The following is a 54,375-nucleotide window of genomic DNA, read 5'->3' as shown; positions in this document are numbered from 1 at the left end:
CCCCATTTCCGGGGTGCGCTGCGACCCTCCATCGAAGAATGGTTTTTGCTCGAGCACGGTGTCGAGAGACGTATCGAAGTCGTCGTGCAGAATTTTAGCATGATCCCGCCCGTGCTATCAGGCACCGACCGTATAGCGACGGTACCGTTACGGCTGGTTACCCACTTTGCAAAATCGATACCCCTGCGGATCGTCGACCTTCCGCGGCCGCTTCCCGTATTCACCGAGGCCGTACAATGGCCCGCGCTTCATAACAACGACGTGGCAAGCATTTGGATGCGGGAAATACTATTACAGGAAGCATCCCGCTTGGCTTGTTCGCACGACGCTGGAGCGCTCAAGAGCTCCTAGTTTCGAAGAACGCAAGGAGGTTTCCGTGCTGATGTCCTTGCCCAATCCGGCCTGAGGACAGTTCTTCTAGCCGTCCTCAGCAGGGGACCGGCCGCCTGCAAACTGGGCGACATGTTTCGACTATTTTCGTGTGGTTTATACTCGCCCCCACGGCGTGGGACCTGTAGGCGGAAGGCCGTACTCGAAGGCAGGTAGCGCACTCCCATTCATGACGTCGATGGTGTTAATCCAAACAACAAATTTTACCAACCTCGGCCGGGTGTTGCATGAACCACGCCCAGAGTGAAGCAGCTGTGCCTGGCACCGGACCAGTGCTTCGAATGATGTAAGCAAGGGGTAGCGTCCATGAGCTCTGAAGTGCGGTGGAAATTGTGTTGGGAGAGTGAGCTGGAACTCTCCGATCACAAAGAACTCGCCGAGTTCTTCAGAACTATCTTTGCACGGACCGGGTCCTTCAACGCGAAGCCATTCGAAAGCCACCGCAGTTGGGCCGGTGCCAGGCCTGAGCTGCGCGCAATCGCCTACGATTCGCGCGGCGTAGCGGCTCATTTGGGCGCTCTGCGCCGTTTCATAAAGGTTGGCGATGAAGATCTGCTGGTGGCCGAGCTCGGATTATACGGTGTGCGCCAGGATCTTGAAAGGCTTGGGATAAGCCATTCAATCAGCGTCATGTATCCGACGTTGCAGCAGCTTGGCGTGCCCTTTGCTTTCGGTACCGTTCGGCACGCGATGCGCAGCCACATGGAAAGATGGTGTCGGGGCGGTCTAGCGGCCATCAAATCGGGCGTGCGCGTCCGGTCGACCCTCCGGGATGTGTTTGCCGACCTGCCGCCCACTCGCGTCGAGGACGCACTCGTGGTCGTTGTGCCAGTTGCGCGCCAGATCAATGAGTGGCCCTCGGGTACCTTGATTGACCGAAACGGCCCGGAGCTATGAAAGGACACCTATGCCCACTATCCGACAGGCCAACCAGATTTCTTGGAGCAACCGGCCGTCCTCAAACGCAGGGGCGCGGTGCTGGCACTGATCGCGGGCCCGCTGGCCCCCATCGGCCGCATGTCGAAGGAATGGGAAGGGGCCGCAACGCGCGATGCGTGCCTGCCTGGCCGATGCCGGGCAGGAGGTCGAGGAAGTTGACTGTTTCAACGCGCACGGCAGCGGCACAAAAACCAACGAAACCGGAACAGTCGCGATCAAGCGTCGCCTGCGTGATGCCATATGTGAAGGTGTCGTGCCGCCTACGGCCAACTATCGTGAGCCGGATCCCGATTGCGATCTCGACACTACGCCCAAGGTGGCGAGCGAGAGCGAGAGCGAGTGACGCTGAGCAACACTTTCGTTTTTGGCGGCACGAATGCCGTTGTGTTCCAGGAGGGTGTAGGCATCCGACACCGGACCTTGGTGACGAAGCCGTCGCCATAGGAGCGCCGCCAGCCGCACTCATCTCAGCCGGGGGCGTGATCCAGTGTCGGCTGGAGCCTGGCTCAACGGTCCTGGCCACTTGGTAACAGGCCTGAGCCGGCAAGCCGAGCCGCAGCTTCGCTTATCGGCATGTCAATGACTGTGACTGCGCACGCTGCCAGGAAACGGCGTTCGTTTCTGGTCAGCACCGACCCATCGATTAGCGCGAAATGTGGGCCGTCGGAGCGCTTCATGATCTGCCGGGCGTAGGTGCGCAGCATCTGATCGTCGAAGCGGCAGCCGACGAAGAAAAACCCCCGATTGCTGCGCCGCTGCTTCACCTGATCAGGGATCGGCGTCTGGATGTCGATGTCTGTCAGCGCTTCGACATAGTCGGAATCTGAGATCAGGAAGTTTGCCGCCGGCCTGACACTGCCATGAGGCACATAGAGGACCGTCTCAACCGGTGGTACCGCGTCGAGTTCGTTTCCGGACAAATCATAGGCTTTGGTCCAAATGTCCCTGGTTTCTTTCGCCCGCGTGACGCCTTGTATCTCGACGACATCCGTTCGGCCGGTCGCGACCAGGGCCGCGCGCATGGCGCCATCATACCAACTGTCGACGATGAGCGAGAGCGGCAGCGTGGCGAGCCAGGCGTGGAGGACCGTCGGCGCTGCCGGCCCGGCGAAGATCTCGGCCATCCAACCCTGGAGCGTCCGGCGACGCCGGCGCTGCTCAATAAACTGCGCGACAGACCACATATTGGTGCGGATCTTGGATGGAGCCGGGGCGCGCTTGGTAAGGGCCGCGGCCACCGCCTCAGGACTATGCGGTACAACGGGCTTTGCGCAGCCGAGCTGGAGGAGACCCGGGCCAAGGTAAGGAATGATCGCGTCGGCGGCGAGCGCTCCCTTGAGCAGGTCAAGCCGCGTGTCCGCATGGCTGTCCCGAGTGATTAAAAGATGGCGCGAGAAGGTGTTCATGCTCAGTCCTCTTGGCTTCATGCCGTCAATCCGCCGTCCTAATCCCCGTCGGATATTTTCCTGGCCTCAACGGTGATTGGCAGGCGCGTATCTCGCGGAAGGTCGGGCAGGACGAAGCGCCAGCCGTTCCTGAGCATTACGGCCCCGCCCCACAAGCCTTCATTCTCAACCTGAATGATCGGCTCTTCGAGATCCTTCTTGGGAACATAGGCCGACAGGCCGGCGCTGGTCCTGCGGATCATCAACTTCATCCGGCTGCTCCCTTGCTAGGAGCAGACGTAATTTCCGCGCTACGAAGAGCCCCGGCATTCTCGAGGCTCACCATTTCGCGCGCCCGCATTCCCACGACTGTGCCACGGCCGATCCATTCGACCGCATAGATGTAGAACTGCTGGAGAAAGGTGCCGATGTCACGCACGTACCCTTCGTCACCCTTCAACACGAGGTTTTCTCCGATCTCCCTGCCGGGGTAGGTGCCGTCATTCTTGATGTGGCGGGTGGCGCGGACCCGTTCACCCGGCATGAATCGTGGAGGCTTGCGGATTTCGACCTCCTGTTCGCGCCAGAGCGTCATGGCTTTTCTTCCTTTTCGCAGTTGGAGGTTGGAATGAAGAACTCAAGGCGCCTCGCGAGCCGATCAGACGTCAGGCGGGAACGCAGGTCATCTCCACCGGACAGACCGAGGCGCATTGCTGTGCATCGAAGGTGTCCTTGCATTCGGTGCACTTCTCCGCGTCGATAACGTAGGCCTCGCCTTTGAATTTGATCGCACCGGAAGGACATTCGAACTCGCAGGCACCGCATTGGGTGCATTGGGATGCGATGATCTTGAACGCCATTTTTTCTTCAACTCCTGGTCAGTTGATTGAGAGATCTCAGGCCGTCGCGGCCAATGGTTTGGCCCCAAATTCGGCGGCGTAAACCGTGCTGATCGCGGTCTCGATATGCTCATAGCCATAATCATCCATTGCCCGGATTCCGGCTCCCCTGAGCTGAGCTTTCGGGCAATCCCCGATCTTGGCGCACAGCACGACGTCTATTCCTTCGAGGGCTGCGATCACGCCTTTTAGGGTGGCATCTTCGCCCCAGCCACCGAGGCAATACTGCTCGACCGTCCGATGCCCGACCAAGCTGATTCCTTTCGGCGAGGCCTCATAGACCTGGAACTCTCTCGCGTGACCGAAGTGTGCGTTGACGCGGCCGCCGCCCTTGCTGGCCACGGCGACAAGAAGTGACTTGCCCGAGCCCGCTGCTTTGACCAGTTCGGTCGCCTCGCTTTTGGCCACCGCTCGATCGCCGCGCTCGCGCGCGACCACCTCGCGATAGGCGTCGCGCCTGCTTGCGTCATAGGTGACCTCGTCGGAGATCTGACCGAGCGTGAACTCCTGGCCACGATCGTCGCCCAGCAAGCCTACGGCATCGGCCCGGCACTGCCGGCAATGGCGCATCAATTTGGCACCGCCGTCCAGACGATCTTGAAGAGCCTTCAGCTCCATCGCCTTTGGGCCTCGCTGCCCGGTCAGGCCGTAATGGGTACCGTGCTCCCGGTTCGAAATCAGCGGCATGATGTTGTGCAGGAAGGCGCCGCGCTCCTTGACCCATTTATTGACCTCGATCAGGTGCTCGTCGTTGACGCCGGGGATCATCACTGAATTGATCTTGGTCAGGATGCCACGCGCCGTCAGCATCTCCAGGCCCAACATCTGCCGCTCGTGCAGAATCCGGGCGGCTTCGACCCCGGTGTAGCGGCGGTGCTTGTAGAAGATCCAGGGATAGATCCTTGCGCCGACTTCCGGGTCGACCATGTTGACGGTGATTGTCACGTGGTCGACATTCATGTCGCAAAGCTCGGCGACATGGTCCGGCAACGCCAGCCCGTTGGTCGAGATGCAAAGCTTGAGGTCAGGGATTTCGTTGACGATGCGTTCGAATGTGGCCTTTGTCTTGTGCCAGTCGAAGCAGGCGTCGCCCGGTCCAGCGATGCCGAGCACGGAAAGCTGCGGTACTTCATTGGCGACCGCGATCACCTTGCGCACCGCCTGATCTGGTGTCAGCTTTTCCGAGACGACCCCAGGTCGGCTCTCGTTGGCACAGTCAAACTTGCGATTGCAGTAATTGCACTGAATGTTGCAGGCCGGGGCGACCGCTACGTGCATGCGCGCGAAATAATGGTGCGCCTCTTCTGAATAGCACGGGTGGTCCTTGACCTTCTCCCAAATGGCCGGCTCCATGTCGCTAGGCCTTGCGGACGAGCCGCAGGTTGAAGACGCGCATCCAGCCGATTTCGCGGTGGTTTCGCTTTGAAGCGAAATCTTCGGTGCCGACATCGAATGGCTCTGCTCCTGGCTGACTTACACATCCAGGCGCAAGAGCTATGCCAGCCCCCAAAAGGGGACATTTACCCAAGATCTCGGCTTTTCGTGTCTGATTTGTCAGTTCGCTACGACCTGGATTTGTCCGGGTTCCGACATTGAAGGAGCGTATCGATCGACAGAGCAACGGCACCTCTGGCCCGCACAGGGCGGAGGGCACTCCGAAACTTCACATGGTTCAGACGTTAAGCTCGTCTAAAATTTTCTGACCTCGATACCGTGGCGGCGTAAAGCATAGCCGACCTGCCGCGGCGTGAGGCCCAGGATACGAGCCGCTTTTGCTTGGTTCCAGCCGGATTTTTCCAATGCGTCGAGCAGCCGGTCGCGTTCCGTCAGGCGCGGGCTGCCTATTGCGTGACCGTTGGGATCGTTCCGATCGGCCGGCAGCTGCGATCCATCTCGGTTCATGGTGCCACAAGCGAGATCGGCGACGCCATTTGGGCCCTGCGAACAGCAGGCTCCTTTCCAGATGAGCGAAGAAAGACACTGGCCATTCCTGCAGGCGAAATCCGACGGAACTATCGTCTTCGACCGGGCAAGTGTCGCCGTCCTTCGCACGCAGTTTTCCAGTTCGCGAATATTTCCAGGGAATTCGCATTGCGAGATCAAATCAAGCGCCGATGACGAGAAGGTGAGATCGCGATTGTTCTCCCTGTTGAAGCGATCGAGAAAGAATTCGGCAAGGAGTCGAATGTCTCCGGGGCGCTCCCTGAGCGGAGGCAACCTAATTGGTATCACATTGATGCGGTAATAAAGGTCGGACCTGAACTCCCCATTCAGCACAGCCTTTTCAAGGTCCTTGTTGGTGGCGCATATAAGCCGGACATCGAACTTTAGCGTTCTGGTGCCGCCGACCCGCTCCAGTTCGCCTTCCTGCAAGACGCGCAGCAGCTTAGCTTGAAAGGAAGGCGAAATCTCGCCGATTTCATCAAGCAACAGGGTTCCGCCATGCGCCAATTCGAAACGGCCGGCGCGCTGCGAGATAGCTCCAGTGAAGGCGCCCTTTTCGTGCCCAAACAGTTCCGATTCCAGGACGGTTTCAGAGAGCGCGGCGCAGTTCAACTTGACGAAGGGCTTGTTCTTCCGAGGTGAGAATTTATGGATTGCCTTTGCAAAGGCTTCCTTGCCGGTGCCGCTTTCCCCCCGCAGCAGCACGGGGGCATTCGTGCTTGCCACGACCGGGACCATTTCGAGCACCTGTCTGAGCGCGGGACTCTTCCCCACGATTCCGTCGATTTTGACGTGCGGATGCCGGTCACCATCCGTCCTTCCATCGGCGGGCGATGGTTCCGGTTTCTCTTCGACATGCCGTTGACCGTCCATGCTCGGGAGGCGATGCAGGCGGATGGTTTGGCCAACGAGTCCGGCGACGACACCTAGGAAGCCTACGTCCTCGTCATGGTGGAAGTTGGTCGAGCCGTCCCCGACGCGGTCGATCCACAATGTTCCAATGGTTTCGCCCTCAGCTTTGAGGGGGATACCAATAAAGCTAACCGGGGGAGTGTCGCCGCTCGAGGGCATCTGGGGATCAGCCTGGAATAGTTCGGACTTGCTGATATCCTGTGCGACGAACCGCGTCCCCGTGGCGACGATTTGGTCGAGCACGGCCTGCGGTATGCTGCCGCTAGTGGCTGATTGAGTTGGATGGACGTTGCCAGCAGGTACTGCAAACTCCAGCTCTCCGTCAGCCCCCAGGACAATGATTTCTCCATGACGCATTTGCACAAACGAGGAGAGCAGGGTCATGACATTGGCAAGCGTGGTCTCCAGTCGGGCGGGGGCGGTCAGGACCTTCGATATCTCGTAGATTCCCCTGAGCGAGATAGCCGTTATGCGCATGGTTTCGGTGGCGCCCCAAGGCCCTGCTTTATCGCCCTCATCCCGCCGCATGTGCCCCATGGAAGTGCCTCCGAATTTGTCTAGGATGCACTCGCCAAGCACACCTTTACGCTGAGTTTCTGAGATATGTGTCCCTAGCAATCATGACAAGATCAGGGTCGACTTGCGGCTTGCGGTTGGTGCAAACGGTCGGCCGGGGCGGCCTGTACACCCAGGCACAGATCCTTGAAGCTTGTCCGCCAGCACCGCCATCACCCGATGATGGCGCAACTCGTCGCGGTCGTTCAAGTCCTCATAGCCGAGCGATGGCGAAGATGCGCTGACCCACCAGCGTCCTCACCGCGTGCTCATCAATGCGGCATTGCGGACATCCATGAGCATTGGGCAAAGGGGCCAACCAACCCGATCGCCAGTGTCCGCCAAGCCCAGCGGAAGTGCGTCAGTATCCGAGCGTTCGTTCCACCGTCAAAACCGGCAATTGGCGTGCCGTTCAGGCAGGCGCAAAAATCGAATTGATCCGTCATCACTGTGGCTGCATCGGGGCGCTCCTCGATTAAGGCTAAGCTGTTTCGTAAAACAACTTTCCCCTTTTCGGAACCCCGATGCACTTCAACAATGCGAGAGGTGCGCGGTTAACGGGTAGAATGCGATGCGACGTGTTGCCGCAATTATAAGTTGTACCCGGGCTGCTAAGAACGCTGAATGCGCCAACTATCCGAACTTGAAGAGGACACCGAAACCGCCGCGCGGATAATTCCACGTGATCTCGCCACTCCCCTCGCACAGCACTCGGCATGTGCCACACTCCATGCACCCGTCGGCCGCGATCTCAACTTGGCCCGTGGCGTTCAGCTCATAGCATTTGGCAGGGCAGATGCGTGTCAACGCGAGCAGGTTCGCGCTCGGGCTTTGGTGAGGTCGCACCTTGATATGCGGACGCCCTGCATCAATGAGATAACGGTTTTGATATAGCTTGTCCTCGACGCGTACGGCCGGCACTGTGATCGTCATTTTTGCTCTCCCTCAGCGCCAGGCGAATGCCAGGCGAAGCGCGTCGCTGACCAGCCCCCAGCGCGAACGCGCCTTTATGAACGCAGCAGTGGTCGCTTTTTCCTTATCGATTTTCGGAGTGCCGTCGACCCGCACGAGGTTCTGCGCGGCCAGAGAAATCAGCTGCGGGTATGTCATGAAGAAATTGTGCGAGTTGGTGTGCAGCAGTGCCGGCATGTCCTTATGCTTTCGCAAGTCTTTGAGGACAAACGAATTGTCCAGCATGGTTTTGTAAAGGACGAGGTTCCGCTTGGTCATCGGGGCGTTCCGGCTCTTGACCTGAACGATCGCCTCGCCTGCGATGCGGCCGGAAGTCATGGCGAGGTTCGAACCCTCACGGTGAACCGCGTTGTTCAATTGCGCTGCATCACCGACTGCCACCCAACCATCGCCGAAGAGCTGTGGGATCGCCTTATAACCACCTTCGGGAATAAGATGGGCGGCATATTCCTTCACCTCCGAGCCCGCTATCAGCGCCCGGACCGAAGGGTGGTTCTTGAATCCGTCGAGCAGGACGTAGGGGCTCTCCATGGTGGCGGCGAAATCGGAAACGAGGCAACCGATGCCAAGTGAGATCGATTCCTTGTTGGTGTAGAGAAACGCTAACCCGGTCATGCTGCGGGAGATGGTGCCCGCCGCCTCGATCACGCAGCCTTCATTGCCCTTGAGGCCGAAGCGCTGCTCGATCACCTCTTCGGGCAGGAAATGCATTTCCTTGACGGCCAGCGCCACGGTTTCTGGCCTCGGCATTTCGCGCAGGCCCGACCGCGTGCCAAGCAGCCCGTTAACGCCTTCTGCGAGTACGACCACATCCGCCAAGATCCTTTCGCCGGCTCTGTCGGTGCGAACGCCTATGACCTTGCCCGTGATATCGTATGCGAGCTCCGTCGCCGTCGTCTCGCACAGGACGGTCGCGCCGGCCTCGCGCACCTTGCGTGAAAACCACTTGTCGAACTGGGCGCGGATGATTGTGTAACGGTTTGGCTTTGCCTCGTTGAAATCGTCGGACCGATAGTGGATCCCAGCATGGGATGTCTTGTCCATCATCCAGAAGCGCTGCTCGATCAGATGCCGCTCAAGAGGCGCGTCATCCCGGAAGTCCGGGATGATCTTCTCCAGCATGTGCGCATACATGATGGCGCCCTGGACATTCTTCGAGCCCGGATACTCGCCGCGCTCCAACTGCAACACCTTCAGGCCGCAGCTTGCCATCGTGAAGGCAGCTGCGTTCCCGGCCATGCCGGCCCCTACGACGATAGCGTCGAACTTTTCCTCGAGCATAGCCGTCTCCCTTAGCTCGCAAGCTTGTCGCGACTGTGCGGCGAGAGCCGCCGGGTGAAGGCTTCCGTCAACGCCGGCAGGAAGCGGATCGCATCGGTGGCGATACCGATATGGGCGAAATCGAAAATCGGCGCGTTCGGATCGGTATTGATGGCCACGATCAGATCGGCGCTTTCAATGCCCACCCGGTGCTGGATGGCGCCGGAAATTCCGGCCGCGATGTAGAGCTTCGGCCTGATGGTCTTGCCAGTCTGGCCGATCTGCCGTTCAGCCGGCATCCAGCCCTTCTGAACCAGCGGACGCGAACAGCCATATTCGGCGCCGAGCGCCCGCGCGAGCTTCGTCACAACCTGCAGGTTCTCCGCCCCGCCCAGCCCGAGGCCTCCCGCAACGACGACATCGGCATAGGCCAGATTTGCCTTTACCGACTGCGCATCGGGCAGGAAGCCAAGGACCTTGGTGACGATCTCGTCCTCGAGCATCGACACCTTGTGTTCGACGACCCGGCCGACCGGCTTTTCCATACGCTGCGGCATCGCCATGACTCTCGGTCGCACTGTCGCCATCTGCGGCCGGCAGTTGAGCGTATAGATGGTGCATAGCAAGGAACCCCCGAAAGTCGGCCGGGTCGCGGCAAGCGAACCGTCAGGATCCACGTCAAGTTGAGTGCAGTCAGCCGTGAGACCCGTCAGCAGGGTAGTCGCCACGGAGCCGGCAAGGTCCCGGCCACGCATGGTGGCACCCAGAAGCAGGATCTCGGGTTTGTATGTATTGACCAGGTCAGTCATTGCCCTAGTGAAGGGCTCGTTGCGATAGTCGGCGAGCAGCGGCGTCTCCACGATATAGACAAGATCGGCACCATAGGCGAAGGCCTGGGCGACGGCATACCAAGAGGCCTCTCCCGGCGGTCCGAGCACGACTCCCGCAAGCTGCACGCCAAGCTTGTCGGCCAGCTTGCGACCTTCCCCGAGCAGTTCGAAAGAAACCGGATGGACTTCGCCGCGCTCCAGCTCGATGAAGACCCAGACGTGCCGATAATCCTTGAAATGCTCGGGCAGATCCTTCTTCATGCCGGCACGACTGCCGGCAGGCGGGGTTTCTCGGTTCACGCTCGACATCCTAAGCTCCTTGCCCTGAGCCACCCTCGAAGGCCAATTCGTGTTCCAGCGCCGGCTGGCGCGCGAAAATTGCGGCAATCAGCTCGTCAGCGAGATCACGCAGCGCCTTATCTGCGGTGTCGATTTGCACCGCCTTTTCTGCCCGGCTGGTCGGGGCGAACACACGCTTCACGACAGTGGGCGATCCGCGAAGACCGCATTTGCCGAGGTCCCCGATACCGGCGTCGGCCGCACTCCACTTTACGATCTGACTGCGGGCGGCGCGCAGGGCATCGTGCAGCGAGCCGCGACGGATCTCGTTAATACCTTCCAGCACCGTAATGAGACAAGGAAGCTTGCTCTTCAGCTTCTGCGTGCCGCTCTCCGTACGGCGCTCGACCGTGATCTCGCGTGCATCGAGATCAAGGGAGGCGATCCTTGCGACGTAGGTGAGTTGCAGGAGGTCGAGGCGCTTGGCGATGCCCGGCCCGACCTGGGCAGTGTCGCCGTCTATTGTCTGCTTGCCGGTAAAGACGATGTCTGGCGGGCCGAACGTCTCACCGATCTTGCCAATTGCCTGAGAGAGGGCGAACGAGGTCGCCAGGGTGTCGGAGCCGGCAAAAAAACGGTCGGTCAGGAGCACCGCGCGGTCGGCGCCGTAGGTGAGCGCCTTGCGCAGTGCGTCCTCTGCCATAGGAGGACCCATGGTGAGCACGGTGACCTCGCCGCCATCGATGTCGCGTAGTGTGAGTGCTGCTTCAAGGGCGAACAGATCGTATGGGTTGATGATGGTCGGCACACCCTGGCGCATGATCGTGTTGGTCACCGGGTGGACGCGTATCTGCGCGGAGTCCGGGACCTGCTTGATACAGACGACGATATGCATGCGGTCTCTCTGGCTCCTATCGGGATGCGGCTTGGCGCTTCATCTCCTTGCAAGCATCATTCGTGCCAACCGCTGAGCATCGCGCCATACCTTTGAGCCGCGGCACTCTGCTTCTGAGGTGTGTCCGTGAGAGGCGGGTTTGTCGGCTTCACGACGTTGTCGTGTCGCAACCGTGTCGCGTTCACTCCTTCCCGAACGGTTTCAGGATGGAATCGAATGGGACGAAGGGGCGGCCCGGCGTGGCGGGGCGATTTGGATCGTGGTCTTTGAGCACCTTGAAGACCCGCTGCCTGAGCGGCGAGGACGTCGCGAAGTCCTCATAGGCCCGTTCCAGTGTCGCGCGCGCGCGCGCGGCGATCACCTGGTCGGTGACGCCGGAGAAGTCCTCTTCGGCGAGATATTGGCCCATGCGCTTCATGATGTGGAGCCGCGAGACATCGAGCACTTTGGCATCATAGAAGACGCCAAGGGCCACGAAGAACTCCTCCGCAGCAGACAAGCCTTTCAGCCGCGTGAGAATGTCGGTGACGTCGATGATTGGCCTTTCGGCGGGACAGTGGCTCATTGCAATCTCCCTGTTCGGTGATGATGGTCTCGGGCTCGGCTTTCTGTTCTCCACCAAGATCCGCATTCAAATGCCATCGCCGTATCCGTCGCAGGCTGGGAACGGATCACGGAGCTTCGCCACCAGTGCGGGCATGACCTCGAGCACCCGGTCGATATCCATCCCGCTGTTGTCGCGCGACAAGGAGAAGCGGATTGCCCCTTGTGCCGCGCTGCTGGCAACGTTCATTGCTTTCAGGACATGGCTGAGCTCCTGCGAGCCGCAACCGCAGGCGGAGCCAGAGGAACAGGCGATCCCCTCGCGATCGAGAAGGAGCAGCAGGCCATCGGCCTCGACGTTCTCGAAGGCGATGTTGGTTGTATTCGAGAGCCGATCCAGCGGATCGCCGGTCACGAAAGCGTCTGGAATGCGCTGGATAAGTCCGCACTCCAACCGATCGCGGAGAGACTTTATGAGCTTGCTGTCCTCATCCATGAATTTCATGGCAAGTTCGGCTGCCTTCCCAAGCCCAACGATGCCAGGGGTATTCTCCGTGCCGGCGCGCCGGTTGCGCTCCTGGTGCCCGCCCTTGATCAGCGAACGGAAGTGCACGCCGCGCTTCACATAAAGCGCACCGATCCCTTTGGGGCCGTGCAGCTTGTGACCGGAGAGCGACAGCATGTCGATTGCTGTGGATTTCAGGTCCATCGGGAGTTTACCGACCGCCTGCACCGCGTCCGTATGGAACAGGGCACCGACTTCCTTGGCCAATTCAGCAAGCTCGGCGGCAGGGAAAATCGTGCCGGTCTCATTGTTTGCCCACATGATCGAGACGATTGCCACGTTCGTGGTCAGCGCCGCCTTATAGGCGTCGACGTCGAGCCGGCCACGGTCATCGACCGGGATCTTGTGCACCTTGAGGCCGCACGTCTTCTCAAGATGCTCGCACAGCTTCAGCACAGCCGGATGCTCGACCGCGGAGGTCACGATCTCTGTGCGGTGAGGCATTACCCCCAGCCCCGAAAGGATCGCCGCATTGTTGCTTTCCGTTCCGCCCGATGTGAAGGCGATCTCATCGTCGAATTCCGCGCCGATCAGCGCTTGCACCTGCTGGCGCGCCTTTTTCATGGCCACGCTCACGGCAGCGCCAAATCCGTGCTTTGACGAAGGATTGCCGAACTGATCCATAAACAGCGGCCGCATTGCTTCATAGACTGCAGGATCCACTCGCGTGGTCGCGTTGTTATCGAGATAGACCGGCCTCATGAAGCTCTCCTTAGCTGACCGAAAACACGCATTAGGGCAGACCCGAACGTCGACGGGTCTCTTCTCTCAGGCCATCAGCCGAAGGACTTCCCACAAGCGCATTTTTCACGTCCGTTCGGGTTATCGAAGACAAAGCCAGAGGATTCGAAGCTGGTGACGAAATCGACCGTCATACCCGCGACATGGAGTTGCGAGCTTACGTCCACGAACACCCTGACGCCGCCTGTCTCGATGATCGCATCGCCCTCACGCGCGAGGCTTTCCAAGCCCATCAGATACTTCAGTCCCGCGCAGCCGCCCCCCTCGACTTTAATGCGCAGGCCTTCCGCCGGCTCCTCGGCTTGGGAAAGCGCGGTCCTTACCGCGGCGACAGCATTTTCGGTGAGCGTGATCATGGGACGCCTTCTCCTCGAGTGCGCGATGCGTTCGCCGATGGCGACGCATGTGCCGTGCCAAGGAGAAAGTTGTTTTCTAAAACAACGTGATGTTTTTAGCACCGGCACGTCGCAGGTCGTAAATCGTCGGACATCGCACAACACGCAGCCGGTGCGATGGCGTGGGTAGGGCTTTTCCCCGCGCATCCGCTCTTCCTCTAGAAATGCTGGGCACCAAACACCCGCTGTCGGCTTTGTCGAACCCACAACATCGCGGTGTCCCGCCAGCCTCTCTTCAAGCCATTGAATAATCTGGAAAGCTGTTCTGTGAGGCTCTTTCGAGGCAGTTGGCATAAGTTTTGAAGCTCCTTCGTTGCGAGGCGGCAAGAAAGCGACCGCCATTCATGTCACCCGTGACACCGCAGCGAAGGAAGGACAGCATCATGTCAGGTCTGCCTCAGATCCCCATTCAATGGGCCTCGTGGCATTTACATTGGCCACCTCCCAAAACACGTTCGCCGCCATTGTCGACCTTCGGCAAAAGATCTTGATCATCAGCTGCGACCCATCGCCGATTCCATCGGCACACCGCCGCTTCTGCTTCGACGTTTCGGAGCGCGCAGAGACCGGTAGCGAACTGATTGACGATGAGATCGCAGCCATAAAGATCGATGCCGGCGAGGCGACTACAATGGAGTCAGCTGGCTTTCGCGTGACGAGCTGCGGGACGTCCTGCCCCGCAGTCTCCTTCCCTTATCACTACCAGCGGTCTCCGCCTTCGAAACGCTGATCGACCCCGACTCCGATGTGGAAGCGATCGCATACCCGCCCGACCCATTGGGCCGCGGTATGGCAAAGATCATCCGACGCAGTGCCGTCCAATGACCATCTCGAAGGACTCGCGTCTTTCGATCACGCCGAGCTCAGCCGTTCACCTGCTCGTCACGCTGAACTTTAACGCCCGGAACACAGGAAAAATGGAACGCCAACCTTGGGTAATTGTGCTCCAGCAAGTGCTTGTGCCGGTAGGCCGCCCAACGTGCTCGCCAGTGCTGAGGCAAACAGATCTGGAACTTACGACCGTGAACAGTCATGCCGATGGCGCAGCAAACAATCCGAGGAATCCGTTCGCACATGTCGAGGCGGCGGGCTGGGGCCAGGGCCTGAGAACGCTCACGCGTATTACCTACATGAATTTGCGTCACCGGTGGCAGGTTGCTTTCGCAATTGGATCGACGTTCATCGCCGCAACCCTCCAACTGCTCATTCCTAAACTGCTCGGTCAGGCCGTTGACCAGGTCCGGATCGGTGAGGGCATCTCCGGCGGTGCCGTCGAACAAGCGCTTTGGATATCGGCTCTCCTGCTGCTCGCCGTCAGTGTGCTGCGCGGCCTATTCACATTGGCGCAGAACTACTTTGCCGAATCGGTCGGGCATCACTTCGCCTATGAGCTGCGGCTCGCCTGCTATGAGAAGATCCAGCGCCTCAGCTTCTCCTTTCACGACCAGGGGCATTCAGCCGATCTCATCACCATCTGCATGCTCGATCTCGAAGGTGTGTGCTGGTATTTCTCCACAGCGCTGGTCCGCGCTGTCCTGCTGGCCATGTTAATCGGCATTGGCGCCTACATTCTGCTCTCCACCAATCTGGAGCTCGGTGTTCTGGCGCTGAGCTTTGTGCCCTTCGTCGCATGGCGCTCATCGCGAACCCAGCTCAAGCTGCGCGCCACCTGGTTCGAACTGCAGGGGCGGCTCTCCGTTCTGAGCCGCGTCATGGAGGAAAATCTCTGCGGCATCCGCGTTGTCCGCGCTTTTGCCGCACAAGCCCATGAGATGCTGAAGTTCGAGCGTGCCTCCAAGAACGCGCTCGCACTTGCCCAGCAACGCGCCGACATCTACGCGCGCGACACTTCGGCGATGACCTTCTCCTTCTTGTTTGCCATGGGGCTGGTCCTCTGGATTGGCGGCAGCAAGGTCATCGCGGGTGAGATCAGCGTCGGAACCCTCACGACGTTCCTGACATTCATGACCGTCCTGCAAATGCCGGTCCGCCAAATCGGTTTGATGATCAACGCTTTCGCTCGCGCTTCGACATGCGGTTCACGTCTGTTCGGCTTCCTCGACCTGGACATCACGATTAAGGACGCACCCCACGCTAGTCCCCTCGAGATCAGCGAGGGCACTGTGCGCTTTGACAATGTCTCGTTCGCTTATCCTGGCGCTGAAAACCGCCAGATCCTGCGGAATATCAGTTTCCAGGCCCGTAGAGGTGAGACTGTCGCTATCGTCGGTCCACCTGGCTCGGGCAAGTCGACAATCGCTCACCTGATCCCGCGTTTTTACGATGTCACCGGCGGCACCATCACGCTTGATGGGCAAGACATCCGCAATGTCACTCTTTCCTCGCTTCGCACGGCGGTCGCGGTCGTGCAGCAAGATCCATTCTTGTTCACCACAACGGTGGAGAACAACATCGCTTATGGAGACCCCTGGGCCAACGAATCGCGGATCGAGCGCGCAAGCGAATCCGCCCAGCTGCACAACTACATCCTGGGTCTGCCCGCTGGCTACAAGACGGTCGTGGGCGAACGTGGCGTTTCCCTCTCGGGCGGCCAGCGCCAGCGTCTCACAATCGCCCGCGCGATGATGCTGCGCCCATCAGTCATTGTTTTTGACGACTCGACCGCGGCGATCGACGCGGCCACCGAACAGCGCATTCGCTCGGCCATGCGCCGTTTCGCCAAAAACCGCGTGACGATCATCATTGCCCACCGGCTGAGTTCCGTCATGCACGCCGATCAAATCCTTTTCGTTGAAAATGGCGAGATCGTCGAGCGCGGCACTCATGAAGAACTTCTGGTCAATGCAGGGCGCTATGAGGCTCTTCACAATCTTCAGACGCGCCCACGCGATGATGACGGCGCGAACTGATGTCGCAGATCGCCGACGCTGAAAGCGAACGCAACGGTGTCCGCGACGGTACGCGCCCGCCGCGCGCTGTCGTCGGCTCGCATCGGATCGAAGACGAGGTGTTCGGACAGGCTTTTGACAAGAACATTGTTCGGCGGATCTGGGCATTCGTTGAGCCTTACCGGATCAAGGCTGTTATCGCGGTTGTCGCAGTCCTGATCTGCGCCGGCGTGCAGCTTCTCATCCCGCTGATCATCCGCTACGCGGTCGAGCACGCCATCACTCCGGGAAGCCGCGATCGCTCTGCGCTGCTTGCGGCCGCTGGCGCCTTTTTTCTCGCGATTCTGGTCAATCGCGTTGCCAGCTACATGCAACAGAGCGTGATCGGCAAAATGGTCGAGGTTGTGCTCTTCGACATTCGCCGCGCCATGTTCGGCCATCTGCAGAAGGTGTCCCTTTCCTTTATGGACCAGACCGAGGTCGGACGTTTGATGTCGCGACTCCAGGGCGATGTCAGTTCAATCCAGGAATTTCTCGAGACCTCAGTGCTTTCGGTGGGCGATATCGCCCTTCTTTTCGGCATCATCTTCGTCATGCTGTGGCTGGACTTATCGTTGGGGCTCCTTACGCTTTCGGTCTTGCCAGTCCTCTTCATCGTCCGCATGGTCTGGCTGCCGAGCGCCCGCAATGCCTTCATGGCCGCGACTGAGACCAACTCGGCCACCAATGGCGCGCTGGCCGAGGCAATTCATGGCGTGCGGGCCGTCCAATCCATGGATCGCCAGCAGGTCAACTTTCTCCTCTATGACGACAAGGCCCATGCCAATCTCAAGACGCAACTGACAGCTGCCAAATACGCCCAGGTCATGGTGCCGATTGTCGATACCCTCACGGGCCTTGCCATGGCCGCCATCGTCCTGGGCGGTTCAAAGGTCGTGAACGACCCCATTGATGTGGGCGTGACCATAGCATTCCTGTTTTATATCCAGCGCTTCTTCGACCCGATCCGCTCGCTCACGCTGCAGTATTCTGTCATGCAACGCGCAATGGCGTCGGGCAAACGGCTGACAGAGGTGCTCGACCTGGACATCGAGATTCAGGACAAGCCGGACGCCAAGGCGCTTTCGCCGCAGATGGACGGTTCGGTCGAATTCAGGAATGTCACTTTCGGCTACGATCCCAAACATCCGGTGCTGAAAAACATTTCCTTGAAGATCAGCCCCGGGGAGACAGTCGGTCTGGTTGGCCCAACCGGTTCGGGCAAATCGAGCGCCATGGCACTCGTTCACCGCTTCTATGACGTCCAGCGCGGCCAAGTGCTGGTCGGCGGACATGATGTGCGCGATCTGACCCAGGAATCGCTCGGACGGCAGGTCGCCATGGTCCTGCAGGAGCCGTTCCTCTTCACGGGGACGATTTTCGACAACATCCGCTATCACAGGACGGACGTGACGCGCGACGAGGTCATCGAAGCCGCCAAAGCCGTCGGCGCCCATACCTTCATTATGAGCCTGACCGGCGGCTACGACGCCCCTCTGGGCGAGCGCGGCGGCAATCTCTCGCTTGGTCAGCGCCAGCTCATCAGTTTCGCTCGCGCTCTCGTGGCCGATGCCAAGATCCTCATCCTCGATGAAGCAACCGCCAACATCGACAGCTACACGGAAATGCTGATCCAGAAAGCTCTGACAAAGCTTCTGGAAGGCCGCACCGGCTTGGTGATTGCCCACCGTCTTGCCACGATCCGCAATGCCGACCGCATCATCGTGCTGCAGAACGGAGAAGTGATCGAAACCGGCAACCACGATCACCTGATGGCCATGGGCGGGCTGTACTTCAAACTCTACAATCTCAATTATGCCTCGTTCGACGACCTTCCCGAGGAGCAACTCGATATCACCGCGCAAACGGGGGGCCAGACTTGATGCCGCGGGCAGCTGTTCACGCGATTGCCAGGACGGGTTCAGCACCCGGCGGAGCGACCGCACCCCAGCGGGGCGCGACCTGGGCCGGACAAACGCCACAGCCACCTCTCACACCAATCAAGAACGCCCTCGACTTGAATCATGAAGCTTTCGCCGCGGGGACGAGCGGGCAGATTTGATTGCCATCAACGCCAGCCACGCTTCTCCCGGCGCCGTTGCACGGAGGAGGGGATGTTCATTGCCTCCCGGTATTTCATGACGGTGCGGCGAGCAAGGTCGATGCCGTTTTCCCTCAGCCGCACAGCAATGTCCTCATCGGAAAGCACGGCATCTTCTGCGGCGATCATCGCCTTGATCTGATGGCGAACGGCTGAGGCGGAGTGGGCGTCGCCGCCTCCGCAAGAGCCGATGGCGACGCTGAAAAAATACTTCAGTTCGAACACGCCGCGCGGCGTGGACATGTACTTGTTCGACGTCACCCGGCTGACAGTCGACTCATGCATGTTGATAGCATCAGCGACGGTTCTGAGATTGAGGGGCCGCAGATGCGCCACGCCATGTCTCAAAAAGGCATCCTGCTGGTGCACGATCTCAGCGGCCACCTTAAGGATCGTCTTGGCGCGTTGATCGAGGCTGCGGACAAGCCAAATCGCGTTCTCCATGCATTCGTTTAGGAATGCCTGATCCTGTGGGTTATGGGCGGTGAGCCGCGAGACTTTGACGAAATAACTTTGGTCGATCAGCACCTTGGGGAGCGTGTCAGGATCAAGTTCGACATTCCATCCACCTTCGCGCGACGGCTGCACCCAGACCTCAGGTTGTATTGATTCCGGCCCTCCTGATTGGAATCGGTTGCCAGGCTTGGGATCGAGCGCACGCAGTTCGTGCAGCATGTCTACAAAGTCGTCGTCATCGACCCCGCAACGCCGCTGCAATGCCTTGAAGTCACGGTCAGCAAACATCTCGACATTGGCCACCAAAGCTGCCATCGCTGGGTCGAACCGGTCTTGCTGACGCAACTGTATTTCAAGGCACTCGCCGAGAGTTCGCCCAAATAGCCCCGGTGGGTCAAAAAGCTGCAAGGCTGCCAGAACCCTTTCCACGACAGACAGGGGAACATTCAGGATTCCCGCCAACTCCAAAAGGTCCACCCGAAGGTACCCGATGTCGTCCAGATGATTGGCAAGCGCGCCGGCAATCATCCGCTCCTGTGGGTTGAACGCGGTGAAGGCGATCTGGCGAGCGATATGTTCGTGCAGTGTTTCGGGATTGGCGACATAGCTTTCCGCGGTATGGTCTTCCCCTGACCCGGCAGCGGGTGTGTCGCGCGTTGACTTCTCTTCCCTGAGCCGCTCAGAAGGCTCGGCCCCGTTTTCGCGTTCGCCCCTGGGCGGATCCTCGCCCAAAACCGACGGGACATCACCATCAGCCTCACTGTCGTTTGGAGCCAGCTCCAAAAGGGGGTTCTTCTCGACTTGCTGCTCTACGAATTGGCGCAGTTCAATATGCGCCAGTTGCAGTAACCGAATCGACTCGATGAGTTGAGGTGTTAGAACCAGAGATTGCTTCTGGCTCTGAAGCAGGCTTGCTGAGGGCTTCATGATTATCGCAATGCCCCTAGCCTGCGCGCAACGGGCTCTGTGGGACGTTGACTCCACTAGGCCATACCGCGGCCGTGGTTTTTGCGCCCCTCAGGGTTTCAAGAATGTTCTGCGGGGACGAGACGCCATAGGGGTCGGTTTCGCAGTTGTCGGAGAAACCTTCCTCCTCGAACCATTGCTCCACCACACCATCGTTGATCACGGCGGCGTAACGCCAGGAGCGCATGCCGAAGCCGACATTGTCCTTGGCCACCAGCATACCCATCTTGCGCGTGAACTCGCCCGAGCCGTCCGGAATGAGCCGAACTTTCCGCAGCCCCAGGGCCTTGCCCCAAGCATTTATGACGAAGGCGTCGTTGACCGAGACACAGTAGATCGCCTCAACCCCCTCTTTCTCGAACTCATCATAGAGCGCTTCAAAATCCGGCACTTGGTAAGTCGAGCAAGTCGGCGTGAAGGCACCAGGCAGCGAGAACAGGATGACGCGCTTGCCCCTGAAATAGTCGTCGGAAGTTTTGTCATCCCAGCGGAACGGATTTGGCCCGCCAATAGATTCGTCGCGAATACGTATGCGAAACGTCGCGAAGGGAATTCTCTTGTTCACGGTCATCAAGTATTGCTCCTATAGAAGGGAAACTGGCGCAGTGCTTCTCTGTGGGGTCGACGCAACATCGACACTGGCCGGCATGGGTCAGGCGTTCTGCGGGGCCCGATCCTTGCCGTCTGCGGCAACGGTCAGGCTCCCGCTCTTCGGCACCCGGCGACGTCGATCTGGGTGACTTAGGTTCTCTGGCACGCCTTCTACGGCCATGCCGTTGGAAGGGGTATCGACGACGAATTGCTTGTCCTCGAGTGGTGGCCAACGTAGCCGCCAAAGGCGGTCGCATATGCGTTTGCCCAGCATTCAAGCCACATCGACATTGCCCCTCGCTCTGCAAGGCTCATCTCCTCGGTCCGTGAAGCGTTCGCTCATCTCCACGCACAGATCGTGCCAAAGGAGAAATCGCTTGTAAAACAAGGTGGCGGTTCCAATTTGCTTTGTCGCATGTCGGACATCGGACACTGCGAAGGGCAGTCGGACGGCTCGCGCAATTCCGCTTCCGCTGTGGAGCACCTTGTCCAGGTTTCCTGGGATGGCTGAACGGACGTCCCAGCGTCGGGTTTGTCGAATCGGCGACGCTCGTGTCGTCCGCGTTTTTCTGCGCTCCCACTAAACGCACGAGAAATGCCTTCCAGGTTCTTGTTGTGTCGCTGGCGGCGCAGTTGGCACGGCGTTTGAATCTGATCACCACGAGCGGCTGGACGCTGCCGGTAGGCTTTCAGGTCGCGGGCGACATCGCGGGTCGAGGCAACGAAGCAGGGAAGCAAAAATGTCAGGTCAGTCCCACGAGGGCATTATTTGGAAAACGGGCGTCACCCGCCGAGTTCGAACGCCCTATCGCCCTGATCGGTTACCACACGCACAGTCACCCGGCGCCGGCCAATGGCCTTCGATCGATCCGGCGGTCAGGTTCGACGAGCATGTCCTTGCCTGTGTCCTCTCAAGAGCGCTCGAGGAGATCAATGCCGGCGAGGCGACCGCGACACAGGCAACCGGCCTTTCGCGTGCCGATCTGCGTGATGTCCTGACGGACCGTTTCCGCCATCTCCCTATCAGTGCGTTCGCCCTGGAAGAGGCGACCGACGTGGAGCCGGAGATGGAGGAACAACTCCTACGCGACCTGCTGCTGGCGCAGGCCCGGCCGGGCGACCCGGCCAGCGCCCGGTTTGCCAAACTCATCGCCCGGCGCGCCATGCGCAATGACCATCTCTGGCAGGATCTTGGCCTTTTCAACCGGGCCGAACTCAGCCTCTTGTTCGCTACGCATTTTCCGACACTGGCAGCCGGCAACACCAAGAACATGAAATGGAAGAAGTACCTTTACCGCATGCTCTGCGAGGCTGAAGGCCTTTCCATATGCACTGCGCCCAGTTGCCGCCAATGCAATGATTTCGAAAGCTGCTTTGGCTCGGAGGAAGACGAAAGCTGCCTTGCACGGATCAGGAACGACATCGGCCTGAATTAAAAGCTGCTTCCGTCAGAGGTATGAGGCCGCCAGAGCTCACACGGCGGTGTCGCTGGGAGGAGGGAAGTTCCATCGCTTCGCACTTGTGACAGTGCGCTCGAGCCGGAGGCCGAACCCCATACGGTCCCAAGGAGGCGTCAGATGAGGAAAAATGAAGGTACGAGCAGTCCGGTCCCGGACCATGTCCCGCTCGAACTGGTAAGGGACTTCAGCCTGTTCACGTCGCCTGGGATGCCACCCACGGCCAACGGGGATCCCCACGCAGCCGTGGCCTGCGTCCATGCCGGGCCACCGATCTTTTACGCCCCCCACAACACGCGCGATGGCCGGGGTACCTGGGTCATCACGCGCGCCAGAGACCAGCGCAGGGTGCTGCAGGACACCGAAACCTTTTCCAGCCACCGCAGCATCTTCGCCTCCGCGCTCGGCGAAAACTGGCCGATGATCCCACTCGAACTTGACCCACCGGCTCATGGTATTTTTCGTTCACTACTCAACCCACTGTTTTCACCCCAGCGGGTAAGAGCGCTGGAACCAGCTGTCCGGGAGCGGGCGATCGCACTTATCGACAGGATCGCCGCCTCTGGCACAAGCTGCGATGTCATGAAGGATTTCGCCTTCCCTTTCGCGGTTAACATCTTTCTTCGTTTTCTCGGGCTATCCGACCACCGCCTCGACATATTTGTCGGCTGGGGGAAGGATCTCCTCCACGGCGAGCCTGTCAAAAGGTCGGCAGCGGCCCAGCGGATTGTCTCTTTCATCGACGACCTTGCAGCCCTCCGCCGCAAGGTACCCGTCGGTGATTTCATGACCTTCGTCGTGCAGGCTAAGGTCGAGGGTCGCCCGCTGACCGACAAGGAAGTCCGCGGCATCGGCGTGCTCGTGTTCGTCGCGGGGCTCGACACGGTCGCAGCAGCGATAGGCTTTGATTTGTCCTATCTTGCGCGCAATCCGAAAGACCAGGAATGGCTGCGGAGCAAGCCCGAACGCATCGTGCTGGCAGCCGAAGAATTGCTGCGCGCCTTTCCGACCGTGCAGATGCTCCGCGTGGCAACCAAAGATGTCGACTTCGAAGGCGCACCCATCCGCAAGGGGGACTACATTTCCTGCGCCACGATGATTGCCAATCGTGACCCGACGGAATTCGCATGCCCCGACACGGTCGATCTGGCACGAGAGGAGAATTGCCACACCGCCTTTGCCCATGGTCCCCACCGCTGCCTTGGCTCACACCTTGCACGGCGCGAGATTGTCATTGGCCTGGAGGAGTGGCTTGCGCGCATCCCGTCGTTCCGGATCAAGGAAGGTACAGCGCCCATCACCCACGGCGGCCATGTGTTCGGGATCGAAAATCTGATCCTGGATTGGTGCTGACCAACGCCGTCCCCGAGCCGGGAGAACAAATATGGAGCTCGTGCCATGCGCATCATCGTCGACAAGGCCAAATGCCAGGGGCACGCGCGATGCTGGGCACAAGCATCGGACGTCTTCACGCTTGATGACGAGGGCTACATCCTGCCCGGTGACATCAAGGTGGCGCTGGGAGACGAACCGCTGGCGGCAAGGGGCGCGCGATCCTGCCCCGAACGTGCACTGGAAATCGATGGCACGGCCGCAGCCGATTGGTGACCGTCTTTGTCATCGGGCGTGTCGCGGGTTGGCCGCATCAGGCCGCGCCCAAGACACGCAAACAGCCAGGCGAGGGGCGGTCCACCGTGTCGGTCGAGCGCCGAACACTCGTTGTTGCGCAACTGAATGCGCCAAAACGCCTCTTCCAACCTAGAACTTGGGACAAAGCAATGGACCACGCAAAAGTTATCGAACTGCTCGACCGGGAGGCCATCCGCGATTGCCTTTATCGGTACTGCCGCGGAATAGACCGCGCCGACGAGGCGGCACTGCGCAGCGCGTACTGGCCCGATGCGCATGACAATCATGGTGCCTATTGCGGCCCGGCCGAGGGGTTCATCCAGTTTGCGCTGGATACCTTCAAGACCCGACCGCGCTACGTCCATCAGGTCACGAACATCCTGATCGATTTCATCAGCCCGGCTAAGGCCGCCGTCGAGAGCTATTTCACCGCGCTGCAACGCGGACCCGACAAGGCCGGCGAAATACGCCAGGAGCTTCTCTGCGGCCGCTATTGCGATGTGTTTCAGAAGCGGGAAGGGGCGTGGCGGATTGCCGAACGGACGGTGGTCTACGACTGGCAGGAGGAGCAGATCCCGCCGGCGGGATTCGAGCCAGAGCGGTTCGGGCCCCGGCAGCCGGTCGGAGCACCGCATCCAGTCGACCCGGTCTACGCGCTCGCCGCGCGCTGCGGCGGAGGCGAAAAACTAGGCCTGTGCTGCAATGTCCCATCCCCTCTTCCGGCGGAGGCCTGTCCGCTTGCCATGCTGCGGAGATAATGGGTGACCCAGAGCGGACCTGGCCCACTTGGGGCGGAAATGAACTGTCACCAGGACGTGCTTCTGTGCCGAAACCGATCCTTCCGTCACATGGCGTCGCAGGGCCGAGATCGGTGGGCGCTGATGGCAGCGAAGCTCTCATGAAGCCGCTGGCAGGACGCATCGTGATCATAACAGGCGCTGCAGGCGGGATCGGCCGTGTCCTGGCCGATACGCTTGCCGCGGATGGAGACGTCGTCGTTGCCGTAGACCTTCCCGGCAGGGGGGTGCTTGAACTGGCCCGCCATCTCGGCCGCCCGCATCTCGGCCTCGAGTACGATGTCTCGAAAGAAGACGACATCCTTGCGCTTTACCGCCGGGTCGAAGCACAGTTCGCGCGGATCAGCGTACTCGTCAACAACGCGGGTATTGGGCCCACCGTGGACGCGACTGTCGACACCACTATCGAGTCCTTCCGACGCACCCTGGCGGTAAACCTGATCGGGCCCTTCGTCATGGCCCGCGAAGCAGCGAGGCGGATGCAGCCGGGCGCTGTCATCGTCAACGTCGCCTCGATATCGGGCTTGGTCAGCAATCCCAAGCGCCATGTCTACGCTGCGTCGAAAGCTGGCCTGATCTCCTTCACGAAATCTTTGGCGTGCGAGTGGGCTTCGCGGGGCATTCGCGTGACGGCGGTAGCACCGGGCTATGTGCGCACTTCGATGACTGCGGCACTTGAACGTGACGGCAAAGCGGACCTGGCGGCGGTGCGCCGCCGCGTGCCGATGGGGCGCGTGGGGCGCCCCGACGAGGTCGCCCGGGCCGTACGATTTCTGGCCAGCCCGCAAGCGAGTTACATCACCGGTTCGGTGCTGACGGTTGATGGTGGTTGGATGTCCTTCAACCAGCCGGGCGATGCACATCCGCCGGTGGATGGGACGCCAGGAGCCGAACTCTCCCGTCCAGCCGAGCACACCGGCGCGGACCGTGCTTGTCACGGGCGGGGCAAAGGGCATAGGCGCGGCCGTCGTTCGTCACTTTGCCGCGAACGGGGACACCGTCGTGATTGCCGACAGAGATCGCACTGCCGCGACAGAACTCGCGCGATCGCTCGGCGGCGAGCATGTCGCGAAAACCGTGAACCTGAACGTCGAAAGCGACGTGGTGGCGCTGTTCGACGAATTGAGGGGGCGCTTCGGCCGCTTGGAGGTCCTCGTCAACAGTGCTGTTGTCGCCGACATGTCGGCGGTCGACCAAATGCTGCCGGCACAGACCGAACACGTTCTTGATGTGACTCCGGTGCCTTCACTTGCGCGCGTGAGGCGATCAAGATGATGCGCCCCGGAGGCATGATCCTTCATATTGCACCGTTCAACACCTCTCTGCCCTTGCCACCGCGCCATGCATATGCGGCATCCAAGGCGGGGTTGGAAATCCTGACCCGCTGCATGGCGGCCGAACTGGGTCCGGGCGGCATTCGGACGGCCACCGTCGCTCCTGGCTACATCCGCACGCCTGGCAGCAGCATCGACCCGAAAGCGATCAGCCGGCGCATTCCGATGGGCAGGATGGGAGAGCCGGAGGAGGTCGCGGACGCAGTGCTCTTCCTCGCTTCGCCAGACGCTTCATACGTCAACGGCTCAATCCTGTACGTGGACGGCGGCTTGACCTCGTTCGGTGATGCAGGATTCGCCAGCGAACGCGATCAGGAGGCAACCGAGGACTTGGAATGATTGTCGACTGAGCTGGCGGGCTGCGGCTGGTGCACGGAAGCGCGGCGCAAGGCGAGGCCGCATTAGCGCCAACCTTCCGGGCGCGGCTGCGATCGCCGAACCGGAAGCGGCTTGCCGCAATCGTGGTGGACTGAGCCACCACGAAGACAGCATCGACACCGCGGCCAACGCCGTCGACACACGTCTCAAGCATCCCCCGCTCAGCCAACCTCCGTGAAACAAGGAACCACCATGGAATTCGCGACATTCATCCTGGCCGCTCAACGCGGCTATCATCAATCGTCCAGCAGTGTGATCCGCAACTCCATCGAACAGGCGGTGGTTTCGGAGCAGGCTCAATTCAACACCGCCTGGTTCGCCGAGCACCACTTCAATAATTACAGCCTGATTCCGTCGCCCTTGATGATGGTGGCGCACTGCGCCGGCATGACGAACACCATTCGGCTCGGCACTGGCGTCTGCGTTCTCCCGCTCTATCAGCCACAGCGCCTGCTCTCCGAGATCGGCTTCGCCGACGTCGTTTCGAACGGCCGCCTCGAACTCGGAGTCGGCTCGGGGTACCAGCAGTTCGAGTTCGAGCGTTTCGGCGTCGATGTCGATGAGGCGCCGGCTGTATTTTCTGAATATTTGGCGATTCTACTCAAGGGCCTCAACCAGAAGATCTTCGAACACAATGGCCAGTATGAGAAGATACCGCCGACGGCGATCTCCGTACGCACCCTTCAGAAGCCGACCCCGCCGATCTGGATCGCCGCCGGATCCGCGCGCAGCATGGGCCGGGCGTATCGTGAGGGACACAATCTTTTTGTCACAGCATTCCACAACGGCTTGGAGACCATGCGCATGCTGCGCGAAAGCATCGAGAAGGCGGCGGCTTCCGAGGCTAAGAACGTCGCGCACTCGAGGATATCGCTGCTGCGCTGCTGCTATGCCAGCGACAACGCCGCGGAAATCAACAGCTATCTCGACAATGCCCGTTTCCAGCGCCGGCTATCTGAAGCACTGCATCAGCGCCGCCAGCAGAGCCAGGACGGCTACCTGCTGCAGGAAACACCTACGCAGCAGGATCTGTCCTTCGAGAATATGCGCGAGAACTTGCCGATCGGCAGCGTGAATCGCGTGATCGATCGCCTACTGGAAGAGATAAACATCCTGAAACCGGACCAGATCGCGATTCAGACCCAATTGGGAGATTTCGACCACAACACGATGCTGCGCCAGCTCGATCTCTGGGGGGACAAGATCATCCCGGCGGTCAACAAATCGCTTGGTCACACCGTGGTTTCAAATTCGCAGCGGCCTGGTTTGAATTAGACTGCATTGGCGTGGCGCTGTTCGCCATCGGAGATCGTCACCGGACGCTTGTCGATGCTGCCAGCATATCGCTTCAGGCCGCGGTTCGGTCGGGATCCTTTTCAAACAACGTCGCTCTTGGTTCGACAAAGCGCGCCCCCGCTTTCACGGCATTTGGAATCGCAAACCAGTTTCAACCTTCGGCGTAATGGCGCCGGTTCGTCAGGCTGTCGTCAGCAATGACCTCTATCGGGGCCCTAGTGATCTGCCTGCGAGTCAAAGCCAGCCGGGTGACTTTGATCCCGAATTGATTACGGGGTAGAAATGAAGAGGTCCTTCCTGCTGGCTGCCACCGCGATTGGCTTGCTCGCTGTGTTTATGACGGCGAAATCGTTTGCGTCCGAAGTCAACGACCGCTCGGCTCCGGCACCCACGGCACCCACGGCACCCACGGCACCCACGGCACCCACGGCACCCACGGCACCCACGGCACCCACGGCACCCACGGCACCCACGGCACCTACGGCACCCACGGCAATCACGGCACCAAGCGACGGCCGCCAAGATGCCACCCGCGATGCGACCAATTATCTTATGGCCGGCCAAAGACTCCTCTGCTTCCTACGGCTAGCGAAGTGCACCGATCCTCGGTTCTGAGCGGTGTTGGCTCTCTCCATAGGAATGAGACCTTGCCGTTGGCCATGCTGATGGCCGAGATCAGTCAGCATCTACGCCGATCTGCCTGGCCCGTGATGGCTGTTCCGTCAGGACGTCGTCAGCAGCGGTGCATAGGTTCATTACATCGACCCGCCCCCACCCTGCGGCTCAAAGCCCGCAGAGTGGCTTCGACTCTATCTGCCGTTCCCAAATTGACCAACGGAGACAGAAATGAAGAGGACCATTCTGCTGGTAGCGACCGTAATTGGCTTGCTGGGTCTGCTTGTGACAGCAAGATCGTTGGTGTCCGTGGCGGCTCCGGTAACGGCCACGGCACCAAGCGACGACCGCCAAGATGCCACCCCCGATTCAACCGATGATCCTGATTTAATACCCGACTACGAGTTCATCTGCTGGTTCTTACCGCGATGGATCTGCGGGAATTAAATCTGAGGGCGAGATCTTTTGCGTCCGATGTCAACGACCACTCGGCTCCGGCAGCCACGGCGCAAAGCGATGCCAACCCCGATGCGACCGATGGTCTTGGGGCCGGCGAAAGAGTCTTTTGCTTGCTAACGGTTAGGAAGTGCGCTGATCCTCACTTTTGAGTGTAGCGGCCTCAAATGCCACTCAGGGGAATTGGCGATAGTGGCGCGAAGGGTATCCGCCGAGATCAGTCAGCATCTACGCCGATCCGCCTGGCCGTGATGGCTGCTCCGTCAGGATGTCGTCAGCAGTGCATAGGTTCATTAAATCGACCCGCCCCCACCCTGCGGCTCAAAAGCCGCAGAGTGGCTTCGACTCGATCTGCCGCTCCCAAATTGATCAGTGGAGACAGAAATGAAGAGTGCCATTCTGCTGGTAGCGACCGCGATTGGCTTGCTGGATTTGTTTGTGACAGCGAAATCGTTTGTGTCTCTAATCGATCAATCGGCTCCGGTAACGGCCACGGCTCCAACCGACGATGATAGGCCATGACGCCACAACCGAAGCAGATGGTCATGCTGTAAAGGACAACTACGATTTCATCTGCCTGAACCCACCGCGATGCGCTTGCTGGGGTCATATCTGAGAGCGAAATCGTTTGCGTCCGAAGTCACGACCACTCGGCTCCAGCAACGGCCGTGGCAACGGGCGATGACAGCTTGGATGCCAGCGCCTTTGCAGCCGATGATCCTGCTGGTGGAGGCCGACGGCAGCACCCAGGTCGGACACGGGCTCTCTCGCGCCCGCCACTGGCGGTTTTGGTAGGCGGAAGTCTCTCACGATGGCTGTATGAACGGCGTCATCCACGTGGCCATGGTCAGGGTTTGTCGATTGCGGAGCTGTGGCTATGGGCCATCGTCGACATAACCAATCGACACCTCTGTAGGCTTTGTCGGATCCGCGACATGGGTATTTAACCAATCAGCCGTCTGCATGAGGCTAAGCAGCTGAAAAAAGTCAGTAATTTTTCTTTCAGGTCGGTCCAGGCAGGTTGGCACGAGTTTTGATCCTCTTGGGAGCGGCATGATCTGCCGACCGGTCATTCGCGTATTGGCCCAATAGATGGAACAAGGAAGGAAAGCTACATGTCGCGTTTGCGTCAGATCGCATTCTACGGAAAGGGGGGCATCGGGAAGTCTACTACCTCCCAAAACACGCTCGCTGCCCTGGTCGACCTCGGGCAGAGGATTCTCATCGTAGGCTGCGACCCTAAGGCCGACTCTACCCGTCTCATCCTTAACGCGAAGGCGCAAGACACCGTGCTCCACCTCGCCGCACAGGAAGGGTCCGTCGAAGATCTCGAACTCCAAGACGTGCTGAAGATCGGTTACAAGGACATCAAGTGTGTCGAATCCGGTGGACCCGAGCCGGGCGTCGGTTGCGCAGGCCGCGGTGTCATCACTTCCATCAATTTTCTTGAGGAGAACGGCGCCTACGAAGACGTGGACTACGTCTCGTACGACGTGCTTGGTGACGTTGTGTGCGGCGGCTTCGCAATGCCTATCCGCGAGAATAAGGCACAGGAAATTTACATCGTCATGTCCGGTGAGATGATGGCGCTCTATGCTGCCAACAACATCGCCAAGGGTATTTTGAAATATGCCCATTCGGGAGGCGTGCGTCTCGGCGGTCTGATCTGCAACGAGCGCCAGACCGACCGCGAACTCGATCTGGCCGAGGCTCTCTCTAAAAAGCTGAATTCCAAGCTCATCCACTTCGTGCCGCGCGACAACATCGTCCAGCACGCCGAACTGCGCAAGATGACGGTGATCCAATATGCGCCGGACTCCAAGCAGGCCGGGGAATACCGCGCGCTTGCCGAAAAAATCCATGCCAATGGCGGTCAAGGTACCGTCCCGACTCCGATCACCATGGAAGAGCTGGAAGACATGCTGCTCGACTTCGGCATCATGAAGACGGAGGAGCAGATGCTTGCGGAACTTGCCGCAAAGGAAGCCACACCTGCGGCCGCTCAATAGTCCCGCCCAGGGCGCCGGGCATTCCGGCGCCTTCACCGAACAGGCGTCTAAAAGACCAGGCGCCAGCCGAAGAACCTCAAAAAGGGCAGCTTTATGAGCCTTGACTCCCAAAATGACGGCGCCTTGCACACCAAGCTCATTGAGGAAGTGCTATCGCGATATCCAGACAAGACGGCAAAGCGGCGCAAGAAACACTTGGGCGTCGCTACCAGCAGCCAAGAGGTTGCCGGAGAGGCGGAGGCTCTCTCCGAATGCGACGTCAAATCGAACATCAAGTCCATTCCCGGTGTCATGACGATCCGGGGCTGTGCCTATGCCGGTTCCAAAGGCGTGGTGTGGGGACCGGTGAAGGACATGGTCCACATCTCGCATGGCCCCGTCGGGTGTGGCCAATATTCCTGGTCGCAGCGCCGCAACTACTATGTCGGCACGACGAGCATCGACAGTTTCGTCACGATGCAGTTCACTTCCGACTTTCAGGAAAAGGATATCGTCTTCGGCGGCGATAAGAAGCTGGAAAAGATCATCGACGAGATCGAAGAGCTTTTCCCGCTGAACAAGGGCATTAGCATCCAGTCGGAATGCCCGATCGGGTTGATCGGAGACGACATCGAGGCGGTCTCGCGCAAGAAGGCCAAGCAGCACGAAAAGACCATCGTGCCGGTGCGCTGCGAGGGATTCCGCGGGGTCTCGCAGTCGCTCGGCCATCACATTGCCAATGACGCAATTCGCGACTGGGTCTTTGAGAAGAAGGACGTTGAGTTCGAGCCAGGTCCTTACGATGTCAACGTCATCGGCGACTACAATATTGGCGGTGATGCCTGGGCGTCGCGTATCCTGCTCGAGGAGATGGGTCTGCGCGTGGTCGGCAACTGGTCAGGTGACGCTACGCTCGCCGAAATCGAGCGCGCGCCGAAAGCCAAGCTCAACCTCATCCATTGCTATCGATCGATGAACTATATCTGCCGACACATGGAAGAAAAATACGGCATCCCCTGGATGGAGTACAATTTCTTCGGACCCTCCCAGATCGAGTCCTCGATGCGCACCATCGCCAAGCATTTCGGGCCGGAGATCCAGGAGAAAACCGAGTACGTGATTGCCAAATACCGCCCGCTGGTGGATGCGGTCATCGACAAGTATTGGCCGCGCCTGGAGGGCAGGACGGTCATGCTCTACGTCGGTGGCCTGCGCCCGCGGCACGTGATCTCCGCCTACGAAGACCTCGGCATGGAGATCGTCGGCACAGGCTACGAATTCGGGCACAACGACGACTATCAGCGCACCGGTCATTACGTGCAAGAGGGCACGCTGATCTATGACGACGTGACCGGTTACGAACTGGAGAAGTTCATCGAGGGGATCCGTCCTGATCTCGTCGGCTCCGGCATCAAGGAAAAGTACCCGGTCCAGAAGATGGGAATACCATTCCGCCAAATGCACTCCTGGGACTATTCCGGTCCCTATCATGGGTATGACGGCTTCGCCATCTTCGCCCGCGACATGGACTTGGCCATCAACAACCCGGTCTGGGACCTCTACGACGCGCCCTGGAAGAACAAACCCGCGGCCGCGGCCATCGCAGCCGAATAAAAACCTTGCTTCGCATCGCCTGCTCGGCCTCGAGCACCTGCGGTCCTTGATCCGCAGGAGACCCGAACATCATGACGTCCCTGTGCCGCCGGATGGCGCCGCCAGATCAAAAGAGGTACTCCATGCCGCAGTCGGCCGAAAAAGTTCTCGATCACGCTCCTCTGTTCCGTGAGACGGAATACAGAAAGATGCTGGCCGCAAAGAAGCTGAATTTTGAATGTCCGCATCCGGACCAGACCGTCACCGACCAAAGCGAATTCACCAAAACCTGGGAATATCGGGACAAAAACCTCGCTCGCGAAGCGCTGGTCGTGAATCCCGCCAAGGCCTGCCAGCCACTTGGCGCGGTGTTCGCCGCCGCGGGTTTCGAACGCACGATGTCGTTCGTCCACGGCAGCCAGGGATGCGTGGCCTACTATCGTTCGCACCTGTCACGCCACTTCAAGGAGCCGGCGTCGGCGGTCTCGTCCTCCATGACCGAAGACGCAGCGGTGTTTGGCGGCCTGAAGAACATGATCGACGGGCTCGCCAACACCTACAAACTCTACGAGCCGAAGATGATCGCGGTCTCCACCACTTGCATGGCAGAGGTCATCGGCGACGATCTACACTCGTTCATCGAAAACGCCAGAAAGGAAGGCTCAGTCCCGCAGGACTTCGAAGTGCCTTACGCACACACCCCAGCCTTCGTCGGCAGCCATGTCGACGGCTATGATGTTATGGTCAAAGGTGTATTGGAAAACTTCTGGAAGGGGAAGCAACGCTCCGCAGTCGCCAACACGGTAAACATCATTCCCGGTTTCGACGGCTTCTGCGTCGGCAACAATCGCGAGCTTAAGCGTCTGCTGGACCTGATGGGTGTGTCCTATACGTTCATCCAGGACGCCTCCGACCAGTACGACACGCCGTCGGATGGCGAATTTCGCATGTATGACGGCGGCACCAAGATCGAGGACGTGAAAGCGGCACTCAACGCCGAGGCAACGCTGTCGCTGCAACACTACAACACCCGCAAGACGCTGGAATATTGCCAGGAGGTCGGGCAGACAACGGCCTCCTTCCACTATCCCGTCGGAGTCGAGGCCACCGACGAGCTCCTGATGAGGGTGTCGGAGATATCCGGCAAGGAAATCCCGGAGGCGATCCGCCTCGAACGTGGCCGCCTGGTTGATGCGATGGCCGACAGCCAGTCGTGGCTGCACGGGAAGAAATACGCCATCTATGGTGACCCGGACTTCGTCCACGCCATGGCCCGCTTCGTCATGGAGACAGGCGGCGAGCCGACCCACTGCTTGGCTACCAACGGCACCAGTGCCTGGGAAACTGAGATGAAGAGGCTGCTCGCAGCCTCCTCCTTTGGCAAGGACGCCCAGGTCTGGGCGGGCAAGGACCTATGGGCGATGCGCTCTCTGCTCTTTACAGAACCGGTGGACCTGCTGATCGGCAATTCTTACGGCAAGTATCTGGAGCGCGACACGGGCACGCCGCTGATCCGACTGATGTTCCCGATCTTCGACCGTCATCATCACCACCGTTTCCCGCTCATAGGCTATCAGGGTGGACTGCGCGTGCTGACGACGATCCTCGACCAGATCTTCGACAAGCTCGACCGAGAGACGATCGAGACGGGCGTGACGGACTATTCCTTCGACTTGACCCGCTAAAGCAGCGGCCAGCCACCGGGGCTGGCCGCTATTCCGGACGGACTTTTGGAGACCGGCGCAATGTTCTTGCCCAATGCCAAACTGCGGGATGCCTTCAGCGAGCCCGCTTGCGAGAAGAACCAGGGCAAGGATGCCAAAACGCGCAAAGTGGGCTGTTCCAAGCCGCTGACGCCGGGAGCTGCAGCCGGAGGCTGCGCCTTCGACGGTGCCAAGATTGCGTTGCAGCCCATCACCGACGTCGCGCATCTGATCCACGCGCCGCTCGCCTGCGAGGGCAACTCCTGGGACAATCGGGGCGCGACGTCATCCGGGTCGGCCTTGTGGCGCACAAGCTTCACGACCGATCTCACCGAACTCGACGTCGTAATGGGGCAGGGCGAGCGCAAGCTTTTCAAGGCCATTCGCGAGATCAGCCAAGCTTATGCGCCGGCGGCGATCTTCGTCTATTCAACCTGCGTGACCGGGCTGATCGGCGATGACATCGATGCCGTCTGCAAGCATGCGGCGGCAAAGTTCGGCTTGCCCGTGGTGCCGATCAATGCGCCGGGCTTCGTCGGCTCTAAAAATCTCGGCAACAAACTCGCCGGCGAGGCGTTGCTCGACCACGTCATCGGTACCGCAGAGCCCGATGATGCCGGCCCTTGCGATATCAACATCATCGGTGAGTTCAATCTCTCTGGGGAGTTCTGGCAGGTAAAGCCACTCCTTGATCGACTGGGCATCCGCGTGCGCGCCTGCATTCCGGGCGATGCACGCTACCTCGATATCGCCTGCGCGCACCGCGCCCGAGCAGCGATGATGGTCTGCTCAACCGCTCTCATCAATCTCGCCCGCAAGATGGAAGAGCGCTGGGACATCCCCTTCTTCGAGGGTTCCTTCTACGGCATCACCGCCACCTCGCAAGCACTTCGCAACATCGCTGATCTGCTCGTCAGGAAGGGGGCCGATCCGGCGCTCGTCGACCGCACCGAGGCGCTGATTGCACAGGAGGAGGCGCTTGCTTGGAAGAAGCTCGCCGCCTATCGCCCAAGGCTCGAAGGCAAGCGCGTGCTGCTCAATACCGGCGGTGTCAAGTCCTGGTCGCTCGTCGATGCGCTGATGGAGATCGGCATCGAGATCGTCGGGACCTCGGTCAAGAAATCGACCGTTGAAGACAAGGAGCGCATCAGACAGACGCTAAAGGAAGAGAACCAGATCTTCGAGTCCATGGCACCGCGCGAGCTTTACGCCATGCTCTCACAGCGCAAGGCCGACATCATGCTGTCGGGCGGGCGCACGCAATTCGTCGCGCTGAAGGCAAAGACACCCTGGCTCGACATCAACCAGGAGCGTCACCACCCCTATGCCGGTTACGACGGCATGGTTGAGCTCATACGCCAGATCGACCTCGCCATTCACAATCCAATCTGGCGCCAGGTGCGCGAGCCGGCACCGTGGGATAGCCATACTGCCCTGTGGGATGAACTGACGAGCATAACAAGCGCCGGCACGACCGACAGCGCGCGTGGGAAATTCCCGGGGAACTCCAAGGCCGCGGGCCAGGGTTGAGCAAACCGATGGCCAGCATTATTCCCCAGACAAAATCGGCCGCGGTCAATCCGCTGAAGTCGTCACAGCCGCTGGGTGCCGCGTTCGCCTTCCTCGGAGTGGATGGTGCGGTTCCGCTTTTCCACGGCAGCCAAGGCTGCACCAGCTTCGCTTTGGTGCTCTTCGTGCGGCATTTCAAGGAAGCGGTCCCCTTGCAAACAACGGCAATGGACGAATTGGCGACGATCCTCGGCGGGGCGGACCATCTCGAAGAGGCGATCCTTAACCTCAAGACCCGCACCAAGCCAAAGCTGATCGGGGTCTGCACCACGGCACTGGTAGAAACCCGTGGCGAAGATTTCGCAGGCGACATTGCCAAAATCAAGCTCGACCACGCGGAAGAACTCGCCGGTACGGAGGTCATGCTGGCCAACACGCCGGATTTCGACGGCGCGATCGAAGAGGGCTGGGCCAAGGCTGTCACCGCGATGATCGAAGGCATTACACGGCCCGGCGAGCAGGTGCGGCAGTCCAAGAAGATCGCGATCCTGCCCGGCTGGAACCTCACCGTGGCCGACCTCGAGCACTTGCGCGAGACGGTGGAAAGCTTCGGCCTCGAGCCGGTGATGCTGCCGGACGTCTCCGGCTCGCTCGATGGTACGGTACCGGACCGCTGGATTCCCACCACCTATGGCGGCACCGGCGTCGAGGACATTCGCGAGCTTGGCACAGCGGCCCATTGCATCGCCATTGGCGAGCACATGCGCTGCTCGGCGGACGCGCTTCAGCGGCTGACAGGAGTGCCTTATATGCTGTTCCACTCCCTAACCGGATTGAAGGCCGCCGATCGGCTTGTCTCGCTCCTTTCGTTGATTTCGGGCGCCGCGGTGCCGGCCAAGATACGCCGTCGTCGGGCTCAATTGCAGGATGCCTTGCTCGACGGACATTTCCATTTCGGCGGCAAGAAAATTGCGATCGCTGCCGAACCAGACCAGCTCTACCAACTGGCGACCTTTTTCGCCGGTATGGGCGCCGAAATCGCGGCGGCGGTGACCACGGCCGATAGGTCAAAGATTCTCGAGAAAATTCCAGCGGAATCGGTCCAGGTCGGCGATCTCGGAGATCTGGAAACCCTTGCTGCTGGCACTAACCTTCTTGTCACCCATTCCCACGGGCGCCAGGCGGCAGAGCGCCTCGGCATTCCGCTCATGCGCGTCGGCTTCCCCATCTTCGATCGTCTCGGCAGCCAGCACAAGCCCACAATCCTCTATCAGGGGACGCGCGACCTGATCTTCGAGGTCGCCAACATCTTCCAGGCTAACCAGCATGCGCCGAGCCCTGAGACCCTTGATCCATTCCGAAACCGAGAAATCCCAGATGACCTCGCTTCGTCGCCTCTCGCTCGTCACTGACGAGGTCCACGCCTTGCCGCCGGAAAGGCAAGCCGGGGCATTACGCGTGGCGATCGCCACGCAAGACCTGAAAGAGCTTAACGCCCATTTCGGATCGGCCAAACGCTTTGCCGTCTACGACGTGACGCCCGCCGAGTGGAATTTCGTGGAAGCAGTGGCGTTCGATGACGTTTCCGACGAAAGCGGAACGCATCGAACCGAGGGCGATGACCGCATCGGCCCAAAAGTGTTGGCGTTGAAAGGCTGCCATCTATTGTTTTGTCTGGCGATCGGCGGGCCCGCCGCAGCCAGGCTCGTTGCAGCAAAAATCCATCCGATCAAAGTGCAGCACCCCGAACCTATCGCTAGCGTCCTGTCGCGAACCCAGGAGATGCTCAGGAAGGCTCCTCCGCCGTGGCTGCGCAAGGTGTTAGCGGACGCGGGCGTTCCCCGAAAGAAACCGTCCTTCAAGGATGACGAAGATTGAACGAGGAGATGCGCAATGGCTGATGCGGCGGTCATCGCTGATGTCAAAGAGGTCGAGGCGGCGCTTGCCACGCCTTTCGTCAAGTGCCTCGTGCGGCTGGTTCGCGCACAGGACTCTTACGGCTCATGGGAAGGCAAACCGGACCCGGAGCTGCTGGCCGACTTCATTGTCACCAAGGAAAAGCGTCGTGAAATGCCAATCATCGGCGATCCTGATCCAGACGTGCTGTGGAGACTGGATATTTACTACGCCGCTGTCGGGCTCGCGATCGAGGAGCGCTCCGGCCTGATGGCATCGCCCATGATGAAAATTAGCCACGAGGGCTTTGGGCGCGTGCTTCTCACGGCCGGGCGATTGGTGGTTTTGTCGAAGACGCTGCGCGACGTCCACCGGTTCGGCTTCGAGACGTTTCGGAAGCTTGCTGAGGCCGGTACGAAACTGGTCGATGATGCAATCTCGGCTATCGAAATCTATCCCGACGCGGCCCGCGCGTGATGCAACGCTCAGACCTTGCCGGAACTGGGAGGGATTCGAGGGTGCTGCAGGTCGATCATCTGTGCCAACCCAAGCTAGACAACGAACTGGCCGGCTACGCTCTCGATGAGCAGGGCGGCAGACAATGAAACCAATACGGTGACCACCGCCCATTGTCCCACCTGGGCAGGTGCGGCTTCGAACGCGCGCACTACAAGAATACTTGGAAAGAAGCAGTCAAATGGGTTTTAAAACCGTGCTTTGTGTGACGGAAGTTGAGCACTCCGATCAGGACGTCAGAACCGCCGCCGAGCTGTGTGCCGAGGTTGGCGCACGTCTGTCCGTACTGATCATCAAATTTGCCAGGCGTCGGCCGATCGGCGCAGGCGTCTGCCCTGAGCACACACCAGACGTGGTCAGACTGGAGAGACGAATTCGCGAAATCGATACCGTTTCACAGGATATCGCCAGACTGGAAAAACGGCCCAGCGAAATCAAGACACTGCTGGAAGCCATGAGGGCTCCCTGTGAGGTGGACACCGACTATTGCGACCAGGCCTGTGTCGGTGACGTGGTGCGGCAGCGGGCGCTCTATGCAGACCTGACAGTCATCGGACCCTCACTCCTCAACGACGACGATCTCGGACCACTTGCTATTGATGCCAGTCTGGTGGAATCGGGAAAGCCGGTGCTTGTTGTTCCGCAAGGCGCCAAGGCCTCTCTGCGGCCGCGGCGCATGCTGATCGGCTGGGATTCACGAGCGGAGACGTCGCGTGCGGTTCGGGCAGCGCTGCATCTGCTATCGGGTGCAGAGGAAGTTCGTGTCGCACTGGTCGATCAGGAGGCAACCGGGAACGGCAACGACACCGGGCAGCGAATTTACATCGAGACCTACCTCGCCCGACACAGTATTCGGGCAGCTATCGACCGGCTGCCGAGCGCCGGGCAGTCGCTGACCACAGTCCTCACGCAGCATGCGATCGACACGTCCGCCGACATGGTCGTCATGGGCGCTTATGGCCAGCGGCCGCTGCGTGCGCGGATCTTCGGCGGTGTGACCAGATGGATAGCTGAGAAGCCGCCATTGCCGCTGTTTGTGGCGCGATGAGGCTGTTGTCGCACGAAGTAATCGAGCCTCGCCGGAACGGTTCGGCTGGAGGTCAGCCGAAGAGTCACCGCCAGCGCGCGCAGTGCAACCGGTTGGGAGGAAGGAAGTCATGTCGGACTTGCACGGACTTGCCGAGGACCTCCCGGTCGGCTGGCGCAAGATAAAGACCGTCGCCGAGAAAACGTTCGACGTTTTTGCGGAGTTGGATGCTGCAAAGAGAGAACTCGCCGCGTTGGAGAAGTCACGATGACCAGCCCGTTCGTTACCCGCGACGGCTCCAGATGGATGCCCGATTATCTGACCGCTATCGACGGCGCGACCTGCATCGGGTGCGGCCGCTGCTTCAAGGTGTGCTCGCGCGAAGTCATGCACCTTTACGGCGTCGATGACGCGGGTGAAATCCTCGGCATTTGTGACGACGAGGACGACTTCGAAGGCGAACTCAACCGCATGATCATGGTCGTCGATCATGCCGGCCGCTGTATCGGCTGCGGAGCCTGCGCCCGCGTCTGTCCGAAGAACTGCCAGACCCATCTTGCGGCCGACACCCCGCAGCATGACTGACGAACAAGCCAGGAGACGTCCGTGCCTCTCAGGATGTTTTACCGCGTCATGGCGTTGGTCCTGCCCACCAATGCTCTCATTATTCACTTCGTCTCGCACTCCATACGAGCGGCAATGGTCAAGACTCTGGGTTGTGCGCTGGTTCTCCAGGCAGGCTATTTCGCAAGCGTGCTCTTTCTGATCTGGCGGTCTGGCAGTCTGGCGAGCGCTGCACAAAAGGCCAAGCATTGCGATGGCGACCGGGAAGTGCGGCGCCAGTCGCCAACCTGCCGTGAGGACGAGGAATCAACCTTCGGATGTCGCAGCACCGCGTGCGCCTCGCCTCGTTTCGCCCGCCAATGAGATGAAATGAACGACGGGTTCTCTTTGGATGTCGAGGGGCGCAACTGACCCGAAAACGAGTCCGACACTTGGAAGGACTTGTGGATAGCAGTGTTAGCTCAATCATAAACCGCCGGAGAAAACATGCTGGAGAAATTCGAACGCCACCCGCTCACCTTTGGCCCAACCCCGATCGAGAAGCTCGACCGACTCGGCCAACATCTGGGGGGAAAGGTGGACATCTACGCCAAACGCGAGGACTGCAACTCAGGTCTCGCATTCGGCGGAAACAAGCTCCGCAAGCTCGAATACATCATCCCTGACGCGATCGCGTCAAATGCCGACACGCTTGTCTCTATCGGCGGCGTCCAGTCCAACCACACACGCATGGTCGCTGCGGTCGCCGCCAAGATCGGCATGAAATGCCTCCTGGTTCAGGAGAGCTGGGTGCCGCATGAGGATGTCGTCTACGACCGGGTCGGCAACATTCTCTTGAGCCGCATCATGGGAGCAGAGGTGCGGCTGGTCGACCAGGGCTTTGACATCGGCATCCGCCGCAGTTGGGAAGAGGCACTCGATGAAGTCAAGGCAAGGGGCGGCAGACCCTACGCGATACCGGCTGGGGGCTCCGTTCACAAATATGGCGGCCTTGGCTACATCCGGTTCGCGGAGGAGGTGCGCGCGCAAGAGAAGCAGCTTGGATTTGCCTTCGACTATATCGTCGCATGCACGGTCACCGGCTCGACGCAAGCCGGCATGGTCGTCGGCTTTGCTCGAGACGGCCGACAGCGCAACGTGCTCGGCATCGATGCCTCCGCAACCCCCGAGCAGACCAGCGCACAGGTGCTAGCAATTGCCAATGATACTGCGAAGCTCGTCGACCTTGGCACGGAATTCACCGCGGATGACGTGGTGCTGCTCAAGGAGTACGCATACCCGTATTATGGCATCCCGTCGGAGGAAACAAAGCAAGCCATCCGTCTGTGTGCCCGCCTCGAGGGTATGATTATAGATCCCGTCTACGAGGGCAAATCGATGCAAGGCATGATCGATCTCGTCCAGAAAGGTTTCTTTCCAGAAGGTTCGAATGTCCTCTACGTCCATCTCGGCGGGGCGCCGGCAATCAACGGTTACGGCTATACGTTTCGCAACGGCTGAGGTCTGCAGATATTACCCGCAATCCAGCTCGTATGCTTGGCGACAGGTGAACTCCAATTCCCAGTTGGGCCGCTACGCTCGCGGCGATCCGCCGCTCGAATTCCACTTCCACATGGTCGCGCGTTCAGTCAAACCGTCCGGCTTGTCGTCCCGGTCGATCAGGATGCGCTCTGCCGCTCCGTCGAGATCCTCGTATTGGCCGCTACGCAGAGCCCATAGGAAACCGGCCAATCCAAGCGCGCCCAGAAAGAGCGCAACGGGGATCAGATAGACGAGGGTCGTCATCGGGACTGGACCAGTATATCAGGCCGTGCGCGCTTTTCGGGCAGAACATTCCCAAGCCCCGCACGCTTCGTGAAGGCGTGAAGCCGCATGGCGTTTCCGACAACGATCAGTGACGAGGTGGACATCGCGATCGCCGCGAGGAGCGGCGTCACGTACCCTGATATGGCGATCGGCACGGCAAAGATGTTGTAGACGATTGCAATGGCTACGTTCTGGCGGATCAGCCGGCCTGCCTTTCGTGAAATATCCAATGCCAAAGGCACCGCCAGAAGGCCCTCGCGCAGGAAAACGAAATCGGCGGCATTGCGACCGATATCGGCCGCGGTTGCGGGAGCCATCGAGACGTGCGCAGCCGCCAGAGCGGGCGTATCGTTGAGCCCGTCGCCTACCATCAAGACCTTGTGGCCGGCCCTGGTCAGCGCCTCGATGCGCTCCACCTTGCCGGAAGGAAGAAGCGAGGGCACGAAGTTGCTGATGCTCAAGGACTTGGCCACCTCACCGCAAGCCTTTGCGGTATCCCCGGACAGCATTTGGATGGACACGCCAGCATCCTTCAATTCCTTTACCGCGGTCCAGGCGTCGGCGCGCGCGGCGTCCTCAAAGTCAAACGAGGCGACGATCACGCCGTTCCTCGAAAGCACCGTCCCGCCGTAGCCGCCAAACTTACAGTCCCCACCGGTCCCAGCCTTCCATTCGGCCCATCCCCGTCGTCCCAGGCGCCAAGTGTTCGCCTCCGTGGTGGCCTCGATGCCGAAGCCCGGGTGCTCGCTGATCGAAGCCAGCCTCGGCTGATTGGAAGAGCTTGAAAAACCGGCGATCGCCGTCGAGAACGGATGGCGCGAATGCATGGCCATGCCGGCTGCGATCGCCAGCATGGCCGGATCGATGGAGGGCGCGTTGACAAGCCGCGGCCGTCCAAGGGTGAGCGTTCCGGTCTTGTCGAACACGGCTATGTCGATGGCCGCCAGCCGTTCCATGGCCGAACCATCCTTGACCATGACGCCGGCATCGAACAAGCGCCGCGCCGCGACCACCTGCACCATCGGCACGGCAAGGCCGAGCGCGCATGGGCATGTAATGATGAGAACAGCGATTGCGGTTGTCATAGCCAGACGCCAGTCGCCCGATGCGGCCATCCAACCAAGGAAGGTCACGAGTGCGGCCAAATGCACAACCGGGGCGTAGAGGGCAGAGACGCGGTCGGCAATCCTGCGGTACTGCGAACGACTGCCCTCGGCGGCTTCCATCAGCCGAACCATTTCCGCGAGAAACGAGTCCTTCGCGGCCGCCGTCGCCCGCATGGTGAGCGAACCAGTGAGATTGAGCGTGCCGGCCTGGATATGTGCTCCCGGGCCAACGGTACGCGGCGTGCTTTCGCCGGAAACGAGCGAGCAGTCGAGATCCGAGCTGCCATTGAGGATGTCGCCATCGACGGGCACGCGCTCTCCGGCTGCAATCACCAGATCCATACCCGGCTCGATCTCGCCGACCGGCAGGTATTCGCGGGTCCTGTCGCTGCGCAGGATGATAGCGCCGCGTGCGGCTAGCCGCGAAAGCCCACGCACGGCGGTGCGTGCCCGTTCACGCATCACATGGTCCAGCGTGCGACCGATCAACAGGAAAAAGAGCAGCGACACCGACGCATCGAAATAGGCATGCTCACCATGCGTGATCGTTTCGTAGAGGCTCATGGCATAGGCGAGTGAGATCCCGACGGCGATCGGCACGTCCATGTTCATCCGCCCATGGCGAAGCGCCTTCCCCGCCGAACGGAAATAGATGCCCCCGGCGAAGGCGAGGGCAGGGATTGCAATCAGCGCCGAAACCCAATGGAAGAGGTCGCGGGTAACTCCTTCCGCACCGGACCAAACCGAAACAGACAGCAGCATAATGTTGCCGGCGGCAAAGCCGGAAACGGCAACCGCCCGGATCAGCTCCGACAAGGTCTTGTCCTCCTCGGCGGTCTGCGGGTCGAACAGATGCGCCTGAAAGCCAAGCCGTCCCAGCGTAGCGAAAATCGGTGGCACCTGGTCGCCATGCCAGCGCACCGACACACGTTTGGTAGATAGATTTACGCGAGCGCTTTCGATGCCCTCCAGCTTTCTCAAGGCCGTCTCAATGGCGTGTATGCAGGCCGCGCAGTGAACTGTCGGCAACGACAGATCGGTCTGGTGCGTGTCGCCGCCCAAACTGCGGCTGGCCAGTTTGACCTCGTCGCTTGACGGCAGGGCGGATGCTGCGTCGACGACGACCAGTGCCGCGTCGGCGCCCGGCGCGCAGCAGCTCATCGCAGCGCCCCCTTCGAGATCATGATGCGGCGGACATCACGAAATGGCAGAGCAAGGCCCGCATCGGCGTCGATCTCGACGATCCAGACCCCATCTTTCGGTGTATGACGCGCGGCAAATTCCCCGAGGCTATCATTATGGCCACCTGACGCCGCGGCAAGTGTCACAGCTCTGTCCTGCGCGTCGTAGGCCGGGTGCCGAAACAGGACCCGCACGCCGTGCAGCGGAACCATTGTGCCCTTAGCATCGGAAACGCTGTAGCGAACCTCGCCGGAGACTATGGTCAAACTGCCTTCCCAGCCAAGTGCTGCTTGTGCCCGTCCTTCCCTGGCCTTTTCGTTGAACTGCTGGCTAGCCACATAAGTGTTCTCGACCACAAGGCCGGTCCAACTCGTGCTGGCGAGCGTTGCCATGGTCAGGTTGACGCCGATCACGATGCCAAAGAAACCGAGAACTGTCAGGAGCATATGCTTGCCAGTGAATTCGCGTCTACTTTGCGTATTGGCTTTCATCTGGCGATCTCCGGCGCATTGAAGCTGGCGGTGTACTCGGCCGATTCAGAGCTTGCCTCGTCCCCAAGCCGAAACTTGAAGCTTTGCATCGGTTTGTTGATTTGGTCCGCCGGTTGGCGGACGAAAACCTTGAGCATTGTGAGCCGGTCCGGCTCCACTGGAACGGCGAATGAGCGGCCGGCTGGAAGGTCGACGCCGACGATACTCATTTCCGCGCCGGCGAGCCCTTCCAGGGTGAGCACGACCGTCCTCGGCTGGGGGATCATGTTGAGCAATTTGACGATGTAGCCGTTGCGGATCGAGCCGTCCGAAAGCGTTACAAATTGCGGATTGCGGTCGTGAAGGACATTCAATTCCAGCCGCTCACGCGTGAGCAGCCAAGTGATGAGCACCAATCCGATCGCCAACCACGCCCCGAGATAGATGAAGGTGCGCAACCGGAAGATCTTTCGCAGATGGAAGTGCGCGACACCGTCGACGAAGGTGGTGCTCGAGTTCCTGATCAGCGCCGGGTTGATGGCACCGGTGCCGCCGGCGGTCGCCAGTGCCAAGTTGGCATTGTAGTCCGCCAGCGTTGCGTAGGAGATCAACCCGCGCGCGCGGCCGAGCTTGTCCATGACGCCATCGCAGGCATCGATGCAGAGCGCGCAGGTGATACACTCCATCTGCTGGCCATTCCGGATATCGATACCCATCGGGCAGACCGCCATGCAGGAATTGCAATCGACGCAATCGCCGACAGGCTGGCCGGAGGCCAAGGCTTTCTTGGCATGGCGCCAACGGGGTTCGCCGCGCCAGTCGTTGTATGTCACGGTCAGCGAATTTTCGTCGAGCATGGCGGCCTGGATGCGTGGCCAGGGGCACATATAGGTGCAGACCTGCTCGCGCATCAGCCCGCCAAACACGTATGTGGTTCCGGTCAGGATGGCGATGGTGACATAGGCGACGGGTGCCGCCGTGCCTGTGGCGACTTCGCCGAACAGCTTCGGCGCATCGGCAAAGTAGAAGATCCAGGCCCCGCCCGTGGCAACTGCGATCACCAGCCACACGGCATGTTTGATCGCACGCAGAAGCAATTTGCGCGCGCTCCAGGGACCGGCTTCAAGTCTTATGCGGGCATTGCGATCGCCTTCGATCGCGCGTTCAACGAAGAGGAACAGGTCGACCCAGACCGTCTGCGGACAGGTGTACCCGCACCAGGCCCGCCCGACCGTAGACGTGACCATGAAGAGGCCGATGCCGGCCAGCATCAAAAGGCCCGCGACGTAATAAAATTCCTGCGGCCAGATTTCGATGAAGAAGAGGTAGAAGCGCCGGTTCGCGAGATCGAGCAGCACGGCTTGGTCCGGCGCGAAGGGGCCTCTATCCCATCGCAGCCATGGCGTCAGATAATAGATGGCGAGTGTGATCACCATGACCAGCCATTTGAACTGGCGGAAACGGCCCGAAGCACGCTTCGGGAAAATCTTCTTGCGCGCTGCATAGAGCGGTTGCCGAACGTTGGCAGAATTTACAGCCTCGGCTGCGCGCCGTTCGATCTGCCTTTGGTCCAGCACCGCGCCTCCAGTCGAGCAGTCTGCAGCTTCCCGTCGAGCAAGCTTTGCCCCAGAGGCGGCCGCGCCACCTTGATGCAAATCAATCCCGCGAGCCATGAGGTAGGTCGAGGCCCGGCTACAGCCGGGCCTCGTCGCTTGACGGTGGTGGGAGGTGAATAGGCCGCTTCTCCTATTCCCCACCGCCAAGCGAATGCACGTAGACCGCAAGCTCCTTCACTTTTGTCTCCCCCAGACGCGCTCCCCATGCTGGCATCACACCCTGCTTGGGTGCGCGGACCTGCGCGGCGATTGCGCTTTCGCCCGAGCCATAAAGCCAGATCGCGTCAGTCAGGTCGGGAGCCCCAGCCTCCCGGTTTCCCTTTGCGTTTTCGCCGTGACAGGCAGCGCAATTGTCCGCGAACACGTTGGCGCCGGACTGGATCAGGGTTTTGTCGCGCACCGGACCTGAAAGGCTAGCCACATACGCGCTGACCTGGCTGATCTGCTCGGATTGAAGCACGTCTGCGAAGGCCGGCATTTCCGACTGGCGAGTATCCAGGTCGGGAGCAAAGCGGATGCCGTGGGTAATGGTCTGCTGGATCTCCTCGGCCTTGCCGCCCCACAGCCAGTCGTCGTCGTTGAGATTTGGAAAGCCCTTGGAGCCTTGAGCGCCCGAGCCATGGCACTGCACGCAATTGACCTTGAACGTCGCGCCGCCGGCTGCGACAGCGAATTCACGCAGCGCATCATCGGCAGCGATTTCGGATATGGTCTTCTGCTGAATGGCGGCGATATATTTGCCTTTGGCGGCTTCCGCTGCCGCGAGCTCGTTCTTGACGTCGTTGCGGCTGGAATAGCCCAGCACGCCCCTGGTCGCTGAAGACAGCATGGGCCAGGCGGGGAAGGCAACGGTGTAGGCCAGCGCCCAGGCGATGGTGACGTAGAAGGTTATCACCCACCACCGCGGCAACGGGTTGTTAAGCTCCCTGATGCCATCCCATTCGTGACCGGTCGTTGAGATGCCAGAGACTTCGTCGATATGCTCGCAGCTCATGATCAGTCATCCTTGAAAGGGATCTGGGCGGCTTGATCGGCCCGTGTTCTGCCACCGGGGCGCAGGGCAAAGACAATGCAGCCGACGAAGAACAGCGCCATGGCAAGCAGGCCCCAGCTGTCGGCGAACTCCCGCATCAAATTATAGCCCATGCGTCCCCCCTTAGCGGTAGCCAGCTGCATCGTCGTAGGTCCTGAAATCGACCAGCGTGCCGAGCATCTGCAGATACGCGACCAGCGCGTCCATCTCGGTAACCTGGGCTGGATTGCCGTCGAAATCACCGACCTTGGCTTTGGGATAGCGCTTCTCGAGGGCCGTCGTATCCGCGGCCGGGTCTGCTTGTGCTTTCAGATCGGCGTTGGCACTGGCGATCATGTCTGGCGTGTAGGGAACGCCGACGCGAGCGTTCGCCACGAGATGGGTTGAGAAGTCTTTCTCGGCGATTTGTGTGTCCTTGAGGAACCCGTAGCTCGGCATGATCGATTCAGGCACGACCGAGCGCGGGTTTGTCAGGTGCTGTGTATGCCATTCGTTGGAATATCGGTCGCCGACACGCGCCAGATCCGGACCGGTACGTTTTGAACCCCACTGAAAGGGATGGTCGTACATCGACTCGGCCGCTAGGCTATAGTGGCCATATCGTTCGACCTCGTCGCGAAACGGCCTGATCATCTGGCTGTGGCAGAGATAACAGCCCTCGCGGACATAGATGTTGCGTCCGGCGAGCTCCAGCGGCGAATAGGGCCGCATGCCTTCGACTTTCTCGATCGTGTTATCGAGATAAAAGAGGGGAGCGATTTCGACAATGCCGCCGATGGTCACCACCAGCAGCGACCCGACGAGAAGGAGCGTGGCGTTTCTCTCGATGAGGGCGTGTTTGGCTATCAAGCCCATGTCTGGCTCCTTATTCGGCAGGCTGTAAAGCGGATACGGAACCCGGCAATGGCCGTTCTTCGCGCTGCCGGCCAAGAATGGTCAAGGTGACGTTCCAGGCCATGATCAGCATGCCGGCGAGATACATGGCGCCGCCCGCGGCGCGCATGACATAGTAAGGATGCATGGCGGCCACGGTCTCGGCGAAGGAGTAGACCAGGAACCCCTTCTCGTCGTATTCGCGCCACATCAACCCCTGCATGACGCCGGAGACCCACATCGCCGCCGCATAGACGACGATGCCGAGAGTCGCCAGCCAGAAGTGCCAGGTGACGAACCGCAGCGAATAGAGACGTTCGCGGTTCCAGAGTTTCGGCACCATGTAGTAGAGCGCGCCGAACGAGATCATACCGACCCAGCCGAGCGCGCCCGAGTGAACATGGCCGATGGTCCAGTCCGTGTAGTGCGACAGCGAATTGACCGTCCTGATGGACATGACCGGACCTTCGAAGGTCGACATGCCGTAGAAAGCGATCGCGGCAACCATCATGCGAATGATCGGGTCGGTGCGGATCTTGTCCCAAGCGCCTGACAAGGTCATCAGGCCGTTGATCATGCCACCCCACGAGGGCATCCACAGCATGATCGAGAACGCCATGCCGAGCGTCTGCGCCCAATCGGGCAGGGCGGTGTAATGCAGGTGATGCGGACCGGCCCAGATGTAGAGGAAGATCAACGCCCAGAAGTGGATGATCGACAGCCGATAGGAATAGACCGGCCGGTTCGCCTGCTTGGGCACGAAGTAATACATCATGCCGAGGAAGCCGGCCGTCAGAAAGAAGCCGACCGCATTATGCCCGTACCACCATTGCGTGAGTGCGTCCTGGACACCAGAAAATGCCGAATAGCTCTTCGATCCAAGCAGCGACGCAGGCATCGTGAGGTTGTTGATCACGTGCAGCATGGCGATGGTCACGATGAAGGACAGATAGAACCAGTTGGCGACGTAGATATGCGGTTCCCTGCGCTTCAGGATGGTGCCGAGGAAAAGGATCAGGTACGCGACCCAGACAATCGTAAGCCATATGTCAACATACCATTCCGGCTCGGCATATTCGCGGCTTTCGGTGACGCCCAGCAGATAGCCGGTCGCGGCCATGACGATGAAAAGCTGATAGCCCCAGAAGACGAACCAGGCGAGATTGCCGCCGAACAGCCGGGCGCGGCAGGTTCGTTGCACCACATAGAGCGAGGTGCAAATAAGCGCGTTGCCGCCGAAGGCGAAGACGACGCCGGATGTATGAAGGGGCCGCAATCGACCGAAGTTGAACCAGGGTTGAATGTTGAGGTCCGGGTAGGCCAGCTGTAGCGCGATGACCACGCCGACCAGCATGCCCACGACGCCCCAGAACACTGTGGCGATGGCTCCATAACGGATCGGCCCATCCATATAGGCCGAAGGATCAATCGGAGCTGCCGGTTTGAGTTCGGTGTTGCGCAGCAGAATGGTCGTGAAACCGGCAAGGACAAAGAACAACACCCACATATGTTGCCGGAAAGGTCCGTCCACACCGAAGCCGGCGCCGACCAGGGCCGCGAATGCGCACAAGCTCAAAACGACGATCTCTGTGGCAAATCTCATGACATGTCCCTGACGCCGCATTTGATGGTCCGCTCCCCACTAATTCCGTAAACGGCGTGTTGGCGCTTTGATCCATGTCAAGGGCGATGATCGCCAGTCGGACAATTCTGCGTCTTGAATTCACGCGGAGACCCAGATGGCCCACTGCAAATCTTCAATCGTCGTCAAATGCAAAGCCTGGCCGTTTGTCGAAGGCTGCCTTCATGCCAGCCGGCCGTGCCAGGATGTCTGTCATTTTCACGATCGCAAGTTGCGGATCTGCGACGAGCTGGAGGCGATAGCCGACGGATTGCCCTCGGTGGATCGGTTGAAGTGCCTGCTGATGGCAAACGAGTTGGTGCCGCTGCTGCGCATGAGCCATGCCCGTGAGGAAGAGCATCTCTTTCCTGCGTTTGCGAGAGACGCAACTGATGGCGAGAGGACGGCTTCGCTACGTCGCTTGCGGGCCGAGCACATCGAGGACGAGTGCGCGGCACAGGATTTGACCGATACCCTGCTGACAATCGGGCATGGCGGTGGCGTCGCCGACCCTGAGGCCCCTCGGTTTCATGTTGAGGGCCTTTTTTTGTGCGTCACGGCGACACATCGCATTCGAGCGCGAGCACGTCCTGCCGTTTATCGCACAGCAGAATCGTACGAACCGACCGGAGACCTAAGCGTCAGAACACGCCCAAGTGCCCGAACAGCGTTGCAGCCGGCTCACGTTATCGACCACGACATGACGACTGTTCTTGATCTGGATCACGCCGTCGGCACGAAGCTTTGTCAGCTGACGGCTGATGGTCTCGACCGTCAGGCCGAGAAAGTCGGCGATATCGGCACGGGTGAGCGGCAGATCGAAAGTTACCGATCCCTTGCTGGTGTCCGTCGCCGGGTCGATATTCCTCGCGATCAGGAAGAGAAAACTCGCTACCTTCTCAGCCGCCGTCTTACGGCCCAGAGTCACCATCCACTCGCGAGCCTCATCCAATTCCATCAGTGTCTGCTTGAGCAGGCGGTGTTCTAGAGCCGGCGCCTCCCTCATCATCCGCTCGATGGCCGCTTTCGGGAACGAGCACAGCGAGACTTCGGTCGCGGTCTCCGCGTTGATCTCGCTTTCCGACTTGAACGGCCGGCCCAGAAAATCGGGCGCGAATTGAAGCCCGACGATCTGCTGGCGTCCGTCCCCAAGAACCTTGGTCAGCTTTACAACGCCCGAGAGCAGGTTCGAATAGGTTTCGATCGGTTCGGCGTCTCCGATCAGCTCGGTTCCGGGCGGAATGCAGTGTCTCGACGATGCCTTGGCCAAGTCGATCAATTGGGCCGGCTCGAGCGCCCCGCATAGCCCGCGGTCCCGTGCATCGCAGGATTGGCAAATCACAGGAATAATATCACTTTGAACGTCTTGTCGGATGGTCATCGTGCGTCCCGAAAGGATAATGATGGCAGCAAGATAGCATCGCTGCTGCGTCAGGTGTTGCGTCAGTTTGTCCTGCTCCCGCAACCGTGATCGAAATCAAGGCGGCCGCGCTTTGCACAGGGCAAGTTGCCCCCAATGCATGAAACAGCAACCAACTGCACCCGTCCCGAACTGACCGCCATGCTGCGCGAGAACGTGCCGCGTTACACAAGCTACCCGACCGCGCCACATTTTCACTCCGGTGTCGATGCCGGTCTGCTTCGAGGCTGGGTCGATGCCCTCAAAGGCGACGACCAGTTGTCGCTTTATCTGCACATTCCTTATTGTCACACGCTGTGCTGGTTTTGCGCCTGCCACACCAAGCACACGCGGCATTATGCGCCGGTGGCAACCTTCCTGCGCGCTCTGCATAGCGAGATCGAAACGGTCGGGCGTCTCATAAGGGGCAGGGGCCGCGTGCGTGCTGTCCATTTTGGCGGCGGCTCCCCGACCATCCTGAAACCCTACGACATGCTCGCGCTCGGAAAAGCCTTACGGGACCGGTTCGATCTTTGCCCCGATGCCAGTATAAGCGTAGAGATCGAACCCCGCGACATCGACGAAGCCCGTCTGGATGCGCTCGCCGCGATCGGCATGACGAGAGCAAGTCTTGGCGTACAGGATTTCCATCCCAAGGTGCAGAAGGCCATCAATCGCCAGCAGAGTTTCCGGCTGACCAAGAGTGTGGTCGAGGGCGTGCGCGCCCGCGGCGTGAAATCGGTTAATCTTGACCTGCTCTACGGACTGCCGCACCAGACGCTTGAAAGCCTCGCCGCGACGGTCGCGCACGCCTTGACGCTGGAGCCCGACAGGATTGCGCTGTTCGGCTATGCTCATGTGCCGTGGTTCAAGAAGCATCAAACGATGATTGACGAGGCCTGGCTGCCCGATTCCGCCGAACGGCTAGCGCAGTCGCAGCTTGCCGCTGGGATCATCGTGCGAGCCGGCTATGAGGCGATCGGGCTTGATCATTTTGCCAGGCCGGACGATTTGCTCGCCATCGCGGCGCGCACGGGCAGCCTGCGCCGCAATTTCCAGGGCTACACCGAGGACAACTGCGAAACCCTGATCGGTCTTGGCCCATCCTCCATCAGCCGCTTCCGGCAGGGCTACGCCCAGAATATCGTTGTGACGGGCGAGTATGAGAAGGCCGTGATTGCCGGCCAATTGGCGGCCGCACGCGGCATAGAACTCAGCGTTGATGATCTGGCAAGGGGCTGGGTCATCGAGCGCCTGATGTGCAACTTCGCCTTCTCGGCGCTCGACTTGGTGGAGCGTTTCGGTGAGGTTGGCCAAAGGCTCATCTGTCAGGCAAGCCGCGTCGCGATCGGCGGCTCAGGCAGGCTGCTACAAATTGACGGCAATAATTTTGTCGTGCCGCAGGAGAGCCGTCCTCTTGTCAGGACTGTGGCGGCGAAATTCGACAAATACCTTGAGACAGGAACAGGCAGGTATTCCGTGGCCGTCTGAGTGGGTGCACTGGGCACGTCTGGGCCAGAGGTGCTCGCCATCTCGAACACCAGCATGGGCTATGTTGCCAGAGCAAACCTTGCGCAGAACGGGGCAGTTTCGAAGTCGGGCAGAACGCAGGGATGGCTATACGGTTCGGCCCATATCCAAACTTCTGCCCTGATGTTGCGTACCGCCGCTGTCAGCCATGGATGCGAAATCGGGCGACGCGTTGCTTCTGAGTAGAAGGCGCAAGGGACTTGTCGTGGTGCAAAATCAAAGTCGAATTCGTCGCTCGAGGCGCGGCGGTCAGCCCGAGCCTCTAAGACCGAAGCTAGCGCCTCAGCACGGCAGAAATCCCACGTCGGACAAATGGCAGATTTTGACCGAGCCGAAGGCCAACATGCCTTGCGACCTGCGCCAGCGGGCGCTCGTCTGTGTAAAGCTTAACCAGCATGTTGGTGGCATAGTAAAGCGGCGCGGCGCTCAGCCTTAGCCGGGCTTCATATCGGCGCAGCAAGGTTGGATCGGCGATATCGGTTCCTTTGCGCCAAGCCGTCAGAATTTCCTTAGCAAGCCGATGCTGACCGCCAAGGCCGATGTTGAAGCCATGCGCTGTGACCGGATGCATGCCGACCGCCGCATCCCCGATGAGCGCGGCGCGCGGCGTCCAGAACCTGTCTGCCCAACTCGTGACGAGTGAGTAGGCGTGGCGGCTGCTGGCCAGCGACATCTTACCCAACCGTCCACCACAGCGCAGGGTTATCTCTGCGAGAAAAGCAGCATCGTTCATCAGGACAAGCCGGGAAACCTCGTTTGCGGGAAGTGTCACAAGCAGTGACGACACGCCTTTCGCAAGCGGCAGCATCGCGATCGTCTGCTTATCATCAAACCATTCCGTCGCGATGCGGTGGTGGTGCAGCTCATGCCGCACACGGCAGATCAGCATCGAGCAGCCGAGCCGATTGACGTGCGCGGCGATGCCCAGCAGATCGCGCAGGACAGACAGGCGTGAATCCGCCGCCACGAGGAGCTGGGCTTGGAGCTGTCGACCATCTGAGAGGGTCACCGTCGCGCCACCGCGATTGATTTGGGCGGCGACGACGTTGCAGCCAGCGAACACACATGCATGCTCCCGTGTGCGGACAACGCTGAAAAGGGCACTGCGAATCCAATGGTTGGGGACCAGAATCCCCAGTGGCTTCACGCTTCCCGCTGGCGCATCGAAGCTCAGCGCGAAAGGATTCGATCCGTTGAGCACCCGCGCACCAAGCAGGGGCGATTTCTCCGAATAGGGAATGGCATCCCATGCGCCGAGCTCTCGTAGAATTTTGACTGAAGCTTGAGTGAGTGCAATCTCGCGTCCGTCGAAGCCGGGCTGCGCCAGATCTGCCATCGACCGGCGTTCGATCAACGCGACCTTGAGGTCACTTGCGGCAAGCGACGCGGCAAACGCCAGTCCAACCGGGCCGGCCCCGACGACAATGATGTCAAAGCTGGTCATCTTGCGCTAACGCCGTCGCGGTGCAGGCCAAGGCGAAAAAATATGAAACCAGCAGAGTTGCCCGACAGTGTTTCGGATGACACGGTTCGACATTTTACCTCTCAAGTATAAGAATTTTCTGCGAAGTTGATCCAGGTCAATGCCGCCCCGCGCGTTCACACGATTCTTGTAAAAAGCGATATTAGTAGGTGATACATGACCGAAACCGTCTCGAAGCTTGTCCGGGAGTGCAATACAGCGCGGGTCAAGGGTGTGGATTTTCCAACGATCTGGCAGACAACGCTGAAACAACATCCCTATGTCGCAGGCCAGCCGCTGCAACATCGGAACGAAGCTGGCCCTGCGCTCATGATCCCGTTGATCACTGGCCGTCATCTCATATTTGACGCTTCAGGTTTTCGGCTCGGCTAAAAGGCAGCGTGATAGCGACTCGCCGCCCGGTTCCGACCAGGGATAGCCACGGGTTGCATGCTTGATGAGATTGCGAAGCAGCACAAGCCCATCATTGTCATGTAAAGTCCAACCACCAGAAATTGAGATTTCAGGTCAGGCCGAGCCGAGAACGGTGAGTTCCGAGAACCGGAGCGGAGCGTACTTTTGGTACGTGAGCCCGCGCATGATTCCGACATCGAATTTGATTTCGAAAGGTCATGCGCAAAATCAGAGTTCTACAGCGTCCTTTGCGCGCCCAAAAGGCGCGCGGCGCTGTAATAAGCGCAGGAAGTCGCCGTTCGCAGGCCGGCATCACCTGAATATCAGCACACCCTAGTTGACCTCGAAGCCCAGCTTCTGCCGCAGCCGCAGTACCCGCTGGTCGGATATCTTCAGGGGTTGCTCACCAGCCTGCGCCGCGCGGTTCACCATCTGCAGCAAATCGTTTCGCTCAGTCACATCCAGACGTTCGCGCAGGAACGGCGCCAGCTTGTCCATGACGATCGTGGCATCGTCGATCTGTGACGCCGCCCATTTGGCGTAGACCACGGCCTCATCGGTCTTCTTGTCGTCCGCAATCTCCGAAATCACCGACCGAA

46 protein-coding genes and 6 pseudogenes are annotated in these 54,375 nt (G+C 60.0%); 26 read left to right on the top strand and 26 right to left on the bottom strand.

From position 1 onward, the window contains the following. From M727_RS40590 to M727_RS0127250, 3 genes and pseudogenes are all read left to right on the top strand, one after another. Nucleotides 1-351, top strand: a pseudogene (locus M727_RS40590) (LysR family transcriptional regulator); the annotation flags it as partial. A 345-nt stretch (nucleotides 352-696) separates the two neighbouring features. Next, entirely contained in the window at nucleotides 697-1,287 is a 591-nt protein-coding gene (locus M727_RS0127255) for a NodA family N-acyltransferase (RefSeq protein WP_027155288.1), read from the top strand. Between the two features lie 139 nt (nucleotides 1,288-1,426). After that, a pseudogene (locus M727_RS0127250) lies at nucleotides 1,427-1,773 on the top strand (hypothetical protein); the annotation flags it as partial. Nucleotides 1,774-1,835: 62 nt separating this feature from the next. Here the strand turns inward: M727_RS0127250 and M727_RS0127245 are convergent. From M727_RS0127245 to M727_RS0127185, 13 genes are all read right to left on the bottom strand, one after another. Continuing rightward, nucleotides 1,836-2,735 (bottom strand): SIR2 family protein, encoded by a 900-nt coding sequence (locus M727_RS0127245; RefSeq protein WP_027155286.1) that lies wholly within the window; start codon nucleotides 2,733-2,735, stop codon nucleotides 1,836-1,838. 38 nt (nucleotides 2,736-2,773) lie between these two features. Next, a complete protein-coding gene (gene nifT / locus M727_RS0127240; RefSeq protein WP_027155285.1) occupies nucleotides 2,774-2,986 on the bottom strand; it encodes a putative nitrogen fixation protein NifT in 213 nt (70 codons plus the stop codon). Continuing rightward, nucleotides 2,983-3,309 (bottom strand): nitrogen fixation protein NifZ, encoded by a 327-nt coding sequence (locus tag M727_RS0127235; RefSeq protein ID WP_027155284.1) that lies wholly within the window; start codon nucleotides 3,307-3,309, stop codon nucleotides 2,983-2,985. The genes nifT and M727_RS0127235 overlap by 4 nt, the downstream gene beginning before the upstream one ends. A 70-nt stretch (nucleotides 3,310-3,379) precedes the next feature. After that, nucleotides 3,380-3,574 (bottom strand): 4Fe-4S binding protein, encoded by a 195-nt coding sequence (locus M727_RS0127230; RefSeq protein ID WP_027155283.1) that lies wholly within the window; start codon nucleotides 3,572-3,574, stop codon nucleotides 3,380-3,382. 36 nt (nucleotides 3,575-3,610) lie between these two features. After that, nucleotides 3,611-5,062: a nitrogenase cofactor biosynthesis protein NifB gene (gene nifB, locus M727_RS0127225; protein WP_027155282.1), complete on the bottom strand. Its 1,452-nt coding sequence runs from the start codon at nucleotides 5,060-5,062 to the stop codon at nucleotides 3,611-3,613. A 240-nt stretch (nucleotides 5,063-5,302) separates the two neighbouring features. Further along, nucleotides 5,303-7,006: a nif-specific transcriptional activator NifA gene (gene nifA, locus M727_RS0127220; RefSeq protein WP_027155281.1), complete on the bottom strand. Its 1,704-nt coding sequence runs from the start codon at nucleotides 7,004-7,006 to the stop codon at nucleotides 5,303-5,305. Nucleotides 7,007-7,657: 651 nt separating this feature from the next. Beyond that, the gene (locus M727_RS0127215; RefSeq protein ID WP_027155280.1) at nucleotides 7,658-7,957 is read right to left on the bottom strand and encodes a ferredoxin family protein; all 300 of its coding nucleotides are present in this window, start codon (nucleotides 7,955-7,957) and stop codon (nucleotides 7,658-7,660) included. A 12-nt stretch (nucleotides 7,958-7,969) separates the two neighbouring features. Continuing rightward, a complete protein-coding gene (locus tag M727_RS0127210) occupies nucleotides 7,970-9,277 on the bottom strand; it encodes an FAD-dependent oxidoreductase (protein WP_027155279.1) in 1,308 nt (435 codons plus the stop codon). A gap of 11 nt (nucleotides 9,278-9,288) precedes the next feature. Beyond that, nucleotides 9,289-10,395 carry an electron transfer flavoprotein subunit alpha/FixB family protein gene (locus tag M727_RS0127205; protein WP_027155278.1) on the bottom strand — a complete coding sequence of 369 codons (1,107 nt, stop codon included), beginning with the start codon at nucleotides 10,393-10,395 and terminating at the stop codon, nucleotides 9,289-9,291. Between the two features lies 1 nt (nucleotide 10,396). Beyond that, complete coding sequence (locus tag M727_RS0127200) at nucleotides 10,397-11,260, bottom strand: electron transfer flavoprotein subunit beta/FixA family protein (protein WP_027155277.1); 864 nt, start codon at nucleotides 11,258-11,260, stop codon at nucleotides 10,397-10,399. Between the two features lie 181 nt (nucleotides 11,261-11,441). Continuing rightward, nucleotides 11,442-11,825 (bottom strand): nitrogenase stabilizing/protective protein NifW, encoded by a 384-nt coding sequence (nifW, locus tag M727_RS0127195; protein WP_027155276.1) that lies wholly within the window; start codon nucleotides 11,823-11,825, stop codon nucleotides 11,442-11,444. 66 nt (nucleotides 11,826-11,891) lie between these two features. After that, entirely contained in the window at nucleotides 11,892-13,070 is a 1,179-nt protein-coding gene (gene nifS / locus M727_RS37655; RefSeq protein WP_051505764.1) for a cysteine desulfurase NifS, read from the bottom strand. A 74-nt stretch (nucleotides 13,071-13,144) separates the two neighbouring features. Continuing rightward, entirely contained in the window at nucleotides 13,145-13,465 is a 321-nt protein-coding gene (locus M727_RS0127185; RefSeq protein ID WP_027155275.1) for an iron-sulfur cluster assembly accessory protein, read from the bottom strand. 1,169 nt (nucleotides 13,466-14,634) lie between these two features. Here M727_RS0127185 and M727_RS0127175 point away from each other — a divergent pair. Together M727_RS0127175 and M727_RS0127170 are read left to right on the top strand one after the other, a co-directional pair. Further along, nucleotides 14,635-16,374: an ABC transporter ATP-binding protein gene (locus tag M727_RS0127175; RefSeq protein ID WP_245269018.1), complete on the top strand. Its 1,740-nt coding sequence runs from the start codon at nucleotides 14,635-14,637 to the stop codon at nucleotides 16,372-16,374. After that, entirely contained in the window at nucleotides 16,374-18,275 is a 1,902-nt protein-coding gene (locus M727_RS0127170; RefSeq protein WP_027155272.1) for an ABC transporter ATP-binding protein, read from the top strand. Before M727_RS0127175 ends, M727_RS0127170 begins: the two co-directional genes overlap by 1 nt. A gap of 185 nt (nucleotides 18,276-18,460) precedes the next feature. Here the strand turns inward: M727_RS0127170 and rpoN are convergent, their stop codons facing one another. After that, nucleotides 18,461-19,876 (bottom strand): RNA polymerase factor sigma-54, encoded by a 1,416-nt coding sequence (rpoN, locus tag M727_RS0127165; RefSeq protein ID WP_027155271.1) that lies wholly within the window; start codon nucleotides 19,874-19,876, stop codon nucleotides 18,461-18,463. 16 nt (nucleotides 19,877-19,892) lie between these two features. Next, complete coding sequence (locus M727_RS0127160; protein WP_027155270.1) at nucleotides 19,893-20,486, bottom strand: peroxiredoxin; 594 nt, start codon at nucleotides 20,484-20,486, stop codon at nucleotides 19,893-19,895. 760 nt (nucleotides 20,487-21,246) lie between these two features. Here M727_RS0127160 and M727_RS0127155 point away from each other — a divergent pair. From M727_RS0127155 to M727_RS0127035, 18 genes and pseudogenes are all read left to right on the top strand, one after another. Next, nucleotides 21,247-21,942, top strand: a complete 696-nt coding sequence (locus tag M727_RS0127155; RefSeq protein ID WP_027155269.1) for a nitrogen fixation protein NifQ — start codon at nucleotides 21,247-21,249, stop codon at nucleotides 21,940-21,942. 141 nt (nucleotides 21,943-22,083) lie between these two features. Then, on the top strand, nucleotides 22,084-23,316 hold the full coding sequence (locus tag M727_RS0127150) for a cytochrome P450 (protein WP_027155268.1): 1,233 nt from the start codon (nucleotides 22,084-22,086) through the stop codon (nucleotides 23,314-23,316). Between the two features lie 45 nt (nucleotides 23,317-23,361). Next, entirely contained in the window at nucleotides 23,362-23,571 is a 210-nt protein-coding gene (locus M727_RS0127145; RefSeq protein WP_027155267.1) for a ferredoxin, read from the top strand. A gap of 170 nt (nucleotides 23,572-23,741) precedes the next feature. Further along, the gene (locus M727_RS37650; RefSeq protein ID WP_084646907.1) at nucleotides 23,742-24,350 is read left to right on the top strand and encodes a nuclear transport factor 2 family protein; all 609 of its coding nucleotides are present in this window, start codon (nucleotides 23,742-23,744) and stop codon (nucleotides 24,348-24,350) included. A gap of 140 nt (nucleotides 24,351-24,490) precedes the next feature. Next, nucleotides 24,491-26,062, top strand: a pseudogene (locus M727_RS37645) (SDR family oxidoreductase). A 231-nt stretch (nucleotides 26,063-26,293) separates the two neighbouring features. Next, complete coding sequence (locus tag M727_RS37640; protein ID WP_051505763.1) at nucleotides 26,294-27,376, top strand: LLM class flavin-dependent oxidoreductase; 1,083 nt, start codon at nucleotides 26,294-26,296, stop codon at nucleotides 27,374-27,376. Nucleotides 27,377-29,583: 2,207 nt separating this feature from the next. Next, nucleotides 29,584-30,477 carry a nitrogenase iron protein gene (gene nifH / locus M727_RS0127095; RefSeq protein WP_027155260.1) on the top strand — a complete coding sequence of 298 codons (894 nt, stop codon included), beginning with the start codon at nucleotides 29,584-29,586 and terminating at the stop codon, nucleotides 30,475-30,477. A 93-nt stretch (nucleotides 30,478-30,570) separates the two neighbouring features. After that, entirely contained in the window at nucleotides 30,571-32,070 is a 1,500-nt protein-coding gene (gene nifD, locus M727_RS0127090) for a nitrogenase molybdenum-iron protein alpha chain (protein ID WP_027155259.1), read from the top strand. 122 nt (nucleotides 32,071-32,192) lie between these two features. Continuing rightward, the gene (gene nifK, locus M727_RS0127085) at nucleotides 32,193-33,734 is read left to right on the top strand and encodes a nitrogenase molybdenum-iron protein subunit beta (protein WP_027155258.1); all 1,542 of its coding nucleotides are present in this window, start codon (nucleotides 32,193-32,195) and stop codon (nucleotides 33,732-33,734) included. 60 nt (nucleotides 33,735-33,794) lie between these two features. Continuing rightward, nucleotides 33,795-35,282 (top strand): nitrogenase iron-molybdenum cofactor biosynthesis protein NifE, encoded by a 1,488-nt coding sequence (gene nifE, locus M727_RS0127080; RefSeq protein ID WP_027155257.1) that lies wholly within the window; start codon nucleotides 33,795-33,797, stop codon nucleotides 35,280-35,282. 8 nt (nucleotides 35,283-35,290) lie between these two features. Continuing rightward, a complete protein-coding gene (nifN, locus tag M727_RS0127075; protein WP_027155256.1) occupies nucleotides 35,291-36,673 on the top strand; it encodes a nitrogenase iron-molybdenum cofactor biosynthesis protein NifN in 1,383 nt (460 codons plus the stop codon). Beyond that, entirely contained in the window at nucleotides 36,639-37,139 is a 501-nt protein-coding gene (nifX, locus tag M727_RS0127070) for a nitrogen fixation protein NifX (protein WP_027155255.1), read from the top strand. The genes nifN and nifX overlap by 35 nt, the downstream gene beginning before the upstream one ends. 15 nt (nucleotides 37,140-37,154) lie before the next feature. Next, on the top strand, nucleotides 37,155-37,634 hold the full coding sequence (locus tag M727_RS0127065) for a NifX-associated nitrogen fixation protein (RefSeq protein WP_027155254.1): 480 nt from the start codon (nucleotides 37,155-37,157) through the stop codon (nucleotides 37,632-37,634). 220 nt (nucleotides 37,635-37,854) lie between these two features. Next, nucleotides 37,855-38,721: a universal stress protein gene (locus M727_RS0127055; RefSeq protein ID WP_027155253.1), complete on the top strand. Its 867-nt coding sequence runs from the start codon at nucleotides 37,855-37,857 to the stop codon at nucleotides 38,719-38,721. A 109-nt stretch (nucleotides 38,722-38,830) separates the two neighbouring features. Then, nucleotides 38,831-38,971, top strand: coding sequence for a CCE_0567 family metalloprotein (locus M727_RS40580; RefSeq protein WP_084646905.1), 141 nt, complete (start codon nucleotides 38,831-38,833; stop codon nucleotides 38,969-38,971). Further along, the gene (gene fdxB / locus M727_RS0127045; RefSeq protein WP_027155252.1) at nucleotides 38,968-39,285 is read left to right on the top strand and encodes a ferredoxin III, nif-specific; all 318 of its coding nucleotides are present in this window, start codon (nucleotides 38,968-38,970) and stop codon (nucleotides 39,283-39,285) included. The genes M727_RS40580 and fdxB overlap by 4 nt, the downstream gene beginning before the upstream one ends. 21 nt (nucleotides 39,286-39,306) lie before the next feature. Continuing rightward, a complete protein-coding gene (locus M727_RS39315) occupies nucleotides 39,307-39,627 on the top strand; it encodes an exopolysaccharide production repressor protein (RefSeq protein ID WP_084646904.1) in 321 nt (106 codons plus the stop codon). A gap of 123 nt (nucleotides 39,628-39,750) precedes the next feature. Further along, entirely contained in the window at nucleotides 39,751-40,764 is a 1,014-nt protein-coding gene (locus M727_RS0127035; RefSeq protein ID WP_027155251.1) for a 1-aminocyclopropane-1-carboxylate deaminase, read from the top strand. Between the two features lie 135 nt (nucleotides 40,765-40,899). Here the strand turns inward: M727_RS0127035 and ccoS are convergent. The 8 genes and pseudogenes from ccoS to ccoN form a co-directional block, all read right to left on the bottom strand. Next, nucleotides 40,900-41,049: pseudogene (gene ccoS / locus M727_RS37630) on the bottom strand (cbb3-type cytochrome oxidase assembly protein CcoS); the annotation flags it as partial. Next, nucleotides 41,046-43,337: a cation-translocating P-type ATPase gene (locus M727_RS0127025; RefSeq protein ID WP_027155250.1), complete on the bottom strand. Its 2,292-nt coding sequence runs from the start codon at nucleotides 43,335-43,337 to the stop codon at nucleotides 41,046-41,048. The pseudogene ccoS and the gene M727_RS0127025, both read right to left, overlap by 4 nt. After that, nucleotides 43,334-43,849, bottom strand: coding sequence for a FixH family protein (locus M727_RS0127020; RefSeq protein ID WP_027155249.1), 516 nt, complete (start codon nucleotides 43,847-43,849; stop codon nucleotides 43,334-43,336). The genes M727_RS0127025 and M727_RS0127020 overlap by 4 nt, the downstream gene beginning before the upstream one ends. Continuing rightward, a complete protein-coding gene (gene ccoG / locus M727_RS0127015; RefSeq protein ID WP_027155248.1) occupies nucleotides 43,846-45,405 on the bottom strand; it encodes a cytochrome c oxidase accessory protein CcoG in 1,560 nt (519 codons plus the stop codon). The genes M727_RS0127020 and ccoG overlap by 4 nt, the downstream gene beginning before the upstream one ends. 169 nt (nucleotides 45,406-45,574) lie before the next feature. Beyond that, nucleotides 45,575-46,438 (bottom strand): cytochrome-c oxidase, cbb3-type subunit III, encoded by an 864-nt coding sequence (gene ccoP / locus M727_RS0127010; protein WP_027155247.1) that lies wholly within the window; start codon nucleotides 46,436-46,438, stop codon nucleotides 45,575-45,577. Nucleotides 46,439-46,440: 2 nt separating this feature from the next. Then, complete coding sequence (locus M727_RS0127005) at nucleotides 46,441-46,590, bottom strand: CcoQ/FixQ family Cbb3-type cytochrome c oxidase assembly chaperone (protein WP_027155246.1); 150 nt, start codon at nucleotides 46,588-46,590, stop codon at nucleotides 46,441-46,443. A 10-nt stretch (nucleotides 46,591-46,600) separates the two neighbouring features. Then, nucleotides 46,601-47,332, bottom strand: a complete 732-nt coding sequence (ccoO, locus tag M727_RS0127000; RefSeq protein WP_027155245.1) for a cytochrome-c oxidase, cbb3-type subunit II — start codon at nucleotides 47,330-47,332, stop codon at nucleotides 46,601-46,603. A 10-nt stretch (nucleotides 47,333-47,342) separates the two neighbouring features. Beyond that, a complete protein-coding gene (gene ccoN, locus M727_RS0126995) occupies nucleotides 47,343-48,953 on the bottom strand; it encodes a cytochrome-c oxidase, cbb3-type subunit I (protein ID WP_027155244.1) in 1,611 nt (536 codons plus the stop codon). Between the two features lie 136 nt (nucleotides 48,954-49,089). On the opposite strand from ccoN, the pseudogene M727_RS43260 reads away from it, so the two are divergent. Continuing rightward, nucleotides 49,090-49,392 (top strand): annotated as a pseudogene (locus M727_RS43260) (hemerythrin domain-containing protein); the annotation flags it as partial. 213 nt (nucleotides 49,393-49,605) lie between these two features. Here M727_RS43260 and M727_RS0126980 read toward each other — a convergent pair. Further along, nucleotides 49,606-50,352 (bottom strand): Crp/Fnr family transcriptional regulator, encoded by a 747-nt coding sequence (locus tag M727_RS0126980; protein WP_027155242.1) that lies wholly within the window; start codon nucleotides 50,350-50,352, stop codon nucleotides 49,606-49,608. Nucleotides 50,353-50,487: 135 nt separating this feature from the next. Between M727_RS0126980 and hemN the strand changes: the two genes are divergently transcribed. Then, nucleotides 50,488-51,861: an oxygen-independent coproporphyrinogen III oxidase gene (gene hemN / locus M727_RS0126975; protein WP_027155241.1), complete on the top strand. Its 1,374-nt coding sequence runs from the start codon at nucleotides 50,488-50,490 to the stop codon at nucleotides 51,859-51,861. Nucleotides 51,862-52,174: 313 nt separating this feature from the next. Here the strand turns inward: hemN and ubiM are convergent, their stop codons facing one another. Continuing rightward, nucleotides 52,175-53,344: a 5-demethoxyubiquinol-8 5-hydroxylase UbiM gene (gene ubiM / locus M727_RS0126970; RefSeq protein ID WP_027155240.1), complete on the bottom strand. Its 1,170-nt coding sequence runs from the start codon at nucleotides 53,342-53,344 to the stop codon at nucleotides 52,175-52,177. 195 nt (nucleotides 53,345-53,539) lie between these two features. Here ubiM and M727_RS0126965 point away from each other — a divergent pair, with 195 nt between their 5' ends. Beyond that, nucleotides 53,540-53,755, top strand: coding sequence for a hypothetical protein (locus M727_RS0126965; RefSeq protein WP_027155239.1), 216 nt, complete (start codon nucleotides 53,540-53,542; stop codon nucleotides 53,753-53,755). Nucleotides 53,756-54,109: 354 nt separating this feature from the next. On the opposite strand, the pseudogene M727_RS0126960 reads toward M727_RS0126965, so the two are convergent. Then, a pseudogene (locus M727_RS0126960) lies at nucleotides 54,110-54,375 on the bottom strand (hypothetical protein); the annotation flags it as partial.

It is taken from the genome of Mesorhizobium sp. WSM2561, from assembly GCF_000513915.1.
Classification (GTDB): Bacteria; Pseudomonadota; Alphaproteobacteria; order Rhizobiales; family Rhizobiaceae; genus Mesorhizobium; species Mesorhizobium muleiense.
The sequence above is the reverse complement of the archived record's forward strand: the minus strand, read 5'-3'. Positions and strand labels throughout refer to the sequence as shown.

What these genes read in the sequence shown, in the direction of transcription:
- M727_RS0127230 (WP_027155283.1), bottom strand. Translation starts at nt 3,574, where the DNA reads ATGGCGTTCAAGATCATCGCATCCCAATGCACCCAATGCGGTGCCTGC.
- M727_RS0127065 (WP_027155254.1), top strand. Translation starts at nt 37,155, where the DNA reads ATGGCTGATGCGGCGGTCATCGCTGATGTCAAAGAGGTCGAGGCGGCG.
- M727_RS0127145 (WP_027155267.1), top strand. Translation starts at nt 23,362, where the DNA reads ATGCGCATCATCGTCGACAAGGCCAAATGCCAGGGGCACGCGCGATGC.
- M727_RS0127160 (WP_027155270.1), bottom strand. Translation starts at nt 20,486, where the DNA reads ATGACCGTGAACAAGAGAATTCCCTTCGCGACGTTTCGCATACGTATT.
- M727_RS0127035 (WP_027155251.1), top strand. Translation starts at nt 39,751, where the DNA reads ATGCTGGAGAAATTCGAACGCCACCCGCTCACCTTTGGCCCAACCCCG.
- nifH (WP_027155260.1), top strand. Translation starts at nt 29,584, where the DNA reads ATGTCGCGTTTGCGTCAGATCGCATTCTACGGAAAGGGGGGCATCGGG.
- nifA (WP_027155281.1), bottom strand. Translation starts at nt 7,006, where the DNA reads ATGGGGCACATGCGGCGGGATGAGGGCGATAAAGCAGGGCCTTGGGGC.
- nifW (WP_027155276.1), bottom strand. Translation starts at nt 11,825, where the DNA reads ATGAGCCACTGTCCCGCCGAAAGGCCAATCATCGACGTCACCGACATT.
- ccoP (WP_027155247.1), bottom strand. Translation starts at nt 46,438, where the DNA reads ATGAGCTGCGAGCATATCGACGAAGTCTCTGGCATCTCAACGACCGGT.
- M727_RS0126965 (WP_027155239.1), top strand. Translation starts at nt 53,540, where the DNA reads ATGACCGAAACCGTCTCGAAGCTTGTCCGGGAGTGCAATACAGCGCGG.
- M727_RS0127235 (WP_027155284.1), bottom strand. Translation starts at nt 3,309, where the DNA reads ATGACGCTCTGGCGCGAACAGGAGGTCGAAATCCGCAAGCCTCCACGA.
- M727_RS0127185 (WP_027155275.1), bottom strand. Translation starts at nt 13,465, where the DNA reads ATGATCACGCTCACCGAAAATGCTGTCGCCGCGGTAAGGACCGCGCTT.
- M727_RS37640 (WP_051505763.1), top strand. Translation starts at nt 26,294, where the DNA reads ATGGAATTCGCGACATTCATCCTGGCCGCTCAACGCGGCTATCATCAA.
- M727_RS0127210 (WP_027155279.1), bottom strand. Translation starts at nt 9,277, where the DNA reads ATGCTCGAGGAAAAGTTCGACGCTATCGTCGTAGGGGCCGGCATGGCC.
- ubiM (WP_027155240.1), bottom strand. Translation starts at nt 53,344, where the DNA reads ATGACCAGCTTTGACATCATTGTCGTCGGGGCCGGCCCGGTTGGACTG.
- M727_RS37650 (WP_084646907.1), top strand. Translation starts at nt 23,742, where the DNA reads ATGGACCACGCAAAAGTTATCGAACTGCTCGACCGGGAGGCCATCCGC.
- M727_RS0127205 (WP_027155278.1), bottom strand. Translation starts at nt 10,395, where the DNA reads ATGTCGAGCGTGAACCGAGAAACCCCGCCTGCCGGCAGTCGTGCCGGC.
- M727_RS0127025 (WP_027155250.1), bottom strand. Translation starts at nt 43,337, where the DNA reads ATGAGCTGCTGCGCGCCGGGCGCCGACGCGGCACTGGTCGTCGTCGAC.
- ccoN (WP_027155244.1), bottom strand. Translation starts at nt 48,953, where the DNA reads ATGAGATTTGCCACAGAGATCGTCGTTTTGAGCTTGTGCGCATTCGCG.
- nifE (WP_027155257.1), top strand. Translation starts at nt 33,795, where the DNA reads ATGTTCTTGCCCAATGCCAAACTGCGGGATGCCTTCAGCGAGCCCGCT.
- M727_RS0127200 (WP_027155277.1), bottom strand. Translation starts at nt 11,260, where the DNA reads ATGCATATCGTCGTCTGTATCAAGCAGGTCCCGGACTCCGCGCAGATA.
- M727_RS0127005 (WP_027155246.1), bottom strand. Translation starts at nt 46,590, where the DNA reads ATGGGCTATAATTTGATGCGGGAGTTCGCCGACAGCTGGGGCCTGCTT.
- M727_RS0127055 (WP_027155253.1), top strand. Translation starts at nt 37,855, where the DNA reads ATGGGTTTTAAAACCGTGCTTTGTGTGACGGAAGTTGAGCACTCCGAT.
- M727_RS0127150 (WP_027155268.1), top strand. Translation starts at nt 22,084, where the DNA reads ATGAGGAAAAATGAAGGTACGAGCAGTCCGGTCCCGGACCATGTCCCG.
- rpoN (WP_027155271.1), bottom strand. Translation starts at nt 19,876, where the DNA reads ATGAAGCCCTCAGCAAGCCTGCTTCAGAGCCAGAAGCAATCTCTGGTT.
- ccoO (WP_027155245.1), bottom strand. Translation starts at nt 47,332, where the DNA reads ATGGGCTTGATAGCCAAACACGCCCTCATCGAGAGAAACGCCACGCTC.
- M727_RS40580 (WP_084646905.1), top strand. Translation starts at nt 38,831, where the DNA reads ATGTCGGACTTGCACGGACTTGCCGAGGACCTCCCGGTCGGCTGGCGC.
- M727_RS0127255 (WP_027155288.1), top strand. Translation starts at nt 697, where the DNA reads ATGAGCTCTGAAGTGCGGTGGAAATTGTGTTGGGAGAGTGAGCTGGAA.
- nifT (WP_027155285.1), bottom strand. Translation starts at nt 2,986, where the DNA reads ATGAAGTTGATGATCCGCAGGACCAGCGCCGGCCTGTCGGCCTATGTT.
- M727_RS0127215 (WP_027155280.1), bottom strand. Translation starts at nt 7,957, where the DNA reads ATGACGATCACAGTGCCGGCCGTACGCGTCGAGGACAAGCTATATCAA.
- M727_RS0127155 (WP_027155269.1), top strand. Translation starts at nt 21,247, where the DNA reads ATGTCAGGTCAGTCCCACGAGGGCATTATTTGGAAAACGGGCGTCACC.
- nifS (WP_051505764.1), bottom strand. Translation starts at nt 13,070, where the DNA reads ATGAGGCCGGTCTATCTCGATAACAACGCGACCACGCGAGTGGATCCT.
- hemN (WP_027155241.1), top strand. Translation starts at nt 50,488, where the DNA reads ATGCATGAAACAGCAACCAACTGCACCCGTCCCGAACTGACCGCCATG.
- M727_RS0127170 (WP_027155272.1), top strand. Translation starts at nt 16,374, where the DNA reads ATGTCGCAGATCGCCGACGCTGAAAGCGAACGCAACGGTGTCCGCGAC.
- M727_RS0127020 (WP_027155249.1), bottom strand. Translation starts at nt 43,849, where the DNA reads ATGAAAGCCAATACGCAAAGTAGACGCGAATTCACTGGCAAGCATATG.
- nifD (WP_027155259.1), top strand. Translation starts at nt 30,571, where the DNA reads ATGAGCCTTGACTCCCAAAATGACGGCGCCTTGCACACCAAGCTCATT.
- fdxB (WP_027155252.1), top strand. Translation starts at nt 38,968, where the DNA reads ATGACCAGCCCGTTCGTTACCCGCGACGGCTCCAGATGGATGCCCGAT.
- nifN (WP_027155256.1), top strand. Translation starts at nt 35,291, where the DNA reads ATGGCCAGCATTATTCCCCAGACAAAATCGGCCGCGGTCAATCCGCTG.
- nifX (WP_027155255.1), top strand. Translation starts at nt 36,639, where the DNA reads ATGACCTCGCTTCGTCGCCTCTCGCTCGTCACTGACGAGGTCCACGCC.
- nifB (WP_027155282.1), bottom strand. Translation starts at nt 5,062, where the DNA reads ATGTCGGCACCGAAGATTTCGCTTCAAAGCGAAACCACCGCGAAATCG.
- M727_RS0127245 (WP_027155286.1), bottom strand. Translation starts at nt 2,735, where the DNA reads ATGAACACCTTCTCGCGCCATCTTTTAATCACTCGGGACAGCCATGCG.
- M727_RS0127175 (WP_245269018.1), top strand. Translation starts at nt 14,635, where the DNA reads ATGAATTTGCGTCACCGGTGGCAGGTTGCTTTCGCAATTGGATCGACG.
- nifK (WP_027155258.1), top strand. Translation starts at nt 32,193, where the DNA reads ATGCCGCAGTCGGCCGAAAAAGTTCTCGATCACGCTCCTCTGTTCCGT.
- M727_RS0126980 (WP_027155242.1), bottom strand. Translation starts at nt 50,352, where the DNA reads ATGACCATCCGACAAGACGTTCAAAGTGATATTATTCCTGTGATTTGC.